This window comes from Paenibacillus sp. J31R34, assembly GCF_059383715.1.
This window is the reverse complement of sequence record NZ_JBXENU010000020.1, coordinates 1-52163: the sequence shown is the minus strand read 5'-3', so window position 1 is coordinate 52163 and position 52163 is coordinate 1. Positions and strand designations below refer to the sequence as shown.

36 protein-coding genes and 2 pseudogenes are annotated in these 52163 nt (G+C 44.6%); 34 read left to right on the top strand and 4 right to left on the bottom strand.

What is annotated here, in order from left to right:
- Positions 1-379: 379 nt before the first annotated feature.
- From AC50YG_RS30940 to AC50YG_RS30865, 16 genes are all read left to right on the top strand, one after another.
- Positions 380-1219 carry a hypothetical protein gene (locus AC50YG_RS30940; RefSeq protein WP_494832588.1) on the top strand — a complete coding sequence of 280 codons (840 nt, stop codon included), beginning with the start codon at positions 380-382 and terminating at the stop codon, positions 1217-1219.
- A 120-nt stretch (positions 1220-1339) separates the two neighbouring features.
- The gene (locus AC50YG_RS30935) at positions 1340-1792 is read left to right on the top strand and encodes a flavodoxin (RefSeq protein ID WP_056031783.1); all 453 of its coding nucleotides are present in this window, start codon (positions 1340-1342) and stop codon (positions 1790-1792) included.
- A 64-nt stretch (positions 1793-1856) separates the two neighbouring features.
- Positions 1857-2648 carry a hypothetical protein gene (locus AC50YG_RS30930; RefSeq protein WP_494832586.1) on the top strand — a complete coding sequence of 264 codons (792 nt, stop codon included), beginning with the start codon at positions 1857-1859 and terminating at the stop codon, positions 2646-2648.
- Positions 2649-2808: 160 nt separating this feature from the next.
- Complete coding sequence (locus tag AC50YG_RS30925) at positions 2809-3663, top strand: helix-turn-helix transcriptional regulator (RefSeq protein ID WP_341280719.1); 855 nt, start codon at positions 2809-2811, stop codon at positions 3661-3663.
- A 104-nt stretch (positions 3664-3767) separates the two neighbouring features.
- Positions 3768-4439: an SOS response-associated peptidase gene (locus AC50YG_RS30920; RefSeq protein ID WP_494832584.1), complete on the top strand. Its 672-nt coding sequence runs from the start codon at positions 3768-3770 to the stop codon at positions 4437-4439.
- Between the two features lie 361 nt (positions 4440-4800).
- On the top strand, positions 4801-5004 hold the full coding sequence (locus tag AC50YG_RS30915) for a hypothetical protein (RefSeq protein ID WP_494832583.1): 204 nt from the start codon (positions 4801-4803) through the stop codon (positions 5002-5004).
- A gap of 220 nt (positions 5005-5224) precedes the next feature.
- Complete coding sequence (locus AC50YG_RS30910; RefSeq protein ID WP_046229494.1) at positions 5225-5413, top strand: hypothetical protein; 189 nt, start codon at positions 5225-5227, stop codon at positions 5411-5413.
- 156 nt (positions 5414-5569) lie between these two features.
- Positions 5570-6298 carry a M24 family metallopeptidase gene (locus tag AC50YG_RS30905; RefSeq protein WP_494832582.1) on the top strand — a complete coding sequence of 243 codons (729 nt, stop codon included), beginning with the start codon at positions 5570-5572 and terminating at the stop codon, positions 6296-6298.
- Positions 6299-6732: 434 nt separating this feature from the next.
- Positions 6733-14157 (top strand): immunoglobulin-like domain-containing protein, encoded by a 7425-nt coding sequence (locus AC50YG_RS30900; RefSeq protein ID WP_494832581.1) that lies wholly within the window; start codon positions 6733-6735, stop codon positions 14155-14157.
- A gap of 596 nt (positions 14158-14753) precedes the next feature.
- Positions 14754-15410, top strand: a complete 657-nt coding sequence (locus tag AC50YG_RS30895) for a hypothetical protein (RefSeq protein WP_494832580.1) — start codon at positions 14754-14756, stop codon at positions 15408-15410.
- 387 nt (positions 15411-15797) lie between these two features.
- Positions 15798-17036: a molybdopterin-dependent oxidoreductase gene (locus AC50YG_RS30890; protein ID WP_494832579.1), complete on the top strand. Its 1239-nt coding sequence runs from the start codon at positions 15798-15800 to the stop codon at positions 17034-17036.
- 218 nt (positions 17037-17254) lie between these two features.
- Complete coding sequence (locus AC50YG_RS30885; RefSeq protein ID WP_494832578.1) at positions 17255-17440, top strand: hypothetical protein; 186 nt, start codon at positions 17255-17257, stop codon at positions 17438-17440.
- A 150-nt stretch (positions 17441-17590) separates the two neighbouring features.
- Positions 17591-18406: a response regulator transcription factor gene (locus tag AC50YG_RS30880; RefSeq protein WP_494832577.1), complete on the top strand. Its 816-nt coding sequence runs from the start codon at positions 17591-17593 to the stop codon at positions 18404-18406.
- Positions 18403-19557, top strand: coding sequence for a sensor histidine kinase (locus AC50YG_RS30875; protein ID WP_494832576.1), 1155 nt, complete (start codon positions 18403-18405; stop codon positions 19555-19557). The genes AC50YG_RS30880 and AC50YG_RS30875 overlap by 4 nt, the downstream gene beginning before the upstream one ends.
- Positions 19532-20500, top strand: coding sequence for a sulfurtransferase (locus AC50YG_RS30870; protein ID WP_494832575.1), 969 nt, complete (start codon positions 19532-19534; stop codon positions 20498-20500). Before AC50YG_RS30875 ends, AC50YG_RS30870 begins: the two co-directional genes overlap by 26 nt.
- 271 nt (positions 20501-20771) lie before the next feature.
- Positions 20772-21593: a hypothetical protein gene (locus AC50YG_RS30865; protein ID WP_473756167.1), complete on the top strand. Its 822-nt coding sequence runs from the start codon at positions 20772-20774 to the stop codon at positions 21591-21593.
- A 417-nt stretch (positions 21594-22010) separates the two neighbouring features.
- Here AC50YG_RS30865 and AC50YG_RS30860 read toward each other — a convergent pair whose 3' ends face one another.
- Complete coding sequence (locus AC50YG_RS30860; RefSeq protein WP_494832590.1) at positions 22011-22505, bottom strand: site-specific integrase; 495 nt, start codon at positions 22503-22505, stop codon at positions 22011-22013.
- A 484-nt stretch (positions 22506-22989) separates the two neighbouring features.
- Here AC50YG_RS30860 and AC50YG_RS30855 point away from each other — a divergent pair, with 484 nt between their 5' ends.
- The 9 genes and pseudogenes from AC50YG_RS30855 (at position 22990) to AC50YG_RS30815 (ending at position 35833) form a co-directional block, all read left to right on the top strand.
- On the top strand, positions 22990-24090 hold the full coding sequence (locus AC50YG_RS30855; protein WP_494832569.1) for a hypothetical protein: 1101 nt from the start codon (positions 22990-22992) through the stop codon (positions 24088-24090).
- Between the two features lie 447 nt (positions 24091-24537).
- Positions 24538-25362, top strand: a complete 825-nt coding sequence (locus AC50YG_RS30850; protein ID WP_494832567.1) for a rhodanese-like domain-containing protein — start codon at positions 24538-24540, stop codon at positions 25360-25362.
- Positions 25363-26043: 681 nt separating this feature from the next.
- Complete coding sequence (locus AC50YG_RS30845) at positions 26044-27243, top strand: hypothetical protein (RefSeq protein WP_494832565.1); 1200 nt, start codon at positions 26044-26046, stop codon at positions 27241-27243.
- Positions 27244-27300: 57 nt separating this feature from the next.
- The gene (locus AC50YG_RS30840; RefSeq protein ID WP_494832563.1) at positions 27301-27744 is read left to right on the top strand and encodes a hypothetical protein; all 444 of its coding nucleotides are present in this window, start codon (positions 27301-27303) and stop codon (positions 27742-27744) included.
- A 151-nt stretch (positions 27745-27895) separates the two neighbouring features.
- A pseudogene (locus AC50YG_RS30835) lies at positions 27896-28117 on the top strand (sulfurtransferase); the annotation flags it as partial.
- 267 nt (positions 28118-28384) lie between these two features.
- Positions 28385-28978 carry a hypothetical protein gene (locus AC50YG_RS30830; RefSeq protein WP_494832561.1) on the top strand — a complete coding sequence of 198 codons (594 nt, stop codon included), beginning with the start codon at positions 28385-28387 and terminating at the stop codon, positions 28976-28978.
- Positions 28979-29144: 166 nt separating this feature from the next.
- Entirely contained in the window at positions 29145-33323 is a 4179-nt protein-coding gene (locus tag AC50YG_RS30825; RefSeq protein WP_494832559.1) for an S-layer homology domain-containing protein, read from the top strand.
- 332 nt (positions 33324-33655) lie between these two features.
- Positions 33656-33775, top strand: a pseudogene (locus tag AC50YG_RS30820) (sulfurtransferase); the annotation flags it as partial.
- A 639-nt stretch (positions 33776-34414) separates the two neighbouring features.
- Positions 34415-35833, top strand: a complete 1419-nt coding sequence (locus tag AC50YG_RS30815) for a hypothetical protein (RefSeq protein WP_494832557.1) — start codon at positions 34415-34417, stop codon at positions 35831-35833.
- A 241-nt stretch (positions 35834-36074) separates the two neighbouring features.
- Here the strand turns inward: AC50YG_RS30815 and AC50YG_RS30810 are convergent, their stop codons facing one another.
- Entirely contained in the window at positions 36075-36371 is a 297-nt protein-coding gene (locus tag AC50YG_RS30810) for a site-specific integrase (protein ID WP_494832555.1), read from the bottom strand.
- Positions 36368-36718: an HNH endonuclease gene (locus AC50YG_RS30805; RefSeq protein ID WP_494832553.1), complete on the bottom strand. Its 351-nt coding sequence runs from the start codon at positions 36716-36718 to the stop codon at positions 36368-36370. The genes AC50YG_RS30810 and AC50YG_RS30805 overlap by 4 nt, the downstream gene beginning before the upstream one ends.
- 346 nt (positions 36719-37064) lie before the next feature.
- On the opposite strand from AC50YG_RS30805, the gene AC50YG_RS30800 reads away from it, so the two are divergent.
- From AC50YG_RS30800 to AC50YG_RS30765, 8 genes are all read left to right on the top strand, one after another.
- A complete protein-coding gene (locus AC50YG_RS30800) occupies positions 37065-38243 on the top strand; it encodes a site-specific integrase (protein WP_494832551.1) in 1179 nt (392 codons plus the stop codon).
- 456 nt (positions 38244-38699) lie between these two features.
- Positions 38700-38912, top strand: a complete 213-nt coding sequence (locus tag AC50YG_RS30795; protein WP_494832549.1) for a hypothetical protein — start codon at positions 38700-38702, stop codon at positions 38910-38912.
- A 235-nt stretch (positions 38913-39147) separates the two neighbouring features.
- Positions 39148-40875, top strand: coding sequence for a TOTE conflict system archaeo-eukaryotic primase domain-containing protein (locus tag AC50YG_RS30790; protein WP_494832547.1), 1728 nt, complete (start codon positions 39148-39150; stop codon positions 40873-40875).
- A 148-nt stretch (positions 40876-41023) separates the two neighbouring features.
- Entirely contained in the window at positions 41024-43303 is a 2280-nt protein-coding gene (locus AC50YG_RS30785; RefSeq protein ID WP_494832545.1) for a hypothetical protein, read from the top strand.
- Positions 43304-45002: 1699 nt separating this feature from the next.
- Positions 45003-45371: a lactococcin 972 family bacteriocin gene (locus AC50YG_RS30780; RefSeq protein ID WP_494832543.1), complete on the top strand. Its 369-nt coding sequence runs from the start codon at positions 45003-45005 to the stop codon at positions 45369-45371.
- 66 nt (positions 45372-45437) lie between these two features.
- A complete protein-coding gene (locus AC50YG_RS30775; RefSeq protein ID WP_494832541.1) occupies positions 45438-47618 on the top strand; it encodes a DUF1430 domain-containing protein in 2181 nt (726 codons plus the stop codon).
- Positions 47615-48232 carry an ABC transporter ATP-binding protein gene (locus AC50YG_RS30770; protein ID WP_494832539.1) on the top strand — a complete coding sequence of 206 codons (618 nt, stop codon included), beginning with the start codon at positions 47615-47617 and terminating at the stop codon, positions 48230-48232. Before AC50YG_RS30775 ends, AC50YG_RS30770 begins: the two co-directional genes overlap by 4 nt.
- Positions 48233-48271: 39 nt before the next feature.
- Positions 48272-48466 carry a bacteriocin-like WGxF protein gene (locus AC50YG_RS30765; protein WP_494832537.1) on the top strand — a complete coding sequence of 65 codons (195 nt, stop codon included), beginning with the start codon at positions 48272-48274 and terminating at the stop codon, positions 48464-48466.
- A gap of 508 nt (positions 48467-48974) precedes the next feature.
- Here AC50YG_RS30765 and AC50YG_RS30760 read toward each other — a convergent pair.
- A complete protein-coding gene (locus tag AC50YG_RS30760; RefSeq protein ID WP_494832535.1) occupies positions 48975-50117 on the bottom strand; it encodes a site-specific integrase in 1143 nt (380 codons plus the stop codon).
- A 437-nt stretch (positions 50118-50554) separates the two neighbouring features.
- Here AC50YG_RS30760 and AC50YG_RS30755 point away from each other — a divergent pair, with 437 nt between their 5' ends.
- The gene (locus AC50YG_RS30755; protein ID WP_494832533.1) at positions 50555-51685 is read left to right on the top strand and encodes a hypothetical protein; all 1131 of its coding nucleotides are present in this window, start codon (positions 50555-50557) and stop codon (positions 51683-51685) included.
- Positions 51686-52163: the final 478 nt, after the last annotated feature.

The following is a 52163-nucleotide window of genomic DNA, read 5'->3' as shown; positions in this document are numbered from 1 at the left end:
CCGTTTCACCTTGAAATATAGGAAAGAATGTGATGGTTCTATCCTTTCTCTATATTTCTCGGACTGAAACGCGCTGCGCCGCCAAAGGACGGCGACAGCCGTTTCACCTTGCTTGTTGTTGCTCATTATAGCACTATCGCAGGCAATGCATAACCATGGAATTACAGGGCGAGGGTCAGGTAGTATGGCAAAAGAATGAACAACGGGCGAATGCTACCCACGGCTAGGCACATTTTCCAATTTCGATAGATAATGATTGACATTAGGTATGAGAATAGTTATCATATACTACGAAAGTGATAATCATTATCAGTTTGTCCACCTATACAATGATGCAAAATAATATACGATAGTATATATTGATGGAGCTGGTTTAATCGTGGCAGAGTTTAATCGCAAGGAGCATCAAATGAATGATGCGCCAGCCGAAACGGGCAAGCCGTGGAATTGGCAGCTGTTCCCGTTCTCATCAGTGAAGGCGGGCGAGGATGCGCTGTACGTGGCATCGGTTGGTTATGGCGTCTATCAGATTAATGGCGAAGAGCAATGGTTGAAGCTTAGTGCAGGGATGCCGCAATCGGCAATGGTTAATCGACTGCAGCTGCAAAGCAGCGTGCTTCATGCCTGCACGAGTGAAGGACTTTATCAATATACAAATGGGCAATGGGTCAATGATGGTCTCGCCATTCCTTGCTATCAATACCGGATGCTTGGCGGCACAGGCTATGCGGCAACGGATTATGGACTGTGGTCAAATTCCGGAAGCTGCTGGGAAAAGTCAGCCTGCTCCGACAAGCGGGTCTATGATTTCATGAACCTGCCGCAATATCTCGTCGTTGGTCATGAAAGCGGAGTCGCGCTGTACGACCGTTTTATGGATGAGTGGGCCGAGTTTGAGCTGGACCGTGCGGTTACAAGCCTTGCTGTATACCGAGGACATCTCATTGGCGTCAGCGATCGCGGCGAGCTGATGATCGGCGACAAGAAGGGACGGTTTGACCGCATCCGCTTCAGCAAGCAGTTTATTTTCTCCATTGTTGCGAAGGGGAAAGATATTTATGTATGTACGGATAAAGGCTTGTTCCAGCTCGCTTATATCCGCAATCAAGTAACGCTGCTGTCTGTGAAGCTGGGTATTCCGGTGACGGATGTGGATCTGCAGGGCGACAGCTTGTATATGGCCACGTTGTTTCAAGGTATTCAAATGATGGATGCCTAGTTCATATAAAATCAGCCATCGGCGCGCGGAGGAGAGGCTGCTCTCCCCCAGCTGATGGGAAACAAAGCAGCCGATTGTCCAAAATGGCGACGGCTATTTACACTTGGGAGGAATGTATAGGTGTCAAAGGTAATTGTGGTATACGCGAGCATGACGGGTAATACAGAGGAAATGGCTGAGGCGATTGTTGCTGGAGCACAGGAAGCGGGCGTTGAAGTTGTATCGAAGGAAGCTTTCGATGCAAATGCAGCTGATTTGCTGGAGTACGATGGCATCATTATCGGCGCGTATACTTGGGGAGACGGCGAGCTTCCAGATGAAATTCTTGATTTCTACGAGGAGCTTGAAGGACTTGACCTCAGCGGCCGCAAAGCAGCCGTATTCGGTTCAGGGGACTCCTCCTATCCTGTATTTTGCGGCGCGGTTGATACCATCGAAGCTAAGCTGCGCGAGCTAGGGGCAGAAATTGTCTCCGAAAGCCTGAAGGTTGAATACAACCCTTCCGATGATGAGAAAGAACAATGCAAAAACCTAGGCAAGCAAGTAGCTGGCCTTGTAACTGTAGCGGGCTAATAAGCAGGGCGGCTGTTGCTGCTTTATTTCTAAGTGACCTGCAAGAAAGATGAGGTGGCCGATTATGGAGCAATCCGCAGCAGTAAAGCTGATTGAGGATTACAAGTTGGAAGAGCTGCTGCGCTGCCCCTATCGGTTCATTAAACGGCAGACGGCGAAGAAGCGGGCAGGCGAAGTGAATGGGCGCCAGCTTATGCAATTCGCCGTCAGCCATATTGTGAATGATTTTTATGAGCTGCCGCCCCATGCCCGTACAGCTGATGTAGTGAAGCGGCTGGCGGAGCGCTGGTGGACGCCGCGAGTAGCTAAATTCGATAATGCGGAGCATTATTGGGATTCGAAGCTGCAAGCGGTTGCACATTTGACGGCTTTTTTATTGGAGGAGCAAGAGGCGGCGCCGATTATCCAATTTGAGCAGCATCGCACCTTTGTTGAGCCGCTCGATATGGAGCTCACGCAAATCTTTCAAATTGTCGCCGAAGATCCGTATGGGACGAATACCGATTATATTGTGCAAAAGTTTGTCGTGGACGAGGATGAGGATGTCATCGTTACGTTCCAGCATATGACCGCCGTATTTTGTAACAGCGCCTTCGGCAAGCTGCCGAGCCGGATCGATGTTTTGTCGGTGATGAGCGGTCAGCGGATTTCCTATTATCCAAGCGAAGCTGATATACCGCAGTCCTTGGATTATATGAGGCTCGTGCAGACTATGCTGCCCGAAGCCGAGCGGCTGCGCAAGAGCAACAATGCGGCGGAGTGCCGAAGCTGCCCGTTGCGCAGCGAATGCTTCAGCAAGACGTCAGAAGCAGCGGCTGAGGCTGTGCTGCAAAAGTCAGCAAGTCTTACTATGTAGGCTAGAGCATCGTTCGATGGTTCATCGATTGATGCTCCTTTTTTATGCTCACTATTAGGAAGACGCATCCGGAGGCAAAGGTAGACAAACGATTGTTAGTTATGTAACATGGGGCAATACATAAATACTAACTTACATAGTTGCACAAGGAGAGATTGTCGTGTCAGAGGAACTGCTGCTAACGTTTCGTTCGCCGCCGCTGCCCTTTTTTATAGAATCAAACCGTCGTACGTATCAAGCGGGTGAGGAACATCCGAACCGGACTAATATTGGCGTATTCGATATGCTGTTTGTGCATGAAGGCGCTCTGCATCTTGCGGAAGGGGACAATAAATGGCTGCTTGGCCCAGGGGATGTGCTTATTTTACGGCCGGACAGCTATCATTATTCGTATCAGCCGTGCCAGGAGACGACCGTGTTCGACTGGATCCATTTTCAAACGGTGGGTGCATGGGAAGAAACTGAGGGGAGTCAATCGGGCTCCTTGAGGGGAGACTATTATACGTATGCCATTCGGCTGCCGAAAAAAATTCACCTGTCTTACCCGGACGAAGCGAAGCTCATCTTCGCACAGCTGCATGATGCAGCGCAAAGCTCGTCGCATGGCGCGTTCTGGGAGCGGCAGCAGCGTTTTCTGCATTTATTGCAAATGCTGGATGAAGGCTGGCGTTCGGATGCCGCAAGAGCAGGCGTATCGGTGGCAGAACGTGCCGCGGCCTATTTGAAAATGAATTACCGCAGCCCAATCAGCAATGGCATGCTTAGCGAAGTGCTGCAACTGCACACCAATTATATTACGCGCTGTATGACCGAGGTGTTCGGTTGTACGCCGCAGCAATATTTGCTCTATTACAGGCTGGATCAAGCGAAGCTGCTCCTTATTAAGACAGACTGGACGATTGCCCGCATCGCGGAGGAAACGGGCTTCCGTCAAACGCCGCATTTCTCGCGGCTGTTTGCCTCCCACACCGGGATGCCGCCGCTTAAATTCCGCAAGCGTTTTACGACAAATTAAGCCAAGAAGTGAATAAAAAACCTCCTCATATGCAAATAATGGGCAAGACGATATTTTGAGCACAGCGGAATGCTTGCCCGCGCAGCTTCGAGGGGGATATACAAATGATTGAGCGTTATTCGGTTAGGGCAAATGTCGATGATTTGATTCGGTCGTTCCAGGTTGGGAATGTAATTGATTGTGATGTGACTAGGTTTAATATAGCGCCGACCCAGTCGGTGTCAATTGTAATGAATGACCGTTTAGGTGAGCGGACGCTTCAGGATGCCAGATGGGGCTTGTTTCCGTTCTGGGCGAAGGATTCAGTAAATGCGGATTGCGAGCGGTTGTCTGAAAAGCCATTTTTCGAGCGGATGCTGCGCAGGCAGCGCTGTGTTGTACCATGCAGCGGCTTCTTTGGCTGGCAGCAGTATGGGCAGGAGCGAGAGCCGCGGGCGATGCATATTGTTGTGCCGAGCCAGCGATTGTTTGGTGTGGCAGGGTTCTTTGATGCTTGGAAAAATTATCAGGGGCAGGAAGTGCGCGCTTTTACGATGATCACGGCCAGTTCTTCAGGGGCGTTATCCGGCTGGCAGCCGCGCGTGCCTATCGTGCTTGACGAGGAAGGGCTGGAAGATTGGCTCAATCCGCGCATTCATGATTTCCGTTCATTGCGCAAGCATCTCGACCCGCTGGAATCCTATCAGCTAAGAGCTTATCCGGTAACGAATGCGGTAGGGAACGAAGCATACGAGTCGCCGGATTGCATTCAGGAAATTATGCCGGATTTTGCATAGCTGCGGCAGACAGGCTTGCCCTGCTGACCAGACCTATTTGAAGCTTGAGATAGAGCCTTCGTTCCAATGGAATTGTGGAAGCGGAGGTTTTTTTGGGAAATAAATGAAAGGGCTTACATGATTATGCAGCTAGTCTTTTTCGTTCTTAGGACAGTTGAAGACGGGCTGGATTTTCGCTATAATGTAACCTATATTTGGAAATATCTGTAGCTTGAAAGAAAGTGGATTTTTGCCGATATTAAAAAATATAAGAAGGTATAAGCTCCCCCTAATAATGGGCTTATATTTCTCGGAATGAAACGCGCCGCGCTGCCAAAGGCAAGCGACAGCCGTTTCACCTTGTCAGAGAGGAGCTGGGATAATGGTTCAAGGCTGGGTCACTGCGCTGGTGCTGGCGTTCGGTATTGCGGTCGCTATTTTCGGGGTTGTCGCCTATTTACGAATGTTTCATAAAGACCGGAGCGCAGCTTCTGTCCGTTCATCCATAGAGCGCCATGCTAGTGCTGACGAGGCTTCCGCTGGTGAGGAGGGGCGTGATTCACCCCTGGACAGGACGCCTGACTAGTGCGGATTTTGCATAAATTATACGCTTGGTGGACGAGCCGGTCAAATGCATGCTTTCCCAAGTGTAGCATAAATGTTATAATAGTAAGAAAAGTTCAAACATTTTGAATCATCAAACCATGGTGACGCTTGACCGATGGGAGTCCGGCGGTGTTTTAGCCGAATGTGTTCTCGGAATTTGTTGTTTAGGACGACCATCCAACGTTAAGGGAGGAGATTTCATGGCGAAGCACAGCCAGAATGAAGTCAAGGAAAGCCTGAAAGAACTAACGAGAATTTTCCAACCCAAGGATTCACGCAAATTTGTTAGGGATTACATTCGAAAGTACCGGATTACCGGCGGCTACGAGGAAGAATTAACATTGCTGGTGGAAGATGAAATGGGCAAGCTCAACTCCTCAGTCGGCTAATCGCATGGTTATACGGGCTCTATTCCCTTCAAGGGGAATAGGGCCCTTTTGTTTGAAGGGAAAGAGAGAAAACAAAGCATTACACGAATTGTTCACATTCGTGAGAATGTCCGCTTTGCTCCTCGAATATGGTGAATAGAGGAGGGAGGTTTGGATATGCTGACGAAGCTTGCGCTTGGCACGGAAGAGCAGTATGTACAGCATGCAGGGAGCATTATAGCTGCATGCCATAAGGAGCTGTCAAAGCGGATTACCTGCGGGGTGACGACGCTTGAGATCGAGCGTTTTACGGAGCGATTCATGCTGGAAAGAGGGGCGTTTCCGGCCTACAAGGGGCGAAAAGGTTATCCGTTCGCCATTTATGCCTCGGTAAACGGGATGCTGCGCGGCGGGTTTCCCGGCACGGCTCCTCTATCCAGCGGTGATATGGTCAAAATCGAGATGATTGCCGGGGTGGATGGCGGCACAGCTGAATTCGCCTGGACGTATGCGATAGGTGAGCCGACCCCGCTTTCTCGCAAGCTGCTGCGCACGGCGCAGCACACGCTGAATCGCGGCATTGCCGAGGCGAGAGTAGGCAGAAGCGCCGGAGATATCATCGTGGCTATCCATACTTCAGCGGCCAAGTCGGGCTGCCTGGTCATGAACAGCATGCCGGATATCGCGGTGCACGGCATTCTTCAGCAGCTGCAGCAGGGAGAGATGCGCCCGGTGGAGCAGCCAGAGGAGCTATTGGCAGAAGGCATGATTTTGACGATTGATTTAATTGTGGGATTAGGTACGCTGGCGGGTGACACTGCTAGTGTCGAGCCAGGACTTGCGACAGCGCATGTAAAGCATACCGTTGCGGTTACCCGCTCGGGCCCGGTTGTGCTGACAAAATGAAGCGGATAACGCTGTACGCTTAAGCAGACGAAAAGGAGATCACACCTCACGGAAGGCGAGGGTGATCTTTTTTGCTCTTTAAGCGCTTTTCTCTCAGCCTGTCAGGAGCTAATGACCAGCCTTCATAAATCGTTTTCCTCCTGAGAAGTGGCGTGCTGTCAGATATCCTATTAAAGGATCACCGTACAAGCCGTACAAGATATTTCAACAGTTCACCAAAGTTAAAATAGTTCAGTCGTAAAATGCCAAATTGTTCACTATGCTTATATTGTTGCTCTTTCGGGCTGTGTGAGCATTGGGCTAAGCTAAATACAGACCGGAGGGGTACCGTGATGTGCTTAGGAACGAAAATTCTTTTCAGCTATTTAATGAAAGCGCTTACCATTTATCCGGGCTGTAGAGTCAACGCGAAATAAATGTGGGAGGTTGAAAAATTGAAGAGATCCATAGCTGCACTATCCAAGCTTATGCTAGCACTGATGATCATTTTGCCGGGGATTATGCCTGTCTATACGGCAACGGCATCAGCAGAATCTGCGCTGGTCCTAGAGGAAACGGGAACCACAGCAGAGGGAGATCAGCAAACACAGCAGCAAAATGAAACAGGAGAGTCGCAAGAGGGACAAGGAGGAACGGAAGAACAGCAATTGCTCGTCGCTCAGGAGGCGGCAGCTGTTGCGAATGAACCGCTGTTTAAGGATGATTTTCAAGATGGCGATTTGCAAGGCTGGACGGTCAATAACAGTAATATTATTAAATCAGCAGTTGATCCGGCTGCGGCTAGCAATCAGGTGCTGTACGTTAGTGCTGGGGATGAGGCTATTGCCTCGGTCAATCAGGATATCGGCAGCGACTACGTGTATGAGGCCAAGGTGAAAAAAGTGGCTGCGGGAGCTTTTCCCGGCATTTTGGCGCGCTATAGCGATGTGAACAATTTTTATTTGTTCCAGTTGGGGGATAATCGGTTCTCCTTATCCAAACGGGTAGGCGGCACTACAACAACGCTCGGGGAATATCCGATTACGATTAGTGCGAATCAATGGTACACGATGCGTATCATCGTCGAAGGCAGCAAAATGAAAGGCTATGTGGACGATAAGCTTATTTTTAATGTAACAGATACTTCCCTTGCGTCAGGGAAAGCGGGCTTCCGCTCTCGCTGGGAAAAAAGCGCGCTTGATGATGTAGGCATCTGGCAAATTCCAAATCCGAAGCCGGAGGCTCCGAGTGATTTGCAGGCAACGGGCATCACTTCGTCTGCGGCTACGATTAGCTGGGACAGCACGGTAACGGGAGCTACCTACCGCGTTTATCGTTCAACCGATGCTACCGCGGGCTTCTCTCCGGTGTATGTCGGAACAGATAAGCACTATGAGGACACGGGACTGGCTTCCGGTGTGACTTATTACTATCAGGTTGCAGCGGAGGTCAACAAATATGAGGTTGTTTCTTCCTCCATCTCGCTGACGACGGTGCTGGTGCTGCCGGAATCGCCAGATTTGCTGCCGGGCATTGTAGCGGCATACCCGTTCAATGAAACGTCAGGGACGCAGGTGTCACCGCTTGGCGCTAGCAGCAACCAAGGCAAAGCCACTCTTACCGGCGGGGCATCATGGACAACGGGCCGATCAGGCGGGGCAGTCGATCTCAATGGATCAAATGGCTATGTCTCGCTTCCGGCAGGCATGCTGAAGGATTTGAATGAGGTCAGCTTTGCCTTCTGGGCGAAGCAGGATACGCTCAAGCAGTGGACTCGTGTGTTCGATATCGGGCTCGGCACGAACAATTATATTTTCTTTACGCCAGCCACGGGCGCTAATGAGTCGCGCTTCGTCTTGAAAAATGGCGGCAGCGAGCAAGTTGTCGGCGTTAGTCCTGCGCAGCAGGCAACCGATCGCTGGGTTCATTATGCGATGACGCTTTCGGGCTCTACAGGCGTATTGTATGTGGACGGCGTAGAGGTGGGGCGCAATGCCAATATGACGCTGAAGCCTAAGGATTTGGGCCAAACGACGCTGAACTATATCGGCCGCTCGATGTTTAGCTCCGATCCATATTATGACGGAAAAATTGATGATTTTTATGTGTTCAATCGGGCGTTAGGACCGAAGGAGGTGGCCTTGTTCACCTATGCTGAGGATCAGGCTAAGGTGGCGGCAGATAAGGCGGCTGTGACGCTGCCTGGCGACTTGACCAAGGTGATGGCCAATATTTCGCTTCCAGCTAAAGGCGCTAACGGCACGACACTAGCATGGGAATCCGACCAGCCGGCTGTTGTTGATAGCGCAGGCAAGGTGACTCGTCCTGCCTACGGACAGCCAGACGTGGACGTGACGTTGACAGTTACGATTAAACGTGGCAATGCGATAGACACGAAGCCATTCCAGCTTAAGGTGCTGGCAGATTTATCAGACGAGGCAGCGGTCGACAATGACAAGGACGCACTTGTAGTAGCGCATGCCGATGGGGCAACAGCAAAGCTCAGCCTGCCGGATGCAGGCGCGAACCGCACGAAAATTTCGTGGCAATCGGATCATCCGGTTAACCTGCGTCCAGACGGCATGGTTAGCCGCCCCGCTATTGGCGAAGGGGATCTGCTCGTTAAGCTGACGGCGACCATTACGCGGGGCAGCGTATCGAAAACGCGAGTGCTCGACGTGTTCATTTTGGAGCAGGATGCGAATACCGCTTATTTATTTGCTTATAACAAGCTCGTCAGCGGCACGGAAACGCTGCATTATGCGGTGAGCCGCAACGGGAAAAGCTGGACGGAGCTGGGCACGAACGCCGCATTCGTCTCGCCTATCGCGAATGGAGCCGATACGTTCAAGCTGAATTCCGAGGATAAATGGCTGAAATATACGTATGCAGGCGGCGCGTGGACGCTTGCTTCCGCTACGGACGTAGCGGGTGTGTGGACGCAGGAGGCAGCCAGCTCTTTTACGCTTCCAGCCGGTGCGCTGGCGGGCAGCTTCAAACGCATGGATGAAGCGGATTGGAGCCGACTTGTACATGGCCTTTCTGTACCGAGAACGCTTGATCCGATCATGACGATCTACACGGAAAAGGGCGTCGCGCCAAGGCTCCCGGATCGGGTGAAAATCGATTATACGAACAATCAGTATACGACGGTACCTGTACAGTGGGATACCCTTGCTCCTTCTGCTTATGCTAGCGCTGGCAGCTTCAAAGCCGAGGGAACGGTAACGGGCACGTCTACCCGCATAAAGGCAGATATTAAGGTGCAGGACAATACCGGCAAAGCGGACGTTATTCGCAACGGCGAATACTGGTTCGATGACGAAGGTGGCATGATTCAGGCTCATGGTGGCTATATCCTCAAAGTAGCGGACACGTATTATTGGTTCGGCGAGGATAAAGGGCATAATTCGGCGGTGCTGAAAGGCGTCTCCGTGTATGCATCGAAGGATCTCAAGCACTGGGAATTCCGCAACAATGTGCTGACGACAGCCTCTCATCCGGAGCTGGCATCGGCAAAAATCGAGCGGCCCAAAGTGCTGTACAACGAAAAAACAGGCAAATATGTGTTATGGGGACACTGGGAGGAAGCGGGCAACTACAATCAGGCGAATATGATCGTTGCTGTATCCGACACGGTAGACGGGGATTACACATACGTGAATCGTTTCCAGCCAGGGGCGATGCAGGCCCGTGACTTTACGTTGTTCCAGGATGATGATGGCAGCGCCTATTTATTCGCATCCTCGAACAATAACGCCGACCTGAACGTGTTCAGGCTGACGGACGATTATTTGTACACCGAGCAGTACATGTATACGCTGTTCCCGGGTGTTAGAAGGGAAGCGCCAGCAGTTGTGAAGAAGGACGGCTATTACTACTTGTTCACATCGGGGCAGTCCGGCTGGTATCCGAATCAAGGCTACTATTCAAGCGCCAAGTCGATTAACAGCCTAAGCGATTGGTCCGAGCTTAAGCGGTTCGGCGATCCGGCGACGTATTATACGCAGCCTTCTTTTATTCTCAGCGTCTACGGCAGCGAAACGACCTCCTACGTATATGTAGGCGACCGCTGGAATCCGTCGGCATTGATGAACTCGCAATATATTTGGCTGCCGCTTGAAATGAATAAAGGCGTGGCATCCATTACGAATAGCGGAGATTTGGATTTGAATGCGGCAACGGGTCATTTTGAAACGGCGACCGATTTGCTTGTATCACAGGGCAAGCCTGTAGTGGCGAGCTCGCAAGCGCCGAGCAACCCCGCGACGATGGCGAATGACGGGATGTATTTTCAGGATACGAACAATGATGGCAGCAATGACAATTTCTTCGATTCGGGCAGCACCTCGTTTCCGACGACGCTGCGCTTCGATTTGGAACGGGAATATGATTTGAGCCGCATTGATCTAAGCTGGCGGGAGTGGAACGGCTCGGAGGTTTATTACACGTATAAGGTGGAAGGCAGCGTCGATGACCAGCAGTATGATCTGCTTATCGACCAAAGCGGCAATAAGACGCCTTCCTTCAACAGCGATAAGCTTGCGGGCAAATACAGATATGTGAAGCTGACGATTTTGGGGCAGTTTGGACATACAAACAATGCCGATAGACCGGTCACCTGGTACAGAGGCCTGCATGAGGTGAAAATTTATTCGTCCGACATGCAGCTGGATATGCCGCAAGGCTTGCTGGCGACTTCTGTGAAAACATCGTCTGCTGCCGAGGTGACGACCATCAGCCTGAATTGGCAAGGCGTGCCGGGCGCAACAGCATACACGCTCTACCGTTCGGAAAGCGAGAACGGCACGTATGAGCAGGTGTATAACGGAAGAGCGATGGCGTATGACGACAACGGTCTTGCGGTCAACAAAACGTATTATTACAAGGTGAAGGCGATCCATCCTGGTGGCGGCTCGGAGCTTTCGCAGTCTGCACAGGCGAGAACGTTCATCGCATCAGCTGATCTGGCTGTGTACGACAATACGAAGGAAAACGTGTGGCTTGATGATGCGGGCAATGTGACGCACACGCCAACGATTACGCATGACGGCTTTTTGAAGCTTGGCAATCTGTATTACTATTATGAATATGTGTCGGATTCAGATGGGTTTAAGCAGGTGAATTTGCACCAATCGGCAGACGGGATCAACTGGACGTTTGTGGATACAGTGCTGACCCGCGATTCTCATTCAGAGCTTGCGGCTAGCAAATTCGAGGCGTGGAATTTCACGTACAACGAAGCAACGGGCAAAGTTGTCATTTGGCTGCACTATGAAAATAACAAGGATTACTCGCTCGGCAGAGCGGCTGTGCTGTCCGGCGATCCCGGCGGGGCGCTGACGTTCCACGGCAGTGTACGTCCAGCAGGCAACGATTCAAGGGATATCACCTTCTTCAAGGATGATGACGGCAAAGGGTATATCGTTTCGTCAGGCAATACGAATGCAGACTTGTTCATTTATGAGCTGTCTGCGGACTATTTGTCGGTAGAGCGCGTTGTGCTCAAGGTGTATGAAGGCAAGCATCGGGAGGCGCCTTCGCTCATTAAAAAAGACGGCTATTACTACCTGTTCACCTCCGAGGCGGCAGGCTGGTATCCGAGCAAGGGCATGTATTCTTCCGCCACTTCGCTTGCAGGGCCTTGGTCGGACCTGCGAAGAATCGGCAATAATTCGAACTTCTCGGCGCAGTCCGGCTTCATTTGGAAAATGGAAGGCTCAGCTGGCCTCAGCTTCGTGAATATGGCGAACCGCTGGGTAGCTGGCGCAGGAGAGGCGAAGCAGCACTGGCTGCCGATTACACTGGGCAATGGCTATGCGAAATATGATTATTATGAAAAAGTGTACTACAACCAGGCAACGGGTGAGGTTGTGCCTGAGCAAAATGGCGAGCTGCTGTCGCAGGGCAAGCCAGCCATAGCGAAAAGCGAGCTGGAAAACAGCCCAGCAACCTTTGCCAACGATGGCGACTACACCACAAACTGGGTCGCAGCGAATGGCAGCTGGCCTTCATGGTGGCAGGTCGATCTTGGCGATGTGTACAGCCTGACGAACATTCAGCTGTCGTGGTATTTGCATAACGGCTCGGAAGGGTATCACCGATACAAAATCGAAACGAGCTTGGACGGCGTTACCTTTACGACGGCGCTTGATAAGACGGACAATAAAACCTATGGCTTTACCTCTGATAAGCTGAGCGGCAAAGCAAGATATGTAAGGGTGCAGATGGTCGATGCTGTTCTGCGCAACAATCCAGGCAACTGGTATACGCCGCAGTTTGGCGAGGTGAAGGTGTACGGAACGACGGTGAAGGAGGAGCCGACGAAGGAGACGCCAGTTGGGCTGAAAGTGAACGCGGCTACCGATACAGCGATTGAGCTGGCATGGACAGCGCTAGCTGGTGTGAGCGGCTACAACGTTTATCGTGCGACGGATGAAAATGGGCCTTACGTGCTGGTAAACGCCCAGCCAATCAGCACGGCATCGTATGCGGATAGCGGCCTGAGCGCCAATACGGATTATTTTTATCAGGTTTCCGCCGTTTACGCAGCGGGCGAATCGGATAAATCAGCTGTACTGACAGCGAAGACGCTGGTAGATCCGGGCACACCGGGTGGAGGTACAGATCCGGGCACACCGGGTGGTGGAACGGGTGGAAGTACGTCGGGCGGATCAGGTTCAGGCTCGACGGGCAGTGGCACGAGCGTTGAAGTGGGCGCGAACGGGCTGACCGTGAAGGTGACAGCGGATGCGAGCGGCATGCTGCAAGCACAGCTGAGCGCAAGCGATATGGAGAAAGCGCTGGCTGGCCTGCAAACGGCCAATACGCTGCGCATTCAGCTTGAGCCAAGCAAGGCAGGAGCTGTGGCAGGAGCGAAAGTGGAGATTCCTATGGAATTGCTGCTGGCAGGGGATCAGCCAAAGGTGCGGTTCATCACCGTGCAAGCAGGTACTGTGCAAATCACGGTGGACATTACGCAGACGGCGGGAATCGTTGCGGCAGGCGCCAATAAATTAACACTGGAAGCCGTCCAAGTTTCAGCTTCGGATTTGCCGGCTAATGTGCAGACGAAATTAGGCGATCACCCTGTTTATGACTTCAAGCTTAGTGTAGACGGCAAGGAGCTTCATGCCTTTGGGCAGGCTGCGCCAGTAGCAGTGGAGCTCGCATATGCGCTAAAAGCGGACGAACAAGCTCATAAAGTCGTTGTTTATTATGTAGGCGAGGGCGGCGCACTAGAAGTCGTGCGCAACGTGAGGGTTGATGCGGCGGCTGGAGTCGTTCGCTTCCAGCCGGAGCATTTCAGCCGCTATGCGATCGCTTATGCGGATGTGGCTTTTAAAGATTTGGGCCAAGCGAAGTGGGCCCAAACGATGATTGAGGCGCTCGCAGCGCGCGAAATCGTGAGCGGAACGGGCGGCGGCAGCTTTGAGCCGTCGAGGGCCGTTACGCGAGCGGAGTTCGTCCAGCTGCTGCTAAGCGCACTTGGGTTGATTGACGAGCAGGCGACTAGCAGCCTGCGCGATGTGAGGCAGGGCGCTTGGTATGAAGCGGCCGTTGCTTCGGCAGAGAAGCTGGGCCTCGTGAAAGGGCGCCCAGACGGGACGTTCGGCATTCATGACGCGATTACTCGCGAGGAAATGGCTGTTATTTTGGCCCGTGCGACAGCGCAAATCGCTTGGGAAAGCACAGCAAGCACGAAGCCTTTTCCTTCCTTTGCAGATGAGCAGTCGATCAGCGAATTCGCACAGGAGGCCGTCAGCGCAATGCAGCAGGCGGGCTTAGTGAACGGATTTGAAGACGGCAGCTACCGTCCGCAAGGGCAGACGACTAGAGCGCAAGCAGCAGCTGTGATTTTCAAGCTGCTGAAGCTCTAGGAGTAAGAGAATGCGGTGATAAGCCGCAGGCTTCAAGGATAATCGGCAAGGCAGGTCAGTACCGCAGCTTACAAGCTCGAAAATCCCGCTCGCTTCCTCATATGATGGGGAGTGCGCGGGATTTATTTTTTCCCAGCAGAGGCCGTTGTTTAAGCTTTAATAGGTTTGCCATTATTCGAGGGCAATCTCATCCGCCGGTTCAAGGCTGGTGAACCGCAACTTGCGTTTGTTGCTGATACTCTAGAACTCCAGACACTAACTGCTTTTTTGGCGGACTGAGGTTCCGCTATTCTAGCTTTTTATTCGATTTCAGGACATAAGCGGACAGGAGAGCCGTTATCGCCCTCAATATCCCGGCAAAATGGCCATTACCAGCGAAATAGCTGCTCCTGAGTCCGCAGCCGGGGCTTAATCCGTGATCTGGCTAAAATAGCGGCTGCTGTGTCCGCCAAAGTCTATCCTTAGCAAGGAGTGAACCACTGAAACGAAGCATACGAAGATTCCTCACGAAATGTTTGTATGCACGCTCAAGCTTGAGCGGCTTTTTCCTGAGGCGGATTAGGAGATATAATAGGAAGAAAGAGAATGAAGCGGAGGTGAGCAGGCTGCAGTTGTATGTGATGCAAGCGGATGTAGGCGGGATAAACCGGAGCAAGACATTTTTGGAGGATAACTTCGTATGCTTGTATGGCCCGGGGCTTGGCAATTTGGAGCCATTCGACGAGGAAGCGTGCAAGGCGCAATTAGTTGAGGTTTTTCATCTTGAGGGTGCAGCACTGGCTGGGCGTATTGCAGAGCTTCGATTGTTCGTGGAAGTAGTGGCAGACGGCGATTATGTGCTTTTAGTGGATGACGATAAGGTTCATTTTGGCGATTTTGGCGACTATTATTATGTGCTGGATGCAGATAACAGGGAGGACGGAAGCTGCCATCGGCGCGGTGTGACCTGGCTCAAAAGCTTGCCGCAGAGCAGGATTGCCCCGGAGCTGCAGTCATTTATAACCAAAGTGATAGCCGAAGAACCAGTTCCCGCTAGGTATGAGCAGCCCGTAACCGATTGGCAGATGGAGCTATGGTTGAGCGGGGATGCTGAAAGCAGTGTACAGAGTGAGCAGTCTTTTGACATAGATCATACGACAATTAGGGAAGCGGTGGATATTTTAAGGCTTGCCATGCAGTGTGAGGATGTAGAGCGCCGTGAGAGGGCAGCAGCTGCTATCTTGCAGTATGCGTCTCGTCCTCGCTCTTCGTGAGCGCTGTGAAGGTGCTGAATAAGGAACTCTACCGCTTGCATGCATATTGTGAGTCGTCATTAAAAGTCCCATTAACGAAAGCAAGGTACAGCTATCCTCAATTTTTGGAGAAGTCTGTACCTTTCCTAGTTATCACTTTCACTTGCGGCTAGCAAGGATAAATGTTTGATTGGGCTGTGTGGATCGTTAATCTTTTTGTAATAAGCTGTTCATACTTTTGTAAGCACTTCGTTGCTGGTTGTTTAGCATTGTTTGCTATGCTTAGTCCGTCATTTCGTAATAGCTTGTGTCAGGCGTTATAATAGTGTTAAAAAGCTGAGAAGAAAGAAAATGATAAGGCGCACATTTTAGTTGAAGATATGGAGCTTGGAAAGGGGATATCTCCGAATGAGTTCATTCATTGAACGTTTGCGCAAGGGCTATGGGAAAAAGCTGGTGTCGCTCCACGCTTGGAACGGGTGGATAGTGGTGATTTTGGCGTTGACAGGACTTATGCTGCTGGGCGGCTTTTGGCGGGGGTTTCTAGGAGAAGGCCGCGTGTGGTTAAAATGGCTGCACATCGTGGTCGGCATCGCTTCGCTGCTGCCCGTCGTTTATTATTTATTTCTCGCCGCTAAGCACTGGAAGCAAATTAAGGAAAAGCCGTGGCAGAAATTTAATGTAATCGTTGTATTGGCGCTGCTCACAGGCTGGTTTTTATCTGGTGTGCTGCTGTGGCAGTTTAGACTAGTGGGGCCTGAAATTTCGAATGCGGCGCTGCTCGTGCATGATTTGCTGACGTGGATCGGCCTGCCTTATATCATCTACCATTCCATTACACGGACAAAATGGCTGAAGCAGCCGCATCGTCGTACGATAAATCCGGTTCGTGAGGAGGTCATTCATCCTGCAGCGGGACCGCAGGCGATTTATTCACGGAGACAGGTAATAAAATGGACGCTGGGCGCAGGGATCGCGATTGCGCTCGGGCCTTCTTTTCTAAAGTGGGTAGGCGGGGCGCTTGGGACAGGCTTCGGAGGAGCTTCGTCTATTGACGAGCTTGTTGCGGAGAATGGCAATAAGCTGCTGCCTGAGCCGCAGCCGCTTCCAGCTTCACTTCCGCCTACAGGCGGCGGGGCAAAAGGAAATTTCCGCGTATACACAGTGACACCGATTCCGAAATTCGACAATAGCAATTGGTCGTTTACGATTGATGGCTTGGTCGATCAGCGGTTGCAGTGGAATTGGGAGCAGTTCGTGGCGCTGAAACGAACGGTGCAGGTGAGCGATTTTCATTGCGTGACGGGTTGGTCCGTGTACAACAATACGTGGGAAGGGATTCCGCTTAAGGAGCTGCTGAAAAGCGCAGGCGTTCAGTCGAAAGCACAAACGGTGAAATTTTATTCCGGCGACGGTGTGTATACGGATACGTTGACTCTGGAGCAGGCGGATATGGACGACGTCATGGTCGCTGTCATGCATGACGGCAAGCCGATTCCAAGCGATCTCGGTGGCCCGGTCAAGCTGATTGTGCCGAAAATGTACGCCTATAAGTCGGTCAAATGGCTGAACCGTATTGAGCTGATCGAAGGGGAGCATGTCGGGTATTGGGAACAGCGCGGGTATGCGAATGATGCGTGGGTGTAAGAGGCTGAGGGGAATGGGCAGTGTTTGGAAAGAGATTAGGGAGAGTGAGTGAGGTATACCTTGGAGTTAGGTGACAAGGGTTATGCTTCAGATGCTGTTTAGAGATTTGTAATAATTTAGAAATACATTTGCAAGCGGATCGTTCTTGAATGGTTAGTTTTGCTTGTTAAGCTGTACTTGCGAAACAATAATAACTATTTTTCAAGGGGGAAACGGTTGTGAAAAAAGGTATTCTGATGGTTATGCTGGTAGGAAGCATGCTTGCGCTGAGCGCGTGCAATGCGAATAACGGGATGAGTAAGGAGAAGATGAACGACTCGAATAATATGAGTAATACTAGTCAGATGGAAGACAAGACAGACAAGACTGACATGAGCAAGATGGACGATAAGTCGATGAAGTGAGGCGACAAGTTGGCAGCAGTCAACATGGGAAGTAGAAAGATATAACGCTGGCAAAGCACAGCACAGCTGCGCATTGTATTTCAAAAACAGTTCCTCTGCCATTTGGCAGGGGATTTGTTGCTATATAAGAAGCTGGCAGGAGGAACCCGCATGAGCGCCAAAATTATAGTAGCAGATGATGAACAAAATATAACTGACGTCTGCCGCCGCTATTTGGAGCGGGAAGGCTGGACGGTATGGGTGGCAGCAGATGGCGAGGAAGCGCTTGCGCTGTGGAGAGAGCATCAGCCGGATTTATTGGTCCTCGACCTGATGATGCCGAAGCTAGGCGGAATCGAGGTGTGCGACGTCATCCGGCAAGCAGAGGAAACGCCGATTATTATGCTGACCGCCCGAGGGGAAGAAGCGGATCGGCTGCTAGGGCTTACGATGGGTGCAGACGATTATATGACGAAGCCGTTCAGTCCGCGGGAGCTGGTGCTGCGGATCAAAAACATTTTGCGCCGGACGAACCGGCAGGCAGCCGAAGCGGCGAGGGGACAGCAGCTTGTGGGGACTAGCGGAAGCGGAATTGGGAATGGAATCGGGCTAGGGAGCGGGACGGCAAACGGAATGGTGAATTTAGGCGCTCATGGCAACGGCAACGGAGACCAGGCTCTATTTTTCGACGGATTATCCATCTTCCCGCTGGAGCGGCGCGTCACGGTTAAAGACGTGGAGGCAGAGCTAACGGCGAAGGAATTTGACCTGCTGAGCCTGCTGGCGCAATATCCGGGCAAGGTATTCTCACGCAGCCAGCTGCTGAATCAAATTTGGGATATCGCTTACGATGGCGATACGACGACGGTGACGGTTCATATCCGGCGCCTGCGGGAGAAAATTGAAGACAATCCGTCCGATCCGCTCTGGATCAAAACAGTCTGGGGAATCGGCTATAAGCTGGATGGGAAAGGGGCAGGCGGATGAGGCTGCGTCCTTATTTAATGCTGGTTAATACGATTAGCATTGCTTTTATTATTATTTTGCTGCTGGTGTTTTATCGGTATATGCTGCTGACGAGAGAGCAGTTCGAATGGCTGACGCTGGCGACGGTGGGAGCGGGGGTCGTGTCGGGCTTGATTTATTTTATGCTGGTGCGCCCGCTTGAAGTTTCGGTAAGGCGGGTGCGGGAAGGGGCGGAGCGTATTGCGGAGGGGGATTTGCAGGCGCGTATAGAGCAGAGCGGTTTAAGGGAATTTAAGCAGCTTGCTGATCAATTCAACCGCATGGGAGCGAGCCTTGAAGAAAGCTTTCGTCAGGTGAAGGCGGCGGAGTCGTCGCAGCGCGAGCTTGTTGCGAATATGGCGCATGATTTGCGGACACCGCTTGCGTCGGTACAGTCTTACGTGGAAGCGCTGGAGGACGGCATCATTCAAGATGAGGAGACGTTTAGAGGATATCTGGCGACGATCCGTACAGAAACGATTCGACTCGGCGAATTGATTCAGGATTTATTCGATTTGTCCACGCTGGATGCTGAGCAGAAGGAAGAGGGCCCACGTCAGGAGGCGGTGGTCGAGGATGTGCTGATCGAACTGCTGCCGCGTTTTGCGAAGCCTACGGAGCAGAAGGACTTGCAGCTTAAAGTGAAGCTGCCGGAGCGTTCGCTCAGCTTGTTGATAGAGCCGCGGCATTTGCAGCGGATTTTGCAAAATTTGCTGGAAAATGCAGTGCGGCATTCGCCGCAGGGCTCGTCGATTTTGATTGAGGCGGAAGTGTTAGCTGATACCGATAATGTTTCCCTAGCTGCGGCGGCGAGGCCTGTGGTGGCGGGGCTTGAAACGAGTCAGCGAAGGGAGCTTAAGCTGGTGCGTTTTACGGTTTCAGATGAGGGCGACGGAGTCCCGGAAGCGGAGCGGGAACGTATTTTTGAGCGCTTTTATCGTTTGGATCGATCGAGGAACAGACAGAGCGGTGGCGCTGGGCTGGGGCTGGCTATTGCCAAGCTGCTCGTAGAACAATATGGGGGACGAATTGGCGTGCAGCAGGCAGGAAAGCAGGGAAGCAAGTTTTGGTTCACGATGCATGAAGCCGGGACAGGCGCACAGAGGCATGATCAGCCTGAAAATCGCACTTAATCTTCGAAATGGTTGCTCCTCATGGGATTTATCGGGTACGATGGCGGTATATAGCTGGGATAAGCCAGACAATAGGTTGGAGGAGCTGAGCGGAATGACTTATTTTAAAAAGGTAGATTGGCTGCTTGAGCGTTTAGGTGCTGAAAATACAGTAATAGTCGATACACGTTATTTGCTCACTGAGCCTGAAACAGGTCGGAAATCTTATGAGGAGGCCCACATTCCGGGCGCTTATTATGCCGATCTTAGCCATGATTTGTCGGGGCCGAAGCGCCCTGATGGAGAAGGCGGACGCCATCCTTTACCAGAGCCGGAAGTGTTGGCCGCTTTTCTGGGGCGGATTGGAATTGACAATCATGCGACAGTAGTCGCTTACGATAACCAAGGCGGAGCCATGGCCTCGCGCCTGCGCTGGCTGCTTGAGTGGATGGGGCATGAGGGGCAAGTGTATGTGCTGGAAGGCGGCTTCACCGCTTGGCAGGCAGCAGATTATCCCGTTAGCTCAGAAGAGCCGGAGGCGGTTACAGGGGTTATTTTTGAACCAGCTTTGCGGGATGAGATTTTGGTAAGTCGCTCTTATGTGAAGGAGAGCATCGGCAAGGACGGGATCGTCATTATTGATTCGCGCGAAGCGCCTCGCTATCGGGGGGAAGTCGAGCCAATGGACCCGGCGGCCGGACATATTCCGGGAGCGATTAATCATTTTTGGGTGGAAAGCCGTCATGTGGATGGCGTATGGAAATCGCCGGAGGAGCAGGCGGAACGCTTTGCGGGGCTTTCGAAGGATGATGAGATTATCGTGTACTGCGGTTCTGGTGTGACCGCTACGCCTAACTTTTTTGCGCTGCAGGAGGCCGGGTTTAAGAATGTGAAGCTTTATGCGGGGAGCTGGAGCGACTGGAGCTCGGATAGCGGGAATCCGGTGGCTACGGGGGAAGAGTAAGGGCTGAGAGGCATTTGTAGTATGTGTCTGGGAGTACATCGCCATGGGGCTGAATGCTCGGGGCGATGTATTTTTTATGCTCGAAGTCAACACGGAGTCAACGCACATATTGTGTCCCGCATGCGGTCTTTCGGAAAATACGAATATATTTTATTAAATTTTATGGCTAAGTATGGGAAAATTGAATTAACATTCTAATTTATCCACAGTGAGGAGTTATTGGTTTATTTATGGATCTGAATGAAAAAAATGAAGAGATGAGGAATAAAATATGAGAAGAGCAATTGCATTTATTTTGACGTTATCTTTGATATTCGCGCTGTCTCCCATGCAGACTTTTGCAGCGAAAAGTCAAGAATTAGTGCTACTGGAACAACAAAAGGAGATTTTTAAAGATGGAGAAATTATTGGAACAACATATAGAACTATAACTAGAACTATTATTGATAATAAGATCCTATTAAATACTAAAGAAATTAATAACTTTAATGATGGTAGTGTTACAGAAAATTCAGATATAACAACAATTGAAGTGATTAATGAGAATGAGGCACAAATAAATGGTGAAAAGTATGATCTAAATGAGGTGATTTACAGTGATTCAAGCTATGAGAACACACCAATGAATCAAAGGTCTTCATATACAGTTCTCGGGAGCGGAGGACGCTATTCCTACATCACTTGGGAAGATCGATTTGTTCCAATGTATCTTCCTACTCCTTATGTTACAACCATGACAACTGCTTCTGGAATTAAAAATAGGCTATCAATCGACGGATCAATGTTTTTAGATACTGGTGGAGCAAAAGATGATGCAATCACCAAGTCAGCACTTACAGATGGTTCGAATAAATTAGCAGTAATAAATTTCAAGCATTATGCTGGCGATGTTGTAGCAGCTAGAAATACCATTAATATAAATGCTCCCTTACTTATGGCCGCATTAGGGTTAACAGTTTTGACAGCAGCTAGTGTTGTTGGTGCTATTGGAGGAGCAATAGGTGTTGCTGGATTCGCAGCTGCTATTTGGTCTGCGGGTAGCGATGCAAATAGTTCGATGGGTAGCGCTTATGCAATTCTACAAAGCATCTGATGAATAGAAATCAGTAATTTTAAGCACATAAGTAAAACTGATTAGCTAATCATTTTTACTTATGTGCAATTTTTATGTTAAACTGCACATATTGGAATTAGGTAAATCAAGTGTTTTAAAATGGAAATAAAGATAATTAAGGAAGTTGGAGGTGGACGGATATTACTTCGGAAATATTATTAATTATTTTGGTTAGTACATGGCCTTTGTTTATTTTATATGCTCTAATATATAAGAAATATAAAACAAAAAAAGAGAAAATAGGAATAATAATAAGTGGATTATTGTGGATAATGTTCCTGATCGCTAATTTTATTATATAAGAGTTTTACAAGAGCCTCTGATTTCGTAACTAATCAGCCGACTAGATCCTCCTTTCCACCTTAATTCAATACGTACTGTAGTTTCTTAGTTATTTTACCTGCCAGTCAGTATTTGGTTTAACTCATTTGCAGCCTTATAGTCCACTCCATACGTATGGCTGTACCTATCCAAAGTGATGCCCACACTTGAATGGCCCAATCGCTCACTAACTAGCTTAGGGTGTACGTTCTGCTGTAGCAATAAGCTGGCGTGTGTATGACGCAAGTCGTGGTACCGGATTTTAGGTAGTCCAGATTTCTGAAGCATATCGCGCCAGCGAGATTCAAAATAGTATGGACTTACTGGGTAGCCAAACTTGGTTTGTGTAACTAGCCCATGGTCGTTATACTTGGCTCCAGCGGCAAGTTTGTCCTGCGCAAGCAGGACTTTTTGCTTTTTCAGAGCGTCTATTGTCATTTGTGGCAAGGAGATAGTGCGTACACCTGCCTTTGTTTTAGGCTCTTGGAAGATATGACCACGTTCCCCACGCGTGTACGACTGAACAACTGTTATCGTCCCCTTGGCGAGGTCTACATCCTCCCAGCGCAAAGCAAATATAAAAGTGTAACCTTTGAAAACAAAATCTAGCAATACCCAAGCTGAGGCTTGACTTGGAGTCTCTGGGGGAACACGATGCTCCCGACCTGAAGGGCCTGTTCGCTCTCCGGCAATTAGCCTACCATGCCCACCCCTCTTAGTCTAGATCGTTTAATTGTGGAATAATTGACAGACTGGAGTACCACATGTTTTACTTGTTTTGAAATTATTGAACTAGCACTACAAGCGCTTAATCGTTCTTTACTGGACGATCAAGCGCTTTTTTTGCTAAAAACTTTGAAGTAAGGGCATTGGTATTTATCAAGTAGTCAGAAAACGTCTAAAATTCGACATGCAATATGGTACATAAGTCACGTTGTATATAAATGTTAAAAAAGGTAAGATTTTAATGTGATATTTTTTTGGGATTCGAAGAATTTTCTTTAAATTTTTTAAAAAGTAATATCTATTAAATTTTAGAAAATTGGAGGTTGAAATGGATAAAAAACTTATTAATACTAACTTACTGAAAATGATATTAGCGCTTGGTTTAGTAGTTACTTTAATTTCACCAAGGCAGACTGTTGCAGCTAATAAAAGTGGAGATAGCACTATTGAAAAAATAGAAGCCTTTTCAACATCTATTTTTGATCCTACAACTGCAGAAGAAATAGGTTATAAGAAAGTAAATTCAGTACTTACATTAAGTGGAGATAGCAATTCTTCAATGACAGCTGTCATAAAACTTGTTGAAGACCACTATGATATCGGAGAAAATTTTATAGAGTCGGTTGTTACTTACAGTGAGTTTACAAATGACTACGTTACAGGGAAGGGGCTTAGTAAGAATAAAGAAGTTAAATACTCTGTACCTAAAATAAAAGAGAGTTCTTCTTTCAAAACAGCTCTTTCGGATAAAGAGACTAAAGAAAATATAAAAGCTGACGTTGAAAGTGTATTGGTTTTTTTGGATATACCGAAAGAGTCAACTGAAACAGTAGGAATAACTTTAGAACAAGTTGCTCTTGCCCAACAAACAGCTGCTAAACTTCAAAAAGAGTTTAATACAACTAGCTCTTCAGGGATTAGTTTAATGGCCAATGAAGCTGCCGGTGCATTTGATAATTACTATAATCATAATACAGCTACTGGAGCTTTTACTGCACAAGCATTAGTTGGTGGCAAAATGTATATCAAGGTACAAGGATCGACGTACCAACAACCTAAAAATGCTACGAATTTGGCAAAGGTTAAAACAATTATTAATGATTATGAAAGAATTGTAATTCAGGATATGGAAGGGATAAGCTTTTGGGAAGTTTTTAGTTGGGCACTCGTTATTTCTTCAGGGGCTATTATGTTAGCTGGATTTGCTACAGGGCCAGTAGGATGGACAGCAATCTATGCCACAAGAACAATTGCCGAAATGGTCATTCTCTTTGGAAGTTATACTTCTGCGGTTTACACAACTGTAGAGCGTACTCACTTAAGCTATGAAGCTGCCTTAAAAGTAACGGCTGCTTACCAACAAATTTGGAATATTAATACTAATTGGAATGGCCCTTCCGTGACCTATAACTTCGTATCAGGTGTTTAAATAAAACCTCTTTTCATTAATAGCGTGCATACTTCTTTTGATATACGAGGAGGATTATATTTGAATAATATCATTAGAATTTCTGTAGTGGTATTCGTTTTGGCAAGTATTAGCTTGATTATTTATCTTTTAATTAATTACTCAGAATTCACTTACGAGGATAAAATTATAAGAACTATATTCTGTGTTTTTTTTGTCGCAAGTAATATATATTATATTTTTAGATATAAACATCTTTTTTTGAAAAATAACAAATAACTTATTTCATTAAACAAAGTGTAATGTCTGTGGATGATCGTTTGCTCTTAGAAGATTGACAGACTGGAGTACCACATGTTTTACTTGTTTTGAAATTATTGAACTAGCACTACAAGCGCTTAATCGTTCTTCACTGGACGATCAAGCGCTTTTTTTGCGGCCAAAATGAGTTTATGGATGACTGTTAAAATGCGTGGATGTGTGAGTAAAAGAGAAAATAGTTGGTGTTATATTGTTGAGTTTGGTCGTCACCCGGGGACAGGGCGTAGACGGCATAAGAGCAAATCTGGCTTTGATTCAAAGGCAGAAGCTGAGAAGACGCTTGCCAAAGTGCTTCACGAGCTTAACACGAATACGTATATTGAACCGACAAAGGAGGACCTAGCCACCTATATGGCTTCATGGCTGGCGCAGAAGAAAATGAGTATCCGACCAGGGACATATAAAACGTACCGCTGGTTAGTGAACTTCCACATCATTCCGCGTCTTGGCCACCACAAAATGACTAGCTTAGCTCCACAACATCTTGTTGATATGTATGATCAGTTGCTAAATCCCGTTAGCTTAGAAGAGCCGGTTGCGGTGGAAGGGGTTATTTTTGAACCAGATTTGCGGGATGAGATTCTAGTAAGTCGCTCTTATGTGAAGGAGAGCATCGGCAAGGATGGGATCGTCATTATTGATTCGCGCGAAGCGCCTCGCTATCGGGGGGAAGTCGAGCCGATGGACCCGGCGGCCGGACATATTCCGGGGGCGATTAATCATTTTTGGGTGGAAAGCCGTCATGTGGATGGCGTATGGAAATCGCCGGAGGAGCAGGCGGAACGCTTTGCCGCGCTGTCGAAGGACGATGAGATTATCGTTTACTGCGGTTCTGGTGTGACCGCTACGCCTAACTTTTTTGCGCTGCAGGAGGCAGGATTTAAGAATGTGAAGCTTTATGCGGGGAGTTGGAGCGATTGGATTAGCGACTCTAGCAATTCGGTGGCGACTGGTAACGAAGAGAAAGCTTAAGCGGTAATACACAGTATGCGGATCTTGAATACATCGCCATGTGGGCCGAGTGCCTTGGGCGATGTATTTTTTATGCTCGAAGTCAACACGGAGTCAACGCTGGCTCTCTGAAAATACTTTCAGGAAACCCCGCATCGAGCGCCTGTTTGTATGATCTCTTATACATCGTACAGCCCAACGAACATGTTGCTCCCCGCCGCTGTACCCACACAAAGAAGGCCGATCAGCCCTCTCCTCTTGGGAGTGGCTACCGACTATTGGTAGTATGAAATCGACAGAAATTAAACTATTTATTTTTCTACCGAACATAATTTTATGTGGCTCTCAAGCTAGCTTAATAACAGTTTAATACACGACTGAGTGTTTGGTACAATAACTTCTAATGCACGTTGGAGATGCTTCAACATGCGGAGCAAAAGATAAGGACATTCATTAAATTCCAACAGAAATTCGATTTCGGAAGGTCTTGTCACGACTATTTGTTTTAAATGAAGCAGTCAAAAGGATGCAGCTGTCCGATGTGCATTTCCCGTAAAAAAATTCTTAACTATACAACAAAATGTGGAATTTACAAAAATGGTTATTTTTTGTATTATATTTATCATACATATCCATTAGAGGTGGTTAATGATATTGTAAGTGGATATTTAAACAAAAATACTTAAATTATGGAGGAATCGTGTGAAAAAGCTGCTCAGTGTTCTAATTGCCTTAACATTCATTATTAATTTATTCAGTAATCCTAATGTAACTAGTGCAAATGCTCTTCAAGAAGTTCAAGAAGTTCAAGAAGTTCAAGAAATTCAAGAAACAAAAACAATGGTTATTTCCAAATTAGTAGATACTATTGATGCTAAGGAACTTCTTATTGAATTTCCAGATGAAAATGCCTATTACGAAATTACTGCATTAAAAAATAAAGACAACAAATTCAATTGGTCTACAACAATTGGTTCTTCTGAAATGGTATATAGTAAGAGAGAGATCATTGTTAGCGAACTCTCAACAACATTTTCAATGGAATCATTAGCAGATGTTATTCTGCAAGCTGATCAACAAAGCATTCAACAGTATCTTGATAATAATGTGGTATTTGAGGAAGCAATCCCAGTCCAACCAAGAATCCTTCCACTTGTAGTGCTTGGAGTATATGGACTAAGTGCTTCAGCCATTACTGCAATTGAGCTTACCATGGTCGGTTCATTAGCAGTAACCACAGCAGCTGCAGTATCAGAGCTATTGAATCAAAAAAAAGCAACCAGTACACTTTCATACCCTGCCGATACTACTGCGGTAACCCTGCCAAACTGGGCTGAGTTCACTGGTACTTCCACCTCCGTAACAACTTCCGGTCAAAAACATATGGAGGGCGCTCTAACACAAACAATTGCTAATCGGATTAAAAACAACAACAACAATAGCTCCAATGATTTGGAGATTTTCACATCATCACTCAATGTTAAAGGTAGTGTTATGGTAGTTTACAATGTAACCTCATCAACTACTGGAAAAGTAAATAGACATTTGGGTAATATTCAAGGTGGAACCAAAGTCGACTCAACAATTGCAGATGAAGCATTAGATTTAAATGGGTATACCGTGTTTATGGTTTATAATCATAATAACGGAAAAGTATTTCATGCCCATTTTGTTCCAACTGCTTTTAGAGCTAAAGAATTATCCTATAATAGATACAAATACCAGTATGACATTCAATTCTATCCTAATTTTTCAAGGTCATCTGAATTCCTTGAGAATAATGGGCGTTCCGCCACCGATCAGTTGAAATGGGAGCAACGTTACTCAAACTCTCTAAATAATAGAAAGGGTTTCCTTTTAAATGATAAAAACGGATATAAATCAGTAGTGCCTAAAAAGTAGTTCAAAAATCCAAGACCCTTAAATATTAAGGGTCTTGGATTTAAAGGAGTGAATATAATGGAGTTTGATTTTTTTCTGAGGGTAATTAAGGATAAATTTAATATCGAAGATGACTATCGCAATCTAAATTTTATGTTTTCAGGTGCTTCATTTAATTTGAAAAAGAAGAGTGATTCAGAGATATTAGTTCAAACGGATGAAGTCAAGCTAACGATAGAATCTAGTCATTCAAAAATAGATAAAAATGACGATAGTTTCGCCAGTAATATTAGTTACATTAATCTAACGCGTGTAGTCATTGTCAAAGAAATAAATATAATAAAAGATAGTAACCAGCTTGTAAAAGTAGTTGAATTACTTTTGTTATACTTTCATGTCTTAGTATTTGAAGAAAGTAAAAACTTGAATATTACTGACATCAAAGTACACACAATTCAGTTGGAAAATGTCATAATAAATAATAAAGTTTTTCAAGTTTTTTGCGACCCTGGCACGCTTTAAATCGTTAATTTGGACAGTTTGTTAAGCATAAAAAAATTCGCCGGGGCGCTGGTCATAAAGTGATGTATTCAAACCTTACATTCTATTATATGTTTTTAGACTAAAAAAGTAGACACGGTGAACATTTTGGGTGGAAAGCCGCCATGTGGATGGTGTGTGGAAATCGCCGGAGGAGCAGGCGGAGCGCTTTGCGGGGCTTTCGAAGGACGATGAGATCATTGTGTATTGCGGATCTGGGGTTACCGCTACGCCTAACTTTTTTGCGCTGCAGGAGGCAGGATTTAAAAATGTGAAGCTTTATGCGGGGAGTTGGAGTGATTGGAATAGCGACTCTAGCAATCCGGTGGCAACGGGCGACGAGGAGAAGAGTTAAGCGGTAATATAGTAAGCGCATCTTGAATACATTGCCATGTGGGCCGAGTGCCTTTGGAGATGTATTTTTTTGTGCTGGAAGTCAACGATTACTCTTTGAAAATACGTTCGTGAAGCTCCAAATGGTGTGCTTCTTATACCGTAAACGGATTTATCCAATGTCATCCGAATATAGATATAGATTACTCTTACATATGCTTAAAACGTCATTAAGGCGTTATATGCTTTTGCGCTGTTCTGTTTCATGATAATTAGAGGTTAACGTATTATGGATATAGAACGTATTCATCGCAAATGGTTTATTATTGTGATAATCATTCTGCTTATTTTATCCACCTATTGCGGATACAGATGGTTTGAAGCTACTCGGAGTCAGAATCATATGCAGGTTTATTTGAAAGAAACGATGTCGAGTTCTTTCATAGATTCTATTCAAAATATGAAAACACTAATAGATGCTCAAGAAGAAAATAAACAATTTGCTTTCATCGATTGGAATCAGTTGTTTACGCATTTAGAAGTTACGCAGACTACCGCTCAAGCGTTGAAAAAAAGCTGCAATGGGAATCATGCTGATGCGAAGAAGCTTGCTTCAATAGCTGACACATTCTATTATATTGACTCGTTATTGCATCAAGCACAGACATTTCTTTCTAGCGGGCAAGCGCCATTTAAACTAAATACTTGTGAATCTGTTGCGATTACAACAAAAGCCGGATTACTAACAGAATTACGTACCATTTTAAGTAGTATTGATAACTTTGATTACTCTAATGGTGGCGATGGGTTGCAGTTTTACGAGCGCAGTGTGGATATATGGGATATAGAAAAAGCTGAAGCGTTACATTTCTGTAAGGCATGAGATTATCAATTAGAAAGTGTAACTATTAAAAAAATCTAAATACTACTGTGCAATGGATTGACTTCAATTGTATTCTGTAGTTCATTTCTTTCATTATTCTTTCACAGCAGTATGTTATCATCGCACTTAAAGAACTTTGGGAGAATACTTAAGGAGTGGGTACACATTGTTATCGTATAAGAGATGGAAAAGCATTCACCTCGCTGTAGTTTTCGTCATGTTGTTCAGCATAATCGTACCATTAGGTAATCAATCAGCGAATGCGGCACAAATAGAGGGTGGAAGCCAGAAGTTTGTACAAATCTCAGCTGGAGGAGAGCATGCACTCGCTTTAAAAGCAGACGGCACCGTCGTCGGTTGGGGAGATAACAGTCAGGGTCAATTGAATATACCGGCAGGACTGTCCGATGTGGTGTCAATTACCGCAGGGTTTTATCATTCGCTTGCGCTGAAAGCGGACGGCACCGTCGTCGGATGGGGGAGAAACCTTGAGGGTCAAGTATCCGTGCCAGCTGGACTTACCGGAGTAAAGTCGATCACAGCAGGAGTCGCTTATTCACTTGCACTGAAGACGGACGGCACCGTCGTTGCATGGGGAGAAAACTATATGGGTGTAACGAATGTTCCGACAGGGCTCACCGATGTGGTGTCGATTGCTAGCGGAGCTTACCATGCAATGGCATTAAAATCTAATGGTACTGTGGTTGCATGGGGAAAAGCACACGAAGGCCAAACAACTGTTCCGACAGGGCTCACCGATGTGGTGTCGATCGCTACAGGAGTTATATCCTATCATTCGCTTGCGCTGAAATCGGATGGCTCCGTTGTTGCATGGGGGGTGAATAATGATGGTGCAACTACCATTCCGTCGGGCCTCTCGAATGTGGTAGCGGTTGCTACCGGATTGTATCATTCACTGGTACTGAAAGCCGATGGTACCGTCGTTGCGTGGGGAAGAAACAACTACGGGCAAAGTACCGTTCCGCCGGGATTAAGCGATGTGGTGTCCGTCGCCGCGGGAGAAAACTTTTCACTCGCTTTAAAATCAGACGGCACTGTCGTGGCATGGGGAAGTAACAATTATGGTAAAACGACAGTTCCGGCGGCTCTTTCTCTACCTGTTAAAGGCAACCGGATTGCCGGAGGTAATAGCAATTCGCTCGCTTTGATATCGAATGGTACCGTAGTGGGATGGGGAAATGATAGTACCGGTCAAAATAACGTACCTGCTGGACTCTCGAATGTGGTATCAATTACTTTAGGATATTCCCATGCGCTCGCGCTCCAATCTGATGGTACTGTCGTCGCATGGGGAGCCAACGACCTTGGTCAAGCATCTGTACCGGGAGGGTTAACCGGTGTGAAGTCGATTTCTGCGGGAAATAACCATTCACTCGCGTTAAAATCGGACGGTACCGTCGTCGGTTGGGGGGACAACAATTTTGGCCAAACAACCATTCCGAGTGGACTGTCGAATGTGGTGGCGCTCGCCGCTGGAGGAGATTTTTCGCTCGCATTGAAATCGGATGGCACCGTAGCGGGATGGGGAAATAACACAGATGGTCAACTGAGCATACCGGTTGGATTGACAGGGGTGGTCGCGCTAGCCGCGGGAGAAAGCTTTTCGCTAGCAACAAAAGCAGATGGCACCGTAGTGGGTTGGGGAAGCAACACTTTAAACCAGATTAGCGTGCCTGCGGGACTGACCGGCGTGGTGGAAATCTCCAGCGGGGAAGCCCATTCACTTGCTCTCAAATCAGACGGGACTCTCGTCGGCTGGGGAGATAATACTTTGAGTCAAACAGCCGTGCCAGCAGGGCTAAGCGGAGTAGTATCGATTGCTGCCGGAGCTCATCATTCGCTCGCGTTGAAAGCGGATGGTACTGTAGTAGGCTGGGGACGGAATGATAATGGTCAAACGACCATACCGGGCAATGACAATCTGAGTGCATTAACACTGCAAGAGGGAGACTTCAACGAGCCCTATCAATCTTCAGATACAACCTATACGGCGTACTTTAAGGATACTTTGCCGAGTAGCATAAATCTCACAGCAATGCTTAACAATACGCCCCTAGCTGACTTGTACGTCAATAATGAACGGTTTACGAGCGGCAGCGCTGTAACGATCAACATACCAGGAGCACCGACTAGCGTTGATATCCCTGTTCGCGTCGAGCCGTATCTGAAGCATAGTAAAACGTACATGGTTACGTTAGCGATCGATGAGACGAAGCCAAGTGTGCAGTTCGCTGCTAATGGTCATATTGCTGCGGCACAATCCGCAGCAAGCGCGGTCATGGTGAGCGATACGGAAAGCGGTGTCGATCCCGCTACCCTGCAGTATATCTGGACGCAGAGCACGGCTGTTCCCTCTGGCGGATGGAATACCTTCAACAATGGAGATACGCTAAGTCAAACAAGCGGTGACGGCAACTGGTACTTGCACGTTCGAGCGAGTGATAATGTCGGTAATGTCGTCGATGCGGTTTCCAATCCCTTTGTACTGGATAACACGGCGCCTACGGCAACGGTTTCCACTTCGGCTGGCAGTACGGTAAATGCTATTTTTCCGGTAACTATTGATTTTAGCGAAAATATCAATGGTTTTACAGAAGATGACCTGGTTATTGACAATGGATCTCTATCGGACTTCGTTTCCGTGACTTCTGTGAAATATACGGCTACCGTCACCCCAACGACTAGCGGACAGGCCGTGACGGTGACGGTTCAGGCAGGGTCCATAATAGATGAAGTAGGGAATCCCAATACAGCATCGAATACATTGAGCTTAATGTATGATACGACCAAGCCGGCCGTGGCATTCGGCAGCGTCACAGACGGTCAGCCGTTCATTGTGCCGCCTGCAGCAGTTTCGGTTTCCGTGAGTGAAGCTGTGTATTGGATCGCAGGCGGAGCAGAACTGAGTACTGCTAATGCTTTGCCATTAATCAGCATGAAGAAGGATGGACATGCGTTCTCAGGTTATACACCAAGCTATGACGAGCCTTCCCGAACGTATACGTTAAGCTTTAATGGTACACTATTGGATGGCGATTACGAGGTGCTTGTTGCTGGGGATGTGGTGAAGAATGGTTATCACAATACACTTGACGCAGCAAGCGTAAGCTTTACGGTTGCTGTACCCTTAATTTCAGGTATTTCCGCCAATCCAACTAGCTTGGCTAGTACTGGAGGCAACACGGCCGCCACGATAACAGGAAATAACCTGATCGGGCAGACGTTAAATGTATATGTCGATGGAGCTATGGCGACCGCTGCGGTTGTTAGCAGTGCGACGAGCGCAGAAGCAACAATCTCGTTGCCTGCTAACGCCACCCAAACTGCTATAAATCATATGTTGACCGTTTATCTTAACGGCGTAGAGGTCACGGGTCAATCCTCTATGGTTACAGTGGGGGCAGCACCAATATCACCAGTACTAACGCCAACAGCTCCATCGGAAAATAATGCAAATCAGACAGATTTAGCGAAGTTAACTCTGTCTGCCTCCGGCAAGGCATTGACATTATCGCCATTATTCTCACCCCAGATTACGGAGTATAAAGCAGAGACCGACGCTGATCAAATAGAAGTGAAATGGACTACTGCTCATACTAAAGCGATTGTTAAGCGGCTCGGCGAACGCATCGATAATGGAACGACGAACGTACCGTTGCTGATGGGCACCAACGTACTGGAAATTACGGTTCTGGCTGAGGACGGGAGGACCAAACAGTATACCCTAACAATTACTCGTGTAGCTAAGAATGACAATACCGTTCCGCCTACTTCGGCATGTACGTTTAGGGATTTGGAAAATCACTGGGCAAAATCCAGTATTTGCGAAGCTGCAAGTCGTGCAATCGTGGAAGGCGTTAACGAGACTGCCTTTGATCCCAATCGCTACATCACGCGAGCGGAGTTTGCCATCATGCTTCAGCGAACCCTCGGGAACTCTCTCCAAACTACCGAGACGAGTGCTGTACCTTTCAGCGACGAAGCTAGTATCCCTAAGTGGGCGAGATTGGAAATCCAGACAGCTATAGCGGAGGGGATTCTCACGGGATATCCCGACGGCACGTTACGACCGTTGCAGAAGGTAAGCCGAACTGAAATGGCTGCCATGATCTCCAAGGCCATGAAATGGGAGACTGAAAGTACAAAAAGTCCATCTTTCTCGGATGAGGGAAGTATTCCGGCCTGGGGTAAGCCTTACGTTGAAGCTACCCGCGAGCATGGAATTCTAGCAGGACGGGCTGGCGATCGATTCATACCGGATGGGTTAACGACAAGAGCCGAAGCTGCTGTTGCTCTTCTCCGGTTGTGGAATACATTGCACTAAGCAGCTGTTTTTTGCCTTGAATCAGAACGAGCTATAAATAAGTATAGGCAAGTACGACGGCATGAATAGACCTGTAAAACCAAACAATCCCGAATCTCTTTAAGAGAAATGGGATTGTTTGAGTTGTAAGGCTATTATTGTTTATCCGCAGCGGCGGCTTCAAGCCTGCTTGTGTAATCATGTGTTACAGATGCTTCTTCAATCGCATGAAACGCCCAGTGCTTAGCTGAAACATCGCTCCAGGAGGACTGGCTCCAGCTCTCCCCGCTTCGCTTCAGGATAACGTTAATAGTTGTAACGGCTTCTGCACGTGTCAGCGGCCGATCGGGATCGCAACGCCAAATGTCATCGTGCTGCAGGAAGCCGGCTTCAAAAAGGTAAGGTTGTATGCAGGGAGTTGGAGCGATTGGAGCTCGGATAGCGGGAATCCGGTGGCAACGGGGGAAGAATAAAAGCTGAGAGACATTTATAGTATGTGTATCTTGAATACATCGCCATGAGGGCTGAATGCTCGGGGTGATGTATTTTTTATGCTCTAAGTCAACACGGAGTCAACGCTTGTTCTCTGAAAGTACTTTCAGGAACCCTCGCACCGAATGCTTGTTTGTATGATCCCTCATATATCGTACAGCCCCTCGCACACGTACGTCCTCTCCGCTGTACGCACATAAAAAAGGCCGATCAGCCCCCTCCTCGTGGAAGTGGCTTCCTTCTAGTGTTGCTTGTGACTATATCATCAAAAATCAACAACCCCATCGACGCAATAACCCAATCAACGGGGAATCAACAAATGTATCTCTGAAGGGCTTTATTGTTATGTGCATAGGCCAAATGGTATGCTATATTTAATTTGGAATGGTTGGAGTATTATTGGTATAGGTTTGTATATTTTACAATTTTCTTTTTATAGGTTGCGTCCGTGGTTCTTCCTAGCAATTTTGAATAAGTGCAACTACTAGAAATCTAAATTAGTATGGCTGACTAACCACATAAGCAGGTCTAAGATGCTCACGTTCATGAATTACAAGAATGTTATGCTGAGCAGAATTCTCCAACAACAGTCAAAATATTAAAAGAAAAGAGTGATACTATTGCAAGACTTACTAATCCCATCAAGATACGAAGCTTTAAGTAATGCTAAAAGCAAAGAGAAATTTAGTCATTTTATTATAGAAGTGAAAGATGCAATTGAAGAGATTGAACAGATATATAGTGATATGTGCGCATCTGGACAGGGAGCTTTTTTAATATTGCATGGAAAATCAGGGTCAGGAAAAACAACATTCCTGCACACCTTGCCCTTATTTTTAAAAAACATAGAAGTATTTTCGATAGGGAATGACGAAGATATTGATAACAGTTTATCAAATATGAAATTAACTAGTAAGGATTTTAGAATAATAGTCATCGAGGGAAGAGAAGCAATTAAAGACTCCTCAAATGAAGAAATCGAGAAAAGTTTACATAGAATTAATAATTTTATTAGAAGTGAGAAAGGCAATAATACTTTGGTAGTTTGGTTATGCAATAAGAAGGAAATGAGAGAAAAATTAATTGAAATTGCCAATGATATTGGCGCTGAATCTTTGCTGGGATTAGATGAAAGTTATATGCTATTTAAAGGACCAAAAAGTGATAAATTTTTAAAAATAGCCAGAAATACAGTTAGTGCTCTTAATGAAGGGATAAGTTTATTAAACCTTGGCATCACAGAAGAATACGCAGCGGAAATGATAGAAGATGATGATACGATTGGGAAATACTTATCTAAGATAAGGAAAAAATCTAGAGAGAATACTAAATTTATAAAAAAATTAATTGGAAAAGAAAAGTGTAAATTGTGGATTGTGGTTATATCCGGTAATGATTCGGTGAAAGATGTTTCAGCCTTGACTACGGGAAGTAATGCGTTTGCAGATATTGAGAGATTAATGGTTGCGACTGAAGCAAATATTGTAGAAGAAATAAAGAATTACTCAGAGTATATTGGTAATTTATCTTCGTATTTTGAATGTAGGATTATAAATATTTCCACATTAGCTACAACATCTATTGTTAGAGATTACTATAATGAAGATTTGAAAGAAAAATTGGTAGGGAATAGTTTTGAGATTAATAAGTCTAATAAGGGACAAGAATACTTGCTAAAGTCACAGCTTGGAAAAGCGATGAGTGATGAGAAAATCGGAATGGGAAAAAAGGGGGCTAAAGTAGGCCCAAATACCATTGCGTCTTTTGAAAAGCTCTCAGAGATAGCGAAGAGTAATGATATGTTACTAAATAATGCAATAGCTGACGCATTAGTTGATTGTGAACTAATTAAAACATATGAACTCGAATCTAACTTTGGTGAGGGTTTAAAAAGAAGAACAGACATTTTATGTGAAACTGATGATATACCTGTCAGATTAGAAGTTATGTGGAGGAAAAAAACTTCTCAGGCGGAAATTGCTAATTACACTTTGACTAAGTTGTTTAATTATGCAAAAGCTATAGGATTATTAAATTAAATAAACGATACACAAATTGAAGACTTCGGTTATTTTACTTTGTAAGCACACATTTTGTATTGGATCAGACGGTCCCTGGTCCTCAGAAGTGAAATATTATCAAACTAGCCCACAAGGATGGATTTTCCCTTGTGGGCTATTAAAGTTCCAACTACTTCAAACTTAGGTAAATGAACATCAAACTGCAAGCGCACGCTGGGCTGCCCTTGGGAAAGTGGGAGACCTAGTACTTGCAGTTTAATTATTGTCCCAAAATCACATTCATTTCAGTTGCTGCCAAATAATCCACACCATACGTATGGCTGTACCGATCCAAAGTGATGCCCACACTTGAATGCCCTAAACGATCGCTTACTATTTTTGGGTTAATTCCCTTTAATATCAATAAGCTGGCGTGCGTGTGGCGAAGGTCGTGAAATCGGAGCTTTGGAAGTCCTGACTTCTGAAGCATATCACGCCAGCGAGATTCAAAATAGTATGGACTTACTGGGCAGCCAAACTTGGTTTGCGTTACAAGTCCATGGACTAAGTAGTTCATATTCTTCCGTTACGTATGGCATCCTGCATATTTTGAGCGTGAGTGCCTATGTCGATATTATACCAAGAATTATTTTCTTTTACATCGTCAAGATGGCGTACAACAGTTCCAGGTTCAAAGAGTTTCTTTTTCCCAAACTTCAAGTAAGCAGCAAGACGATGAACATATATCCGTTTTTTCTTTAATTTTTCGTTAATCTTGTATGGAAAAATAACGTATAAATAGCCTCTTTTGTTTGCACGAAGTTTACGAACAGTGCCTTTTTTAGATATTATATTCCCTTGCTTTACCTTATAACCTCGATTCGCAAATTCAACTAGCACTATCTGGGCTTCTGTTAATGGCATGTTTTCTCCTCCTCCCGTATGAAGTACTGTCTGTATAATCAGTATAATACTCAATGTTAACTCTCTTGTATATGGTAATGCTTTTGTGACGCGGCCTTCCCGCTTTGCGATGCGGGTATACGTTCGGCGTCTGGAAAATGACCTAATATATGTAGTAATTCATGTAAAATTCACAAATGGTTCGTATCTGTTCGTGTTTTGGTGTTGAATAATTGACAGACTGGAGTAGCAAATGTTTTAATTGTTTTGAAATTATTGAGCTAGTACTAAAAGCGTTTGATCGTTCTTCATTGGACGATCAGGCGCTTTTTTTGCGGCCAAAATGAGGTAATGGAGGACTGTTAATATGCGGGGATGTGTAAGTAAAAGAGGATATAGCTGGTGTTACGTCGTTGAATTCGGTCGTCATCCGGAAACAGGACGCAGGCGTCAGAAAAGTAAATCCGGTTTTGGTTCAAAGGCAGAAGCTGAGAAGGCACTTGCCAAAGTCCTGCATGAGCTTAACACGAATACGTATATTGAGCCTACAAAGGATGACGTAGCGACTTACATGGCTTCATGGCTGGCACAGAAGAAAATGAGCATCCGACCAGGGACATACAAAACTTACCGCTGGTTAGTGAACTTTCACATCATTCCACGTCTGGGTCACCACAAAATGACTAGCTTAGCTCCACAGCACCTTGTTGAAATGTATGATCAGTTGCTAAATGGAGATCACAAGCTATCGGCTCAAACCATTACCCATCTCCATAAGGTGCTTCACGATGCAATGGAGACGGCGGTTCAGTGGGAGGCGATAACGAAGAACGTTGTTAAGCTGGTGAAACCACCGAAGATACCAAAAGCCGAAACGAAAGTATGGGACGAGGAAGAATTGGGTCAATTTCTAACGTTTACAAAGGGCATTCGTTATCACATTATTTTTATCTTGGCCTCTACAACTGGCATGCGTCGCGGCGAGGTTCTCGGTTTGAAGTGGGAGGACATTGATCTGGAGAAGCGTAAGCTTATCGTCCGGCGATCATATACGCAAGGAGATAGGGGATATATCTTTCAGGAGCCTAAGACGGCATCAGGGATTAGAACAATTGTTCTTTCTCAAATGACGGTTAATGCTTTGATGAGGCAAAAGGAAATGCTTGAGGAAGATAGGAAGAAAGCCGAGCTGGCAGGGAAGGAATATAAAGACTTTGGTTTGGTTGCTCAAACAAAGAATGGTATGCCTATTAATCCAAGTTTTTTGGAGGCATGTTGGCGTGAATTAATTCTAAAATCAGGGTTAAATAGGATTAGATTCCATGACTTGCGCCATAGTCATGCTAGCATTTTTCTAAAATCTGGAATTCATCCAAAGGTGGTTAGTGAGCGGTTAGGTCACTCCAGCATTCTTATCACGCTAGACAGGTATTCACACCTTTTTCCCGCGCTGCAAGAGGATGCGGCCAAACAGCTAGATGAGATGTTGTCAATAGTAGAGCGTGGAAGTAAGGATGATATTCATATGAGGGAGCAGAAGAAATAATGCCAACTAACAATGCTTGAGTACAGACATGATTAGAACGATTGTAGGTTGCTTTTTCTCAAGAAAATTCATTTTGAGGTATCTTTGCATAAACAAAATAGCCGATGCCTTCCTGATAATCGGGAAGGCATCGGCTATTTTTGTGTTTGCCTTTATCTAAATAAATCGCTTGTCGTCTAAACGCCGCAGCCACCGTGCCCCGTGCAGCTATGGCCTAGATACCTCGTTAGCGGGTATATTGATGTATGCAAAAAATCGTAAGAAGGGATCAGATACACTATGAAAATCTTGTTCAAATTTATCCCAAAGATTACAGTTATAAATTTACAGTTTTACCCGACACGCTTTGCAAGCCGCCGCGAGGGGCCTCCGTAAAGGGGCTTTTCAAGCTCCGCTACCAGCGGATATAATCAATGTCTAAATAGCCAAACCGACTAACCAATAAGGGGTGTTACAGTGGGAAAAGAATACATGGTGGTTCAAATCTCAGGTAATATGGTTGAATTAGTAACTGTAAACGTATCTAAAGAAATTATAACAGCTGTAGTAGAAATCAACAAGCAAAGAGCCGAGATTATGCTTAGATTTTCTGATATTGTTTTGAAGTGCCATTCTCATGTTGTCCATGATAAAGAAAATGACTTTGCTATCTTAAGGTTGAAAACGTGAGCTGTCAGCTGAAATCAAGCCACAGTATAAAAGACTGACTGAGGGCTGCTCATTCGGAATATTTGAATACTCTCTTGGCGAGTGGACAACAAAGCAAAAAACTATATTTTAGTTGATAATTTATAAGAAAATATTGAATTGAATATATTGACTCAATGAAATTATGCGTTATACGATTAAATGTGACAAAATATTACTATTTTTGTAATAAAGAATATGGTGAGTGGGTGAATATATGGAAATAGAGGGGCAATTAAAGCTTCTTTGTGAACGATTTGTCAATCGCACCGATATATATGCTGAACATCACAATGGGAATAAGAGTAAATCAGGTAAAGAACTAAAGTGGTTGTATGCTAAACACTTAGATACTGGAAAATATAAAGAAATGACAGAATACAATAATCCTCTAATTCGTCATTTGGGCTCAGGATATCAGTTTGGAACAAGTTCTGCAGACTCGGAGGGGCTTTCAAAATTTTTCCTAATAGATCTTGATGATAAAGGTGGCAAATCCCAAGAACAGCTTTACAAGGATTGCACAGCCATTGTCCAAGAAATGAATCTGCCATTTTTAATGGAGCGTAGTCGGGGTGGGAAGGGGATTCATATTTGGTATTTTTTGAAGGATAAAGTACACAGTGGAGCTTTGAGCCAGCTCATGCAGGAAGTGATTAGTAAAGTCAAACCTGTTACCGCTATCGATTTAATACCTAAAAAGGCTGCTGTACAAGGAGGAGCCTTACCGCAAATCGCTGGTATCCCCATGTGTGGAAGCCGACTTAAAGAAGGATGCACTGCAATTCTTGATCCTGAGACTTTTTTGCCATTGTCAAATGAGAGCGCTTGGGAACGAATCAGGGACGTGGAGCTAATATGCTTGAACCATCCCCTAATTGCTGAATGTATTCAGAGATTTAATTCAAATATTAGCCGTGACATAAAAGGTAGATCTGAGACGGTTGGTAATACGATAGAAGAGAAAGCAAGATTATGGGATGAGTTAACGCGGTTACCGAATCAATTTGAACGCATGCAGCAATGTGATATTTTTAAAGCTGATCCTAATCTATTTAATAACTTTGCATGGATGGGGATTATCAGCAATATAGCATTGTACGGTTCAATAGCGGATGAGCTCGCCCATGAGGTAAGCAGAGGGTATGACCGCAGAATAATAGATAATGATCCAAATAAGGTATATGACCAAGAAGAAACTGAACGGATGTTTCATACAAAGATGGATGATCTCAGGCGTGGGATGCCCAGGCCAATGAGCTGCTCGAAAATTATGGACGAGAGCGGATGGGAATGCCCAAGCTATTCAGCAGGAACCTGTCATCACAGATTTATTGCAAGATTTGGCCTACCAGCACTTGAAGATCCAGAGTTACAGCCAATTGATTCAAACACGGTAAACATTATAAAGCGGATGAAAGAAGGGAAGATATTCTCTTATTACAAGCAAATGGTCCTTGTAAATACAGAGTACCAGATGATGAACGGAGAGGGGAAGTGGTGGGCTCAACGGATTTGGAGTAATGGCAAATCAATTGGTATTAAAGAGATAGATCATCATGTGCTGCTCTATCATTTGCTGGGTGGAACTACAGTTAAAATCCGTAAAAGTTACAATGGTCATGTGAGGTGGACTATTATTTCATCCAGAACTATCGAAGAAATGAATGTAGTTAACGAAAAGCTTAATCGAGCAAATTTTAATGTATATAACGATCAAAACACTGAGACGCAGGAATTCCGAACCTTTATATTCTGGAATAGCATAATTAAGGAGTCATTTGCTTTAGAGATCATTCATGAACGTACAGGAATGGATTTGGCGCTTATTATTCAGTTGGACTGGGAAATAGCCCCTTTTAGTGTTCGTACTGTCCTTGAAGGAGGTGAGGTAGCCATCGAGCAATTTATAAGGCTTAAGCTCAATGATCCATTTAAAAGTTAAAGTAGCTGTTTTATCCGTACGCCCCGAGCGGCGCGGCAACGCCCTCGGCGGCTCTCTTATTAATTTTATGGGTCGATTTTATCACAGGACGTAGCTGTTATCAAGATAGTTTGCACCTAATCAAATGAATGAGGGGAAGAATACACATATGGAATTTTACCAAAAACAAATTGTAAACTTGGAAGTTGAAACTTTAGATGATCAGCAGACGAATTTTATTCAAAACCTTGTAAGCGACAACTCCTTATCTATCATTGAACAGGAAGAAATCATGGAGCAGTTTGTAGAAAAGGCGCTAAAACTATTGCCTACATTTGATAAAGAACAGTTTGATAATCAGCACTATAATGAATTGCGAAAATATTCGGCTAGAAATGTTTTAGCCACGGGCATGAATCCAAGTGAATTTCGGAGACTGGTAAATGAGGCTAAGACAAAGGAAGATATGGAAATGCTAATTTCTCTGGAAGGTCACTTGGCAGAGGTGCTAACGGAGATCGAGGATCGTTCATTGAAAAAAGATTATATAGAAATGATTGTAGAACAAATGATTGCGATTGGCGTGATTAACAAGTCTGAACGAAAAATCATGATTAAGCAAATAGCCCGTGAACATGGAGAAGTACAAGCTAAAAAAACTCGACATGAAATTCAGCGTGAATCAGGAGGGTACTCTATTCTTACTGTTAACCCTAGTGGCAGCGTGTACTCCAAGCAATTCACTAACTTTGTGTTTGAGAATGTTCGTGAAGCATATAGTTCACATCGCAAAGACCTTACCTTATTAATAGCTGATTTACAGGTAGAAGGGGTGACTATAGCACGTAATATAATTATTGATGCCGATTCACAAGCAGATAAACTTAAATTGACCAAACTTATAAAGTCGCGTTCACCGAAAGCATCATTTGTAAGATGCGGTTTTAATGAGTTTGAATCTATGATGCAATATGTGGCTAGCGAATCTGTTCGACAGATCTTCCTTGAGGATTATACAGGTATGTATCAAGACAAAGATTCTGAACTGTACTACTACATTGCGAACAATGGAAGTGTAGGGCATACGTATATTCTTCCCAATAACCTCAACAAAACAGTGAATGATCTATCCATTGTGCAAGGAGAACTGCACTTGGAAAGTAAAGTCCATGTGAGAAATGTGCTTTCCGATGCATCTTGGCATGATTCGGCACGCAAAATGTTGGATATTGTACCAAGAGCAACGAAACATTATAAATCAATGATGATTCTTGCTTGGTTTTTATCTTCTTTAATTAGTCCATGGTTGCACAAAAAACGAATCAACCTTCCAATGTTGATGTTATATGGTGCCAAAGGTAGTGGGAAGACAACAATCTTAGACTTAGTAGCGAGTTTCTTTGGAAATATAGCAAACGAAGATGTCTCAATGGCTTCAAGCCCGCAACCCATTTATCAAGCTGTAGCTTCAACTAATGCGTTTCCTATCATCAGCAAAGAGTATTCGGAGACAAATCCCAATAATAATAAGATCATTGATTTGTTAAAACTGTTGTATGATCGTTCGGTGTATAAGCGTGGGAATCTTGGGTTTAATAATTCATATAGATTACAAGCGCCATTTGTCATGCAAGGTAACTATCAATGTAATAATGATGCTGTACAAGATCGGATGATACAAATTCTCTTTACAGATGCGGATAAGGGTTCATGTGCCCGTGAAATCGCTGAGACACTGCTTAAAGCTTCAGATAATCGTCTATTTATTGAAGGATACTTACCATTCCTTATAAATAAGCAAGGGGAATGGGAGAAATGGCTAGAGCAATCCATGAAGCTTGTTATGATGGATCGTAATGGTGCCAGTGGGCCTAGCGAAAAACAGTATGAATCACGTGAAATAACAGTTGTTACGGCAGTTACTGTGGGATTATTTATGATTCAAGACTTGCAGCGGCATTTAAACGTGGAATCTCTTAAAGAAGACGAAATGCAACAAATTGTTCATGCATTATTTGAATCACGCAAAAATAACCAACAAGTATCTATGGAAATAGAGTTTTTGGAATATCTGCAAGACTTCCACACCACTAGCCCACTTCGTGACCTTTATGACTATGTCGAAGGAGAGGTTCGTTTTGTACAGGGACCAGTGTTGGCACAGTATGAACGGTATTCAAAAGATCAAAATAAAAGTTTCTCCAAAAAGATTCTGCTTAACGAATTAAAGAAAATGACAAGTGTCGAGACGAGTAAATCGGCTAGGGTCAACAATAATAATTGCAAATGCATTGTTATTCAGTCAACAGAACTAGATACGCAATCTGAAGGAGTTTTTCCAGCAGATCGCTGGCGGGACCCACGTGGGTTTGAAAATTCCGTCAATGATTTGATCAGTTTGCCTACTGAGGTAGGAACAACGGATGAAGATACCGAGGTTGTTAACTAAGATACCTGTAGGGCTTGTTCAGACAAGCTTTGACTAAGGCGTTGGCCATGAAATGAGGGTGACTAATTGGTTGCCCTCATTGTTCTAGTTGCATGCAAAGTTTAAATTGTCACCTCTGTCACTTGTTGTCACTCAACAGAGGTGACAAGGTAAGACCCGTAGTCCACGGTGTGCGAAAACGTCCGTCACTTTGTCACTTCTTTTTTAATAATATATATTTAAGGAAGTTTGCTTATCAACTGGGAGACCGTGGGTTCAAATGAGGGAAAAAGTCATTATAGGTTCAACGCAGAGGTGACAAAGTTACAAACACAAGTGGTCCCCCTTGTACAGATTCATGAAGGCGTCACTCCACATCGTCACTGCAAGGTTACAAGGTGACAAACTATTATGCGTTCGGTCCTTGTGATTTGTCGGGCTCGGTGGTTCCAAATGGATAGGCTTCTCCGAGCCACGAAGGGATACTTTCCTCGTTTTTTAGGTTTCCATGGCTACTAAACCACCATGAAATTGCTAAAGTCCAAGGGAGGTACCGTCCTGTGGCTCGGACGAGCTAAGAAGTTATGTCACATATCCCACAATTTCTGTAACCGATAGCCCCACCATGGCCCATGGCCGCGTGGATATATCGTTAATAATGTAGCTTAAAAAGTTTTGTTTTTCAACAGTTGCGCTATCCGTATAAATATCCGAGCATATCGTTTAGTAATGCTCGAAGCTCTCAGATCCATGCTTGTGGCTGGATAAACAAAACGCATGATAAAAATATAGTTCTGAGCCCTTTTCTCTAAAGTATATCTTAATCGCTTTTGAGAAAAGGGCCCATGTTTATCTGTTGATTCACTGGAATTCTAAACAATTAGAAACCACTCAATGTGATATTAGATAATTTGCAGCATAAGTTGTGATTGTGTTTGGTATTCAAAAAGTGCTGAGTTTTGCAACAACGAATTTTACCTCTATACAGCGTAATAGGAGGTCTATAAATAGATCTTTCACGGAGCTTCTAAGTGGATAATTCCTTGTAAAGCAGCGAATCCTGCGGCCTCGCGGATCTGGTAAGCCTATTTTATCCACCTCTCCCTATCAAATTAGTTTTACTTGCTTCACACACAATGGATTCAAAACTAAACACTCTTAATGTTCAACGAACAAGGAGGGATATCGGTTTCTTTACATATTTGTCTTTTGCTTTAGCTTGAATCTGCTCCGTGAATGTTTTTGTAAAGATCATCGAAAGCCATTTACTAAATAAAGAAGTCAGTGCATTCTTGCTTGCGAATTAATCCATTTTATGGGCTATGGACAGGCGATGCCTAAAACCATGATCTACAAGACATTTTAACATCCATATTTAAGGTTAAAAGAGAATATAAGATTATTAAGAATGTATTTATTGAAAAAACAATGAGACAAATAACCTATTTACAAGGAAAAATATAGTTGATATACTTTGAAAGTCGACTTGGTAAATATTTCTTATAATATACCATTTTTTTCTGTGGGGTAAATTAGACCAAAATACCAGCTGGCCTTTGGCAGTGAGCTGGTATTGGATCCGATAGTCTAGCAGTTTTATTCTACAAATGGTAGAGCTGTTGGCGCTAAATCACAGTTGGGTGGCATATGTCAAGTTCGATGATCAGCTGGCCAGCTATCATAATTGAGTGTTAACATATTATTTGGAAGAGTGTTATTAATGAAGAAGAAATTGATTGCGCTAACAGTTGGGGCACTACTTATTCTCCCAGTAGCTGCATTCGCAGAAGTAGTTGACGAAGGTCCTACATCGGGGTTTTTAAATATTGATGGGCAAAAAGGAAATGGCGGGTTTCAGTTATTCTCTCTAGTGACTGAGAATGTCGGTGGAGGTTTTTGGGCTCATGGTTTTTATGATGATGCCCCAAAACATTTCTCAGAGTATTCACATAAGTCTCTAGTTCATAGTGCAGCTGCTGGAAACTATAATGGCAGTATTTCATCCGGATGGATTCAACCAGGGTATCTGGCTCAAGCGATTTGCGTTGATACTGCCTGGGGAAATACAGTCAACTGGGCCATTCAATAAATTGAAATAAATAGATTTGCCAAAAATATTTTTGGCAAATCTATTTTTCTTGAAGGAGTCTGCTGTATGAAAGTAAATTATGTTTTTCTCTCCATTTATGTTCTGGCGTTAACCTTATTTGGCTTCAGTTTCACTTTAAACCAACAAGCAACGAACCTGTTAACGAAAGATCATTTTGTTATGGAAATAAACTTTAAAGACACAAATCAAAACAATGAACTTGATTTTATTAGGCTTTTAAAGGATTTTTCGGTGAAGGAAGGCGTAAATATATCGCAGTATAATTTTCTTGATGAGCATACACTAAATATATACTCTTCAAATATAGAAAAGGATCCAAATGTACACTTAGAAAGTGGTTCTTGGCCTAAGTCAGATCAATTTATAGCAAATAATAATGTAATAAACGATAAACAAATCGGACATGTTTCTTTTCCAATATCCATGTGGAAGGTACGTTATTATAATTTTGATCAAGTCAGTAATGTTGGAGTGGGTAGTACCTTTTATGTGTCATCAATAAATCCTAGTATAGCAAAGAACGCTTCCGTAGCCTTTTCACATTTTGCGGATGTGAAGTTCCAACAGGTAAGTCTGAGCCCTATTATGTTTGTTGATAAGACACTATTATACTTGATGGTATTCGCTACATTGATTCTTTTTGTCCACATCTTTTTTCAAATTTATAAGGGCCGCAAACAGATATATTTGAATAAAATATGGGGCTATTCTTTCATGCAATCTTATTTCTCTATGTTAAATCAAATGCTCAAAACGTATTTCTTTATTATTTCTGGACTTGGGGCGCTTCTAGTTCCAGCCGTTTTTCTTTATCATCAATCTCACTTTTGGTTTGCTATTTTGATTACATTTATTGCTATCGCCTTTTTTTCATTATTCTTAATCTCGGGAATGGTATTGTTTTCAGTCATATTTATTGATCGGTCATTTTTTGGCAATGTAGCTTTGAAAGGTAAGCCACCTTTTGAAAACTATCAACTGGCATCAATCATTATGAAACTATGTACAGTTTTAATACTTCTATTCATTATTAACTTGTCACTTTCCAGCACAATGGCACTGAAACAGAATTTGGATAATATATCGTACTGGAAACATACAAAAAATATGTATCAGATAAGAGTTCATCTTCCCAAAACAAACGGTGACTTAACTAAGGAGAAAATTGTTAATGATAAAATTAATAATTTTTATCAATTATTGAAAACGGAAAAGAATGCTTTTGTAATTAATGCGATGCTATTTTTAAACAATGAATCACGCGCAGATAAGAGTCCTATTTTTACATATGAACTAAACACCAAGGGAGAAGAGCAAATTTATGGTCCATATGGTAGGAGAATTGATATAAATGAAAACTATTTATTGTACAATCCAATTGAAACTGCTAATGGGAAGGAAGTGCTCGAACAAATCAACCCTGATTCTAATGTGTTGAATATATTAGTTCCTGAACAATTTAAAAAGTACGAAGGCTTAATTCGTTCTAATTATAAAGGGTATTTTTATTTCCAAAAGGTGGATATACCTAATATTTACAATAAGGCAATAGATAAACCATTGAATACAACCTCAGAAGACGAATTAGATATTAATATTATCTACACGAAAAGCAATCAACTGTTCTTTACATACAACAGCAGATTAGGTTCATTACAAGAAAACAACTATATTAAAGACCCAATAGCAATAATAATTAATAATAGTTACGATTCCTCTACAATTACTGCGAATGCAACATCGAGTTTGTTTTTTGAGGATAGTTCGCAGGGAGAAGCGTATAACAGTCTTATTCCATTACTAAAACAGTCTGATACGCAGGAATATATACATTCAGTGGCTTCTGTTTATCAAGAACAAGGTGAACTTATAGCAAGTTTGTGGAAGAGTTTTATTCAGCAGCTCGTCTCGATTTTAATGATGACTGTATTGTCAGTGTTATTCTTAGTCATTTATATATGGAGTTACTATAAAAATAATATTTATGAACTTAATTTGAAATATTTATTCGGATATTCATACTGGGATCGGAATAAATCATTAATACTAATTATGTTGTGTGTTTATACTTTCAGTGGCATTATTACTTTATTGTGTTTCAAAGATATCGTAATTATTTTTGCTGCTTTGGTGCTTATATGTATTGAGATTTGTTTAATATATATCTTCACTAAATTCTTCAATTCTAAAAACACTTCAAAAATTATTAAAGGAGAAGGTATATGATTCAACTAGAGAATGTTAGCAAATCATTTGATGGGAAAAAGGTATTATCGGATTTGTCCGTATCCATCTCGAAAAATGAATTTGTTACCGTCATGGGGAAAAGTGGATCAGGAAAAACCACACTATTAAATTTAATTGGTTTGTTAGATGTCCCGGATAAAGGAGATATTAGAATATTGGATTATTCAAACCCGAAACCAAAAGACATCGAAAAATTAAGAAGGTATCACTTTGGATATATATTTCAAAATTATGTGCTCATGGAAAATAAAACTGTGGAAGAAAACCTTCTTCTTTCTACTAAGTTTCGTCTCAAATTGAGTCAAGATGAATTAAGGCATGCTCTAAGTCGTGTTAAGTTAGATGAGAGTTATTTAAAGAAAAAAGTATACCAATTAAGCGGCGGGGAGCAACAGCGATTAGCCATTGCAAGAATTATTATCAAACCATGTGACATTATTTTTGCGGATGAACCTACAGGGAATCTAGATGAACATAACAAAAAAATTATCCTCTCCCTATTTCATGAGTTACAGGAAGAAGGCAAAACTATTATATGCGTAACTCATGATAGAGAGATTGCTGAGAATTCGAGCAGAATTATTAATTTATAGGTCTTTCACAAACAAAATATTTCTAGGAGGATATAACTTATGATAAGGGCTTTAGGATTTTCATTTGTGAACTGTTTATTATTTATTGTAGCAGGTATCATTCATCGAATAGTAATTAGATATTCCAATTTACCTGCAAATAATGCTCCGATTTATTGGGGCGCTTTTGTGGGCATATTTTTCTTGGTTTCATTGGTTGTCTTATTAATTTTCAATCCCAAACGGTCAAAGTAATCTAAACCGCTGGTGATTCTATTGAACTATAACTCCTTGAAGGGTAGATGCCGGCTCGCCAATCACGGGAGCAAAGAAATTTCCAGAGGCAGCTAGGTATCTGCTAGAATTTGTTATCCGAGGTTGCATTTTTTGGGTTATAAGGGGCATGTTACGTTTGATTTGTTCTTGTCACCCCAGCGTGTTGTGCCTGCCCATCTACAAAACTGACGATAACATACCATGCTTCCGTCACACAAAAAGCTATTTCTCGTGGCCTCAAGGCGTGCCTAGTCACTGCAACCCGCCGAAGTTAACCACAAGGGAAATACCGTTCCGTGTCACAGTTGGGAATGTACTTTCAGTTTCACCACCTTTGGCCACTAGCAGTTTCAAAGCTTATTGTTCTTGCGGTACCCAATGAAACTAGAGTCCTGATCGCTTTTCTCTATATCATATGCTGAGCGTCGTAGAGAAAAGCGATCATTTTGTATTCAATTTTTAGGAACTCCGAGTAATAAACAACCACCTAACGTTGGGTCAAGTGGCTAGGAGATAGCATTTGATCGAGCGTATCAACAATTCCCTCCTCCATTCGTGGTAGTACGTGAGCATAAACGTTTAGTGTCATGCTGCTTGTCGAGTGCCCAAGCCTTTGCGAGATGGCTTTTATTCCTATTCCATTTGCCATTAGTAGCGTCGCATGGACATGCCGAATGCTGTGGAAACATACCCGTGTTATTTGCTCTTTATATATAATGCGTCGAAATTCCTTGTAAAGACTTCGAGGGTTTACAAAGTTTCCTTGCCTCGTATGAGCAATAAATTCCATCTGTTCATTAAATAGTCGAGTCTCTCCATCTATTTGCAACATTCTTCTGCTGCTGAGTGCCTCCATCACCGCTGGTGGCAAAGCTATACACCGGTTGCTGGAATCCGTTTTTGGTTTGCCAACTTCATATCCTTTCATAGCTTTTGTTATGGATTTAGAAATGGTTACAGTACCTTGTACAAAGTCAATGTCCCTCCATTGAAGGGCAAGAACTTCTCCCAACCGCATTCCCGAGCAAGCGGTTAGAAGGAATGTGGAGTAAAAGCGGGAGTCTCTAGCTGCTATTAGGAACTGGCTAAGCTCTTCTACTGTCCAGCAGCGGATCGCGGTTTTGCGAAGGCGTGGAAGTTCAGCATGCTCGGCTGGATTTTCTGTTAATAGCTTTTTGCGTACAGCGAACCTCAGACCTTGTATCAGCAGCCTATGGGTGTAGCGAATAGTTTGAGGCGAGAGTTTCATTTCCTTTCTCATCTGCCTGTACATCCATTTCACGTGGAGGACAGTCAGTTTAGAAAGAGGGATATTGCCCAATTGCGGTTGGATATAATTTTGAAAGTAGGAGTTATAAGCCTTATAAGAGCTAACACTGATATTTGCTTCTTTTTGAAGCAGCCAGGCTATAAAGAAGCTTCCTACGGTCTGTGTCGAGCTGGGGACCAGTAAACCATGACCTCGATCAAAGTGGCCTTGAACATAGGCGGCCTCTGCTTCTTCGCGCGTCGTAAAGCCACCCCTGGTATAACGTTGCTTCGTTCCATCAGGCTTCTTTCCAAGAGGAATAGAGAATTCCCACTTCTGATTTTGCTTGCGAAATCGAATATGACCGTTTAAAGCTCCCATTTACAACAACTCCTGTATGTATTTTATTTCCATTTTATCATCTGATAATATACTCACACAATTATGGGCAGGCGTTTCTATAGGGATGGCATGTACAAAAGAATAGCAGGTTAACAGCATGATGTTGCATGCTACTGTGCTTTTTCAACGGATGGAAAGAGACTGAGGAATATTCATTGTGGTGATGCCCAAGGGGAAATATAATGAGGTAGAGTTTGTCCCACATGAAAGCAAAGAGCATAAAAGCATCTCCAACCTCTAAATAGAAATGAGCTCACAATGGAACCATCCCTGATGTAAGTGAAGTTAATCGTTCGGTCTCTAAACAAATATGTAAAGTGATACGGGTGACTGCATATAAGAAGCGATTTAGGGAACATCCATTATACCAAACATGCAAGCTAACGAGGAATTCACCCAGAGGGGGATTGCTGAATATGGAAAGGATAATGACCAAGTCTTCTATTCAACGGGCACATAAACAGAAGCCTAATAACGACAAGCTTCCCGCAATAGGTTGTGACTACAGAAAAGCTTACAGTAAGTTTCTTTTGTTGTTGTATACATTTGATGGACTAACGTGTCGGCAAATAGCGGGCTTATTAGGCCTAAGTATTAAAAATCCACAGACAGTAAGCCGATATATGCAAGCCTTTAAAGAGTTTGGATGGGTTGCAGATGTACGTTTAGCCAGCGGGCGGGTTTACTGGCATATCTTGCCGAAAGCGATAAGGTTACTAGAGCGAATATTTGCTTTTGAGAATGGGTTGGGGGATCGAGTGTTTGAGCAGCGAAAAGGGACGTATAGGCTGCCTGAAGCGGGTAGTATGGAGAATTATAGGCCGAAATATTCGCCTAAACATGATGCCTACGTGTCTGATGTGTTATGTAGAATGATAGAGGCTTGTCCAAAAGAAGGAGGAGTGGAGAAAGCGTATGGCCCGATTGTCACCAAAATGCTATATCCAACGACGAAGAGTACAGTAATCGGGAACAGGGATGTATCATATAAAGAGCCGGTGTATTGGCCGGATGGGTTCCTGCAAATACGAATCGGCAGTGAAAGTCTAGGAATCAATATCGAAATGGATACATCCAGGCAGAATTATGTCACGCTGATTGAGAAGGTGAGCAAGCTACGTATATTTGCTCATTTAAACTCGAAGCTGTGCAAGATAGATCAACATGTCATTATGTTTGTGGTGAAGCAGGGTAAGAAAGGAACTAACCGACCCAGCCGCATTGCAGATTTATTTAACCCTGAAGTCCCGACGGACGATGATAGTTTTAGCGAAGGAGTTCAAAGAGAGCGTGCAGCCTTTTTCAAGGGAAATGCCGTTGCGCCGTTGGTTATTGCTTCAACTTTGGAGGAGGTATTGGAGGGGAGTCGGCCTTACGAGAATTCTGTTTGGGCATCCAGCCATAAACAGGGTTTTCTTTTCGATTTGAAGAGCATTATTCAGTGGCGGGGTGGTCATGTGGGGGGAGCAAGGATGGTCCATATAGCTAGTTCGGAGTGGATAGAAGCTTTAAAGGCAGAGAATATAGAACATATTTGGTGGAGATGAAGGAGCCCATGTGATAGGCTCCTTTTTGATTTACATATTAAAAAATTTGAAGAGTTCATCGCGAACCCGTTGATCAGGTGCTAGTTTATCAAGGTAACTCGCAAAAAATTTCTTTTCTCCTTCAGTCCAAGGCCTACTTTCTTCTGTTTCAATGGTTGTAAGATAATCTGGATAACAGTTAGGGCAATCACACATGTAAATTCACTCCTTAAAATTTTGGGTGAATTTTACATTATGGATACGTAGCCTGTCAATATATTTGGAAATAGAGGGGAGCCACCAAACTTTGACGTTTGGTGGCTCCCCTTAAGTGTTGTTTCTATTCAAGATAAACGACAGCGGTGCCAAACACCTCAGCCGAGAAGATGGGTCTGTCAACAATTTTGTGTAAACTCTGTTGAAGCAAAAGTTAACGCAGGTGCTGACTGATCCGTTCAGGGAAAAAGACGGAGAGCTGGAGGAGCATTTGTCCCCAATT

Excerpts from the sequence above, each read along its gene's own strand:
- AC50YG_RS30930 (WP_494832586.1), top strand. The coding sequence starts at position 1,857 with ATGGAGCAATCCGCAGCAGTAAAGCTGATTGAGGATTACAAGTTGGAA.
- AC50YG_RS30920 (WP_494832584.1), top strand. The coding sequence starts at position 3,768 with ATGATTGAGCGTTATTCGGTTAGGGCAAATGTCGATGATTTGATTCGG.
- AC50YG_RS30915 (WP_494832583.1), top strand. The coding sequence starts at position 4,801 with ATGGTTCAAGGCTGGGTCACTGCGCTGGTGCTGGCGTTCGGTATTGCG.
- AC50YG_RS30910 (WP_046229494.1), top strand. The coding sequence starts at position 5,225 with ATGGCGAAGCACAGCCAGAATGAAGTCAAGGAAAGCCTGAAAGAACTA.
- AC50YG_RS30905 (WP_494832582.1), top strand. The coding sequence starts at position 5,570 with ATGCTGACGAAGCTTGCGCTTGGCACGGAAGAGCAGTATGTACAGCAT.
- AC50YG_RS30890 (WP_494832579.1), top strand. The coding sequence starts at position 15,798 with ATGAGTTCATTCATTGAACGTTTGCGCAAGGGCTATGGGAAAAAGCTG.
- AC50YG_RS30880 (WP_494832577.1), top strand. The coding sequence starts at position 17,591 with ATGAGCGCCAAAATTATAGTAGCAGATGATGAACAAAATATAACTGAC.
- AC50YG_RS30875 (WP_494832576.1), top strand. The coding sequence starts at position 18,403 with ATGAGGCTGCGTCCTTATTTAATGCTGGTTAATACGATTAGCATTGCT.
- AC50YG_RS30870 (WP_494832575.1), top strand. The coding sequence starts at position 19,532 with ATGATCAGCCTGAAAATCGCACTTAATCTTCGAAATGGTTGCTCCTCA.
- AC50YG_RS30865 (WP_473756167.1), top strand. The coding sequence starts at position 20,772 with ATGAGAAGAGCAATTGCATTTATTTTGACGTTATCTTTGATATTCGCG.
- AC50YG_RS30855 (WP_494832569.1), top strand. The coding sequence starts at position 22,990 with ATGGATAAAAAACTTATTAATACTAACTTACTGAAAATGATATTAGCG.
- AC50YG_RS30850 (WP_494832567.1), top strand. The coding sequence starts at position 24,538 with ATGCGTGGATGTGTGAGTAAAAGAGAAAATAGTTGGTGTTATATTGTT.
- AC50YG_RS30840 (WP_494832563.1), top strand. The coding sequence starts at position 27,301 with ATGGAGTTTGATTTTTTTCTGAGGGTAATTAAGGATAAATTTAATATC.
- AC50YG_RS30830 (WP_494832561.1), top strand. The coding sequence starts at position 28,385 with ATGGATATAGAACGTATTCATCGCAAATGGTTTATTATTGTGATAATC.
- AC50YG_RS30810 (WP_494832555.1), bottom strand. The coding sequence starts at position 36,371 with ATGAACTACTTAGTCCATGGACTTGTAACGCAAACCAAGTTTGGCTGC.
- AC50YG_RS30805 (WP_494832553.1), bottom strand. The coding sequence starts at position 36,718 with ATGCCATTAACAGAAGCCCAGATAGTGCTAGTTGAATTTGCGAATCGA.
- AC50YG_RS30800 (WP_494832551.1), top strand. The coding sequence starts at position 37,065 with ATGCGGGGATGTGTAAGTAAAAGAGGATATAGCTGGTGTTACGTCGTT.
- AC50YG_RS30790 (WP_494832547.1), top strand. The coding sequence starts at position 39,148 with ATGGAAATAGAGGGGCAATTAAAGCTTCTTTGTGAACGATTTGTCAAT.
- AC50YG_RS30785 (WP_494832545.1), top strand. The coding sequence starts at position 41,024 with ATGGAATTTTACCAAAAACAAATTGTAAACTTGGAAGTTGAAACTTTA.
- AC50YG_RS30780 (WP_494832543.1), top strand. The coding sequence starts at position 45,003 with ATGAAGAAGAAATTGATTGCGCTAACAGTTGGGGCACTACTTATTCTC.
- AC50YG_RS30775 (WP_494832541.1), top strand. The coding sequence starts at position 45,438 with ATGAAAGTAAATTATGTTTTTCTCTCCATTTATGTTCTGGCGTTAACC.
- AC50YG_RS30770 (WP_494832539.1), top strand. The coding sequence starts at position 47,615 with ATGATTCAACTAGAGAATGTTAGCAAATCATTTGATGGGAAAAAGGTA.
- AC50YG_RS30765 (WP_494832537.1), top strand. The coding sequence starts at position 48,272 with ATGATAAGGGCTTTAGGATTTTCATTTGTGAACTGTTTATTATTTATT.
- AC50YG_RS30760 (WP_494832535.1), bottom strand. The coding sequence starts at position 50,117 with ATGGGAGCTTTAAACGGTCATATTCGATTTCGCAAGCAAAATCAGAAG.
- AC50YG_RS30755 (WP_494832533.1), top strand. The coding sequence starts at position 50,555 with ATGGAAAGGATAATGACCAAGTCTTCTATTCAACGGGCACATAAACAG.